Below are 55,957 nucleotides of genomic sequence, written 5' to 3' on the forward strand. Positions count from 1 at the left end.
TGGGGTTGAGACAAAACCCAGCAGCCTACCGAAGTCAAATCTCATCCCCCCGCCGAACGCTTACGAATTAATCGCAAACTCGTTTTTGCAACTTCCTCACCATCCACGTCGATCCATCGAGCAGCAACACACTTTGGCTCAGAAAGTTCATGATCGACAACGACATCAACTGTCAGCGTTTTTCCCCAAAAACGCCGCACTGATGTAATCGTGGCAGATAGGTTTCCCACTCCTTCACAATCCACTTTGCATGACAATCCATTGTCTGCGGCAAGCCGATTGATCAATACTTCTGGACCTGTTAGATATGCACGAGCACTAAACGTGTTGTCAGCGCGTCGTCTTTCTCGCAGCTCAGTTGGTCGAATCTCAACTCGATCCGAACGTCTAAGTAACAACTGAAACTCGTGAATACGCATAGATTCATCAACGACGGTTAACTTTAAAGGAAGCACCGGATCGAGCGAATTGACGAACTTGCTAGCGTCGATCCTAAGTGTGCCTGCCGTTCCAGCAACCAGTCCGGTCGCGACAACTAAGTCACTATTCACATACACTTGCTTCAAACGTGCCATTTCCGGGAAGTTCGAACAGATATCAAGCTCAACATGTTCTTTCCCTTTTTCGACACTCATAACTTCAGGTGACACAGCAAAGACTGGTTTCACATCTGAAGCAAGCTTGATTGCAATGGATTTTCCTCCAGAGAAATAAACGCTTGCCGTTCGACTGGTCTTTCCCAATTTTGTCGGCCGGAACATCAAGAATATATTCCCGTCACCATCAACCGGAATCTCCTTCGTTGAAGGAACTGCCGCTAAACAACCGCAACCGACTTCGACCTTCTCGATCGTCAGCGGAACATTGCCTACATTTTTGATGGTGGTCGAATAGGTTCTCTGATGAAGAAGCGGGACTTCGCCGACCGGAAGGATGACTTCGGTAAATGGAGGATGAAACTCCACCACCCCCAAGAATACCGTGTTTTTGGGAGGCTTGAACTCATCCCCATTCTTTGGTTGCACAACCTGAGCAACTGCTAGCGATTGCATTGTCCCTGTTAGAAAAGCGATCGTCCCCAATGCTACCGCTTGATAACCGATCCGCGACTGCCTCATAACACCCCTTTTTTTTACACGGTTTTAATGCTGCAAACGATTGCACAAGTGAACTGGTAAACGACTTTAATGCCAACTTGGTGGTCGCGTCAAGGAAATCAGCGTCGTGGTTTTAAAAAATGTCGAATTAGCAATGAATTGAATTTTCTCGAATGTTTCGAATCCAAAGGAACGCCAGCCTCATGACGAAGACGCTTCGTGGATATATTTGACCCGTTTTATCGCCTAGCCCCAAGCACAACGATTCAGGCCATCCTCTTGGCCTGCTCGTCAATGCTCGCGATCCGGTTCATTTTTTTGATAATTCTGGTTTGCCGCCGCGAGTTCCTGATACTGCTGTTCGGTTTCACCGCGTTGCAGGCGTTTACGCCTGGACGTTTTTGGGTCACGTTCCCGTCTCGACCGCCGCAATCGCCCGGATTCGGTTTCGGTGCTATCATCTTCGCGTGCATCATCCTTTTCCGGTTGGTTTACTCGCTTCATGGCCTTAATGTATTGCCGTTTTTCAGATTGTTCTTTCTTCCGCCTGCAACGCTGAACCCGGAATTTGGACAGGACAGAATTTCGCATTTTCGTGATTGTCTGCTGTCGCTGTTTCAAGCGATCACGGCCTACTTCATGCCGCTGTTTCATTTTCTCCGCTTTTTCTAGGTAGCGTTTTCGCGCATAGCAATTCATCAACCCAACATGCCGACCATGACTCACCTGAGCTCGGCGTTTTGGTGGGAGACTGTCTCGGCCAGGGTGTCTGTGTAATGGATACGGCGATGGGTAGCCCTGCCCAGCGAGTTGGCATCCAGCCGGGCGACTACATTTTGGCAATCAATGACCACACTGTTTCAAACCCGGAAGATTTGAAACAGAAGATCGCGAGTCTTCGTAGTTCCGACTCGGTCAATGTCAGTATTTGGCGACGTGGCAAGACGTTGACAAAGCAAGTCGCTTTGGCGCCCAAGGCCGCTGAGTTGCCGCAGAGCCATCGTGGTTGGCTGGGAGTCATGCTGACGGACGACACATACGACCACACCGGCGTCGTCATTCAAGACGTTTATCGCGACAGCCCCGCCGAGAGAGCAGGGCTACGTGATGACCATCATATTCACAAGGTCAACGGTGAGGACGTGAAGTCGATTGATATGTTCGTGGATAAGGTGAGCGACTTCGCACCAGGTACTGAGAGAAAATTGACCATCCAGCGTGAGGGCAAGGAACAGGAAATGGTAGTGGTGTTGGGACAAGTTTCCGATGCCCCAATCCAATGGTTCCGCCGATCGTGGCGAGTACCAAGCGACGATCTGAACTTCGAAATGCCTCAGTTGCGACCATTATCGGGTGCTGATGTAATGGATGAGATGATCGACGAGATGCGCGAACAGATTTGGTCGCTTCAGCGAGACGTTGAGCAACTCAAGCGTCCCACACCACCACCCCTCGACAGCAATTTAGAAGGGCTGAAAGATCCTGTGCCAGCGACTCCAGAAATCGACGACGTGTCGCGTCTCGAAAGCGGAGCACTGCTGGTCCAGTATGACAGCAGTCGACCGTTCCCGCCAAACATCAGCAACGATTGGACGAGATCTCGATATCACAATCAATACAACGGCAATCGCACGTACCGTTTTCGCCCGCCATATGGCCCAGCCTATCAGAATCCGTACTACTACCCTTATGGCAACTACCGTTACTACCAGTATCAAGGTCGTCCCTACTACTACGGCCGCAGTTATCCTTACGGGTTTCGCGGTGGCATTCAAATCGGACCCAACTTTGGCGTCTATTGGTAGATAGATCAACCTATCGCTACTTGCGATCAACAATTTCCACAGACTTTGACGGCTGCGAATTAATTTGTGCGGTCAATCACCCGCCACGCTGAGCGATTTCTAAGCGTTGCTTCCATCCAGTCGGGCCGTCTGCTTCAATCGCCAGAAAGTTTTGCCAGTCCAGGTGGTCGAGAGGCCATGATGTAGACAGCGTGCAACATGCCAGGAAAAAAGCCGAGCAGCGTAAGGAGCACGTTGATCCAAAAATACTTGCCAATCCCGAATTGCATGTACACGGCTACGGGTGGCAGTATGAAAGCGAAAATTAGTCGGATGTAGCTCATCTTCTACTTCTCCGTCAATGCTGGAACCTCACGGTACGGATTGGTCGGCGGCGCCCCGCTCTCGGTCGAATGATTCCATGCGAAGTGGGCCAGTTCCACGACGAACTTGGATCCATTGCTAGTTTGTTGCATATGCTCAACTCGGTTCGAGTGCAGGCTGATGGCGCACGCCACTCGTTCAAATCTACGACGCAACTACCCTGCTCTTTGACGCAACTACCGTGCCTAAAATAATCTTCTCACGGGACTATTGTGGGGCACGCAGGTTGCTTGATCGCATACCATCTTCCCGTCCAAAAGAGGATCGCTCGATGAATATCAAGGAACCACCACCATCGCGGGTAGCCATCGCAATGACATTCAACTCAGCGATCGCCGAGGATAAACCGAACAACAAGGTGACTGAGCGACTTCAAGTTCGCACCGTGCCAAAAAACACGGACACCGATGGGAAGACGCGAAAGCAAAAGCAACAACGTCAAACGGTAGCATCGGGCATCTTGAAGGATGATGGCAAAACCACTTGGGTGCTGTCCCCAGACAACAAGGACATGGGTGCCTAGAATTTGCCATGCGATGCCATCTATCGTTCTGGATATCGCTCGCGTTGATCGTCGCCGTCGAAGTCTTCTTCTGGCAGGTGATCCGTCCGTTCATGCTGGCAATATTCATCGCGATTGTGCTTGCCATCCTTGTTTTACCGATGCATCAATGGCTAACATCACGGCTCGGTTGTCGGCAGCGACTCGCCGCTGTGTGTACAACCCTGTTCGTGCTTTTCCTAGCGATGCTGCCGATCAGCTTCACAATGCTGATGGCTGGTACGCAATTGATGAGTGTTGGTCATTGGCGAACAATGTGCAGTGGCCAAAATGAACGAAACTCAACGGCTTTGGTGGAAAGAAACAAAGAATGACTGACTGTGGTTGCGAATTCGAGCCAACCGACGCCGATCAGCGACGTACATTAAGAGTTGTGTTGGCGATCAATGCGATTATGTTTGTCGCTGAAATCACCGTTGGAATCTTAGCCTCGTCAACAGGGTTGGCAGCGGATTCACTCGACATGCTTTCTGACGCTAGCGTATATGCTATCAGCCTATATGCTGTCGGTCGCGGAATCGGTATTCGGCGCACCGCGGCTTCCATCAATGGGTCATTTCAAGTCCTCCTGGGTATCGTTGTTTTGCTCGAAGCAGGCCGTCGGTTCATCGTTGGCGGCGAACCACTTGGGATGGCAATGATCGCCGTGGGATGCATCGCGCTTTTGGCCAACGTGATCTGCTTTTGGCAACTGTGGAAGCATCGGAAGGGCGACGTAAACCTTCGCTCATCGTTGATCTGTTCGGCCAACGATGTGATCGCGAACACGGGCGTGATCGTTTCAGGTGGGCTCGTGCTTTTACTCGAAACTCAACTACCGGATTTGGTGATCGGCGTCCTCATCGCCGCCGTGGTCATTCGTGGGGGAATGAAAATTCTGCGAGAAGTGCGTGAATCGGGGTGACTGACTTCGGCAGATCGTGCGCATTCACGGAAAGCCACGAATCGGGAGAGTTCGATGCACACCGACAATAAGTTCTGATTCTTCCTTTTTGAATAGATCGAGAAAGCGATATTACTTGCGACACCTTACTTAACTCCGGTGTCTTCTCAATCGCCAATAGGCTGCTGGTCGGTTTCATCTGCTCCAGCACGCTAGCGTCGTTCCGCCCGCGCCAGGCCCAAGTTCGACAACAACGTCGGCAGGACAAATGCATTCTCGGTTTGCGATTGCGGCGGTCAAGAGAGGCGAACTCGGAAACAGCATTGCAACTTGGCCTGGGTGTTTTCCCCATGCCTTGATAACGTGAGCAAATCTTTTCAGGTAGTGCGATAGCTCAAGACTGGTGGACGCCCGATTTTGAATTTAGACAGCGAGATTGGTTTCGTACTGAGTTTCAGACTCCGCTGGCGTTAGGTAGCCGAGAGTTTGGTGAATGCGTTTGGTGTTGTAGAACGTTTCGATATATCGGAACACACTCAGTCTCGCTTCGTTGATATCGGCGAAACTGTCGAACTTAGTCCACTCATGTTTGAGTAACCAAAAGAATCTTTCCATAACTGCATTGTCGTAACAGCAACCGACACGACTCATCGAGCAAGTGATCCCAAGCGTACGCAACGTCTGCTGGTAGTCGTCGCTCGTGTGCTGGCAGCCACGATCGCTATGGTGCAGCAGCTGTTTGCCATCGGGACGACGCGTCTGGATCGCTTGGCGAAGCACATCGCTCACCAAGGGTGTCGCCAGACTCTCCGAGATCGACCAGCCCACGATCTTGCGACTGTACAGATCGAGAACTGCAGCCAAGTAAACCCACCCCGCGGCGGTTGGAAGATAGGTGATGTCCGTCACCCACTTTTCATTAGGAGCGGTCGCCGTAAAGTCTTGATTAAGTATGTTCGCTGCGGGCCGTTTCGTCGGATCGGCTTGCGTTGTCGTTGGTGAAAACCTCTTTCCAACGCGACTTTTTAAGCCCATTTCTCGCATCGCCCTATCGACGGTGTTTCGGCAAGCCGATCCCAGATCAAGATTCTTCCGAAGTTGATCGGCGATCTTGTAACTTCCGTAAACCTTTTCTGATTGTTCGTAGACTTGCAGGATTCCCTGTCGGATTCGTTCGCTGCGAAAAGCACGTGGACTTGGTTTGGCACTAAGCCATTTGTAGAAGCCACTTGTGCTGACGCGAAGTACTCAACACATGCACGTGATTGGAAAACAGTCGCGATTCTCATTGATCCAGGCGTACTTCACTGCGACTCTTTCGCAAAATACGCCGTCGTTTTTTTTAAGATCTCTCACTCCATTTCAGCACGCTGAAGCTGTTTGCGAAGTCGTTTATTTTCGTTTTTGAGTTCTTCGAGTGGGGCGTCGTCAGTACAGGGCTCGGGTGTCGAGGCAAGCTTTTCGTGCCAATCACGTAGCGTACGCACTTCAACCCCAACAGCGTCGGCTGCCGCCTTGAGCGAGTAACCTTGCTTGACAATTAGATCGACCGAGTCGCGTTTGAATTCTGGACTGAAGCTGCGTCGCTTCTGCTTTGCTTTTTCTGGCATAGTGATCTCCTAGAAGGATTCTTGACGATTCCTCGGGTGTCCGCCAGTCTTGGGCTATCGCGTAGTGCATCCGATGATCGCAGTCAACTGACGAAAGGCTTCCGCGTATTTGTTCTCGGCGTTGAGCAGATCGAGACGCCGCTGTTGCAATACAACGCTGGCGCGACGGGCGCCAGGCAAGTTCGTCCGGCCTTGATTAAACAGTTCACGCGAAGTCACCGACACGTCTTCAGCAGTTTTCAGCAGTTCTGTTTGCGGGAAGACTCGCTCCATTAAATCGCTGGATCGTTGTTTTGCTGGCCATATACCGATCTGCGGAGCGATCGAGCGACTATCAAGCCCGTGCGTGGGAGTCTTCCCCATGCCGGGGCACGGGGTTTTCTGTAAATCTGGTTTTCATTGCGGATGAGCCTTTCAAACCCATCGGAACTGGAACATGAATTGCAGAAATCCGCTGGCACGATTGGGCGTAAAATCGAGTGTTTCGATTGATTTTCAAGTCGCCCTCCAGTGTGTCTCTGATGAAGGAGTGTTTCCGATGCCATTTCCAAGCTTCCACGCTATTTGTTGCTCGATTGCAGCTTGCATGTTGTTAATATCAACGACCCGTGCAGATGATTCGACGCAACAAAACAAGTCACAGTCGAAAGCGGCTGAGCAGTGGATTGAACAATTATCGTCCAAGGTGGATCTGACCAGCGACCAGAAGGACAAGATTCGCGAGCAGCTCAATGCCAACGGTCAAAAGGTCGCGTCGACCTGGAGCAAGTTTGCCGAAGCGAATGCCAAAGCGATTGCACTCGAAGCGACGATGTACGCCGCAATCGAGGACGGCATGAGTGATCAACAAAAGCAACAGTTCCGTGAGAATCGCAAGAACAAGCAGCAAACCAAGAAGTCACAGAACAAGCAGGACTCTGGGAAAACTGCAAAGCAAAAAAAGAACGGTCAAAGCGACAATTCGGGGCGTCGTTCCGACAACCGACAGGCCAGTGCGTCCAGCGATCCATCTAACAAGGAAAAGAGCGGAAGCTCTGGGCAGAACTCGACGTCTGACAGGCAAGCCAATCAGGACGATTCGGCGTACGTCTATGTTACGGAAATGATCATTGTGCCTGCTCAAGAACTGGCCAGCGACGTGCAAATGGACGCGCAGCAACGTCAGCAATGTGAACAGGCCTGCCAACAATTCCATAGCAGGCTGCATCAAGCATACAGCGACATCCAGCGATATCACGATCAGCTCGTGCAGTTGGAAGCCGAAAAGATGCTGGCGGTTGAAAAGGTGCTCAATGAAGAACAGTTGCAGAAGCTCAAAGAAGAGCGTTCCAGCGGTCAATCGGGCTAGGCAGAAAGATGGCAGTCTTTCGTGACAAACAGTTGTCGATAGTTTATCGACGTAACTAGCCGTTATGCCATGGTTCACGATCGTCGACCGACCGCTCCGGCGTTCGGAGTTGTGGATACCAATCCACGGAGCAGTTCGGCGATGATGCGAGATGTGCTATTCATGTGACTCTTCATTCGGCTTTGGTGGTTTTCAGTCGCCGAAAGACGACTTTATAGAGCAATCGTCTCAATGGATTCCCAAGCGGAGAGTCATGCACATTGAACGATTGCGACAAATATGCAAATTGTCGGCGTGTAGCAGAACAACCATTGGTCTGGAGATCATTACGACTTCTGGCCCCATCTCGTATTCCACAAGCTGATCGGCTTGGATCGGTGGCGTCGGCACATGATTGAACAACTTGGCGACTTGCGTGGGCTACGGTGCTGGATGTCGGTCGTGGCACCGCCAACAACTGGCCGCTACTGATTCCCCAAAACCTGTGTGAACGCGGACATTTATCGGCAATGACTATTCGGAGTGAAGGCTGGAACAATCACAGCGTCGCGCGTACACCGCGGGCTAGTCGACATTCTTCTCGCGGTAGGATTCGCCAAAATCCCCGTAACACAAATGACGATGATGTTGACAAATTCCACATTAAGGACAAATCGTGATCAGCCATACAAAACGACGAATCGCTTGGTGGTTAATGATTTTGGTCGTCGCTTTTCTTCTGGCGACCGCCGTGCTACCGCTGCTACCGGTCGACCAGTGGTGGATTCGATTTGGCGACTTTCCACGATTGCAATTTTTGGTTGCGTACCTAATGGCGTTCCTGTTGTTGTGGTTCTTCCGCCGTCAGGAAGGGGTGGGTGTTGCTGCATCGGCGCTGGCTATCGCGTGCTTGATCCAGTTTTATTGGATTCACTCTTATTTGCCTCTGGCGACTCCGCAAGTGGAAAATGCACAAAGCAAAGCGTCTGACAAACAACTTCGCGCATGGCACCAAATGTATTGGAAACGAACACAAATTCGGAAGCTTTGCTGAAACTCGTTACTGAGCGAAAGCCAGACCTACTTGTGCTTTGCGAAATAAACGAGCGTTGGGCCGAAGACATCGGATCGTTGAAACGCCATTTCGCGTCTTATTTCGTGCATCCATTCGTGCATCCACAGGAGAACAGTTACGGAATTGCACTTTACAGCCAACTCGACATGCCGCGTTGTGAATTGCGGGGGATGGTTCGCGAAGCGGTGCCGTCTATTGACGCGGATATCGTGTTGGGAGACGGACAAACCGTTCGTGTGTTCGCTGTTCATCCAAAACCGCCGCAACCTGGAGCCGACACCACGCGCCGCGACGCGGAATTGGTGATGGTTGGTCGTGAAGTTCGCGACGATCCAAGCGTGATCGTGCTGGGTGATTTGAACGACGTTGGTTGGTCGCGTACGAGCAATTTGTTTCGCGAGGCGAGCCAACTAATGGACCCGCGTATCGGACGTGGCTTTTACCCAACTTTCGATGCGACATCGTGGATCATGTGATACCCGCTCGACTATGTCTTCCACAGCGACGACTTCCGTGTCGCTCAGATCGAAGTCTTACTATCGATCGGTTCGGACCACTTTCCACTCTGGATACAACTCAGTCATGAGCCCGAAGCGACTGATAGCCAAGCTGCTCCAGACCTCGACGCAGGTGATCGTGAAGACGCTGTGGAAGCAGCAACGTAGTGGGGGCCAAGAATCTTGGCGCATCCCTCCACGAGATTGAATCGTATTACCTCGGCACATAGATCCGCGATGCACCGTGCGGCGGATGATAGGGAACATTGAGCATGTTGTGCGGATGGCGCGCTCCCGCTTCAAGTGCCAGATCCATTACCCGTTGCCATTGACGCCAAGTTGCGACTTCGCCGCGCAGAATAGCAGTGCCATTCTTCACCGTGACCTCAATCTGGTCATTTTTGTCAAGCAGTGCGTACTTCAGTTTGCGTAGCAAGGCGAATTTGATCGCATCGTCGCTTTTCTCCCTCCATTTTGGTTCGACTGCCAGCAAATTGTTGACGTGAACAACACCTGTCACTCCGTCAGCAATCCACTCGGCGACTTGCTTCTCTAGCTCGCTATCAACAATTCCGTAAAGGCTAACATGCGCTCGTTGACAGTGGACGCGGATGTCTCGTTGATCCAGATTCGCACTGCGACGAATTGCAGCTTGCGTTTCATGAATGATCTCCATGTCGCTGAATTCTTCGTTCCGATACTCGACCTCGATCTCATTGAGTACACGATGGACACCGACAATGTCACTCGCGAGACGCTCAGCACGATTTTTGGTCCGCAATCGGTTCACCGTTCCCGTGAGTCTCACCGTACCTTCGTTAGCTTCGGTTGCAATTGCATCGACGTGACTGAACACAATCGGATCGTTGCGAAATGAGCGGGAGATCGCCGCTTGTATCTCCTCCTCGCTAACCTTCGCCCATCGCCTGCGCCGCTGTGATTCATCGGCGGAATTCGGGTCGACCTTCACAGCAGTAACATCCACGGCCGAGACGCCCCAAATCTCAGCAATTTGCTCCAAACGATCCTTCGTCTCAGCCGATGGCGCGCTACCGGAAAGTTTGGCCACATGTCCTTCGACTCTGACGTCAACTTGAACATCGTCCAAGTAGACCGAATGCACGATCAAGCCACGAATCTCTTCCGCGATGTCTTTGTCCGTACGATCACTGCTCAGGCTGACAGCAATCTGATTGTCGACCTTCACTACGCCCGTCACGCCGCTGGCGGCGAGTTCGGCGATCCGCTTTTCTGCCAACGATGCAACCTTGCCAGTCAACGCAACTTCACCTCCGCTGACGTCGATCGCTATACGCGGTTCGTCGACACTGTCGTTGATCCGCAATACTTTCTCAACGTCCGCACGAATGTCGTCATCGCTGCGATCCGATGTAATGACGATTAGTTGATTCAGAACCGCAGTGACGCCACGAGTCCTTTTGGCAATCGTGTCAGCCATTCGCTTGTCGAGCAAACTAGTCGCAGTGCCTGAGAGTGTGACAAGTCCCGACGAAGCATCAACATTGATCTCGCCGCCCGCGATCCGAGAAGCGTCAGCGATGTCCGCCTCGATTGCAGAAGCAATTTCATTGTCCGAAAGGTTGGTATTGTTTGCGTTTTCTTGACCGCTTTGACCGCTGGCGTGCTTCGGGCTGAGAAGAGCCGCGACGATAAGCAGAGACAGGGAATGATTGATGAGCGTATTCATTGAATATTCCAAAATGAAAGTAGTGGATGTGAGTTGACTTCAGCGACGGAACCTACAGCGTGGTCGTGTCCGCGATCAGGATGACGCGATCACCAATCTTGACCGGCACGCCGGTGACGCTCACCTTGTCGCCTTCTTTGTATTTCTTGGCTGGATCGCCTGAACCCATATCAACTGTTAGGGTTTTGCCTTCGCCTGTCTTTACCTTGGCAACAGTTCGCTTTTCACCACGAACATTCGCTGTCTTGGTTGACTGAATCGTGCCGCTGTATTTGCGACCCGTCCGCGTGACAGCAACCTGCTTGCCCTTAGTTTCGATGGTGGTGGCGATAAGAACTTGCTTATTACCAGCTTTCGTCATCGGTCCAAATGCGGTGAGTGAATCGCCCTTGAAGAGTTGGAAATTGGAATTCGTCCCCATATCGACCCAGACAGATTTTCCGTCGTTAGCCTGCACTTGCAGCATGAGGGCCAAGCCCCCGAGTCGATTGACAAACTTACTCTCCGTAATCTTGCCCTCGACCTTCACGGACTTTCCGCTCAATCCCTTCTGAGTCGATTGGGCCACATTGCTGCTGTGAACCGCATGCTTGCCAGCGATTTCGCTGAAGTCATACGTGTCGTACATGCCATCGCCATCGTCGTCTTTGTAAGTAACGTAGCTGTCATTCAGATAGTCACCATCGGTGTCGTGGTAACGCGAGTACGACTCGTAATTGCCGTCATTGTCCGCGTCTGTATAGACTCCGTAGCCATCATCCCAATCTTCGCCGTAAAACTCGTCTGCGTCGACCGTCTCGACATCATTGTCGTTGTCGGTACTCGTCTGTTTATCGCGATAGGCGAAGGTCTCATTGTCCCAGCGGCCGATCGCTTCATCGGTTGGGTTGTAGTCGTTTCCATCAAACCATTCACTGACGTCGTACCAAGCATCGTCTTCGTAGCGACTGCCCACGTCTTCTGGTTCATCGGCGGACACATTGGGTGACAGGAGTGCAACGCCTAGAAGCGGTGCGATTGCAATAGAAAGCCGTGTGAGTTTTTTGTTCATGATCGCATTCCGTTAGTGGAAAGAGTTGAAAGTCACGCGGGTGCCGCGTGACAAGTTGACAGCGAATTTCCACGCACATGTCATGCCAGCATCGTCGTAGCGGGATTCGTGAGTAATTCTCGGAATGGGGAATTCTGGCGAATCCCACTTCCCGTTAGCTGCGTAGACTACGATACGCTCCGCTACTCATGCGGCGTGAAGCGATGCGTGCAATGCCGACCAATGCACCGGAGGCCGCACCCCAAGCGACGGCTTCCTTCCATGCCACATCGTGGGCGGCCGGGTTCATCGGTGGATCACGATCCAGAGTGGTGCGTCAGGCGGCTTCGAGCAATTGACGAGCAACAAAGGTCGCTCCCAGCGCCGCAGCGAACGCAATGGCCGATTCGGCGACAGTGATGCCCGCATTGCGCCCATCGGGCTCACTCCAACCAGCTCGTTCGCTGATTTGGTCGCGCGCGTTTTCGTATTGGTCTTTAAGTGTTTCTAGCATCAGATTGCTTACTTAATAGGACACGTAGTTCTAATACCGAAAAATCGCTGCGATGACTGCGTCGTCACCGGGCATAGATTCTTGATCGCCTTGCAAGACATTTCCGCCGCCACGCAGTGTCTCAACTACAGCCTGATTGGTTTTGTCGCAATGATCGGCGTGATTACAAGCCATCAGCGAGTCGATGCGCCCGTTCTTTGCGGCCTGCAATACCTCGTCCAAATCGTCCGATCCTTGCGACTCCGCGACCGTCGTGCCAAATCGCTCAATGAATTCGCTGTGATTAGCTTGCAACAGCGGTTCGATGGCGGTGTGAGCATGTTTTTGCATCTCGTCGGAACTCCATTCCGAAGGGCTTCCATCCACCCTGGCATCGACCTGAACCTTGGTTGTCGCCTCGAAATGACCCGTGACTTCGTGCGTGGCAACGACGACCAGTGGCAAGCCGGTGTTGTAGATCGCTGCGGTAACTTCGTCGCCGATCAATGACAAGTACTGGTCGCGGTCGGCGGCAATCATGTCCTCGCCTTCACCTTGACCATGGAACATCGCAGTCGACGTGCCAACCGTGTTGCCAACGCTGCGATGACTCGTATTTTGCAAACTCTCTTCGGGGTCACGCGGTAAAACTAGTTCATGGAACTTGGCTGGCAGTGCGGTGGTTTCGACCAAGTTGAACGTTGTGCTGTCAGCGCGATATAACTTTGCTTCTTCCCAAGAAAGCGACAGCACAAAATACTTGCCAGTGGAATTAGATTCGCGAACCAGCGGCTGAAGTAAAAACATTTCGCCGATGTAGACCTGTTCATCGACGCTGTGATTGAGGCGGAACATGCGGTAGTCGTCGGGTGTTAGGTAGATCGCCAGTCCTTCGCCTTGATGTTGCCAAAAGTCGTGTTGGTTTGTCTTGCTCGCGAGTTCGTCCAAGATGCCGTCGTCGTGACCAGCCGCTTTCAGCTTCTCACTTGCCTCTTTGAGCAAGTTTTTCAACCGAATTGGGCCCTGTTGAGTCTCGCGGCCGCTACGGTGTGTTCGCATCAAGATCGATACGCATGGATAAGCCGATACCGAGGCGAGTTCCTTCAGGTTTTGATCGTCCAGTGGTTGAAGCATCGGGGTGTCCGTTTTGGTAGTCATTAGTGAGTCCCTCGGTGAATGTGGTGTGGCTTTGTAAGTCACAATGCGCAGAAGAGCGAGTGCTTGCTCTTCAACAGTCGGCACTCTTGCATTGTGCAAACCCGATGCCACCCCTCACAAGCTCTTCGCATACCGCCTTACCAAATCGGTGGGCTGATGGAGCAGCGGCCAGGTGCGGCTTGTGACCTGACCGAAAACGATCTCTTCGGAAGATTACACGAAGCCAATGCGTTAATTCCGACTTGCTGAAAACCTCCAGAGAAAATTGAGGAATATCCCCATGCGAGATGCAGCCACAGTGGCGCGCTAATCGCTGCAAACTCTCGTATCGCAAGATGGCTTGGCAGTGACGGACACTGGACTAGCAAGGGTCGCCCGACCGCTCCGCCGGACGGAGTTCTGGCTGCGAACCAACGGAGCGGCACCGTGGCAATCAAAGAGATTTAGTTCCGCAGTCCTCACGTCGCCACTTGTAGGAAGCAGCTCAATGGTTGGGCAGCTACTAGGCATACCTTGATAGGAAAGGAAAAAAGATGAGATATTTAAGAATTTTTAGTCGCGTGTCGCTCGTGACCGCGATGCTTGCCCTGGCATTCAGTCCAGCCCTGCTTCGCGCTGATGAATGGGAAGAGAATACGCCCTATTATGAAGACGATGCATGGTACGACGTCAGTGAATGGTTTGATGGGAACGACTACAATCCGACTGACGAAGCAATTGGACGTTGGGACGATGAAACGTATGACGCCTCCGATGCCGTCACCAGTTCCGACCAGGACAACGATATTGACTGGTCGACGAACAGTTATGGGTACTACGACAACAACGCCAACGATTGGTACTACGACTACTACGACTATGGATACACCGATTACGGTGACTACAATTCTGATAACGCCTTCGATTACACGGCATCGTACTATGACTACGACAACGATGGCCTGTACGATGCGTACGCCAGCTACTGGGATTCGGACGGCGATGGTGTCTACGACGACATAAGCTATTACTCCTTCTCGGATGCTTCGGGTGGCAACGCGGAGCAAGCTAAGAAGAGCATCGCGGATGCGAAGTCGAAGCAGAAGTCTCAACAAGCGAAGATGACTTCGTTCACTGGCACGATCAAATCGGCGAAGAAGGTGAAAACTCCAGCATCGACTAATATCGTGGTGCAGTTGGCTGATTCGAGTTCAGGCAAGACAATGATCGTGGATCTTGGCCCGGCGAACGATTTCGACACGATGCCACGTTTAGGTCAGTCGGTGACGGCTAACGGTGTCACTTACAAAGCGGGCGATAAAACGGTCCTATTGGCTCAAAAGCTTGAGCGAAACGGAACGCTAGAGCAGGTGAATCGCAGCGGTCGCAGCTACACCGGCACAATCGAAAAGACCATGAAGTCCAAGATTCGTAGCCAGGACCATCAAATGGTCAAGATCAAGACGGACAAAGGGAAGAACTTGTTAGTCGATTTGGGTCCGGCTAAGAACCTGGACGCCAAGATTTCCGAAGGCACCAAGATCACGGTGAAGGGCCCAGCCGTAAAAATCAAGGACCGCGCGCTGTTGGTGGCTACCGAAGTCAAAGTGAATGGCAAAACGACGGACATCAAACGAGTCGCAGTCAAGTGATTGCATAGAACTCGCCGTCAGATCGATTCGACGCTTGGAAGTTAGCACGGTTCGCGAGACGCCTTATGCGGTCGTGAGAAAGCCGTGCTAACTTCTATTGATCTATAGTCGCTCGACCGCTCCGCCGGTCGGAATTGTTCTGCAATTAGGGGTTTTGTTTAGCGATGGAAAAAACTCGACCTTCTGTAATCGTTACAGGAAGCTCCGGTCTGCTCGGCAGTGAGGTCTGTACGGCACTTGCTGATAATGGCTATGAAGTTTACGGACTCGACCGAGTCGGTTTGCCGGAACCGCCTAAGAGCGATCCGTATGTCCACGACATTGAATGCGATTTTACCGATTACAGCAATGTACATTTTGCGATTGATGACATTCGCAAACGTGCCGATGCGAAAGTCGCCAGTATCGTTCACTTGGCTGCGTATTACGATTTTTCGGGCGAAGAAAGCCCATTATACAAAAAAGTCACCATTGAGGGCACCGATCGATTGCTCAATGCTTTGGATGATTTCGAGTTCGACCAATTCATCTTCACCAGTACGATGCTGATCCACGAACCGTGCGAACACATTCGTGAAGACGATCCGCTGCTGGCGAAGTGGCCCTAACCGCAAAGCAAAATCGAAACCGAGCGGGTGATTCGCGAAGGACATCCGGGTGTGCCATCGGCCTTCCTGCGGATTGCGGGTGTTTATACCGATTTTGGTAAGCAGCCAACATTGGTCCAGAAGATCAAACGAATCTACGAAAAGGATTTTCAAAGTCACTTCTTTCCGGGTAACACTGACACCGGACAGTCCGCTGTGCATCTGGACGATACGATCGACGCGATTGTCCGATGCATCCAGCGACGCAATGCGATCGAACCAAAGACCGCCATCTTGATCGGTGAACCCGATCCGTCGTCCTACGCAACGTTGCAAAACGCAATCGGTAAGCTGATCCACGGCGATGAGTGGACGACACTGTACGTACCGCCAATGGTTGCCAAAGTCGGTGCCGCTGTCACCGATACACTGTCCGGCGGTGACGCGTTCATCAAACCCTTCATGGTCCACATGGCCGACGATCATTACGCACTTGATGTTTCGCGTGCCAAAGAACTGCTCGGTTGGGAACCGCGGCATCGGCTTCTTGATGAGTTGCCCAAGATCGTCAAGTCATTGCTGGATGATCCTGACGATTGGTATCGTAAAAATGGCTTGGAGCGATAGAACGCAATGGCTCAAGCGACAACCCCGGTCGATGACTTGAATCGTCATGTTCCGCCGTATAAACACAATCCATCTGCCTGGATACAGCGAATTCCGATCTGCATTCTAGCGATGGTCGCAGCGGTGATTTCCTCGCATCTCGCCCTTTACCAATGGGGGTTGATTGACAGCGTATGGGACCCCGTTTTCGGCGATGATAGTAACAAAGTAATCACCTCCGATACAGCGAAACGGATGTACGGAATCATTGGAATCCATGACGCCGCGCTCGGAGTATTGGCCTACCTCGGTGACGCAATTTTGGGATTTGCCGGTTCAACTCGCCGCTGGTAGTACCGACCATGGTTGGTGATCTTGTTTGGAATCGATGTGATTCCATTGGGAATCGTCAGCGTGGTGCTGGTTGGATTGCAGGCGTCAATTGTTGGCTACTGGTGTTTTCTGTGTGTGGTCACTGCGGGAATTTCATTGATTCTGGTCTATTGAGCTTGGGACGAAGTGCGAGTTTCATCGACCTATTTGTGGATTGTTTGGAAACAGCATCACGACCGGCAACTGCTGTGGAACACCTTCTGGGGCTACCGAAGTCCATCAGGCGATGCGGCTGCAGAGACCCTGCTTTCGCGGGAGGTGAAATGATGTGGGGTCGAGTCATCGAAATCATGACTGCGGTCTGGCTATCGCTAAGTCCATTTATCTTTCGTTCTCAAGCCCAGCCCGGTGTGATCTGGTTCGATTCGATCACGGCACTCGTGATTGCAGTCTTGGCAGGACTGTCTTACTGGCGACCGACACAACATGCCCACGTTCTAATCCTGGTCATCGCGATGGGACTGTCTCTTTACGGGCGGTTTGTTGATCCGCCACCGTCTCCGTGGCAGCAAAATCATATCGCCGTCGGCCTGTTTCTGTTGATGATTGCCTTGATTCCCAATGATGCGTCCCAGCCCCCATCTGCTTGGCTCGAACAAACGCGTTCATCCGCCGACTAAGCACTCGTTCTAAAATGGCGCATTGTTTGCGGCGATCAATGAACGCAGAATCAGACATTCCCACGTTTAAGCGGAGACCGACGATGAATTCACAAATAAAGTTTCTCGCATTGGCAACATTCGTCTTAGTTGGCTGTAATCGACCGAATGATCTCACTGCGACCACTTCCAATGCTCCGTCATCCAATTCCGTGTCGGACACTAAAAAGACGATTTCAGAATCAATAAAAGCGATCTGCGAGTTGATACCGATCGGAGATAGCAAGGTTAAAGGTGCCATCAGCTTCACGCAAGATGGTGATATGCTCAAAATTCACGGCGAAGTGACCGGATTGAAACCTGGTAAGCATGGTTTTCATGTCCACGAGAATGGGGACTTGTCGGACAAAGAGACCGGAAAGTCGGCGGGTGGACATTTCAACCCAACGAATCAGCCGCATGGAAAGATGACGGATGAAAAGCGTCACGTGGGCGACTTTGGCAACATCGAAGCTAACCAGGAGGGGATCGCGATGATCGACAAAGAAGATTCTGTGATTGCGCTGAGCGGGGTACATTCGATTCTCGGTCGCGCGATCGTGATCCATGCGGACGAAGATCAGTTTACTCAACCAACCGGCGACGCAGGTGATCGTGTTGCGTTCGGAAAGATCGAGAAACAGTGAGAATCTATGCTCTGGATCGCCTGCTCGATCTGGAATCGGCCGATGCCAACAAAAAATCTCTACTCGACGCCATGCGGGGCCACGTCAATAAAGAGGAGTTGGGAGAAAACAGTGTCAACGGTCGTCCTCGCAAAACGAAGGCGTCGATGAGTGCAAGAACGGCGATCTGCATCATCACGCCGCCCAGGAGATTGGTACCGGCAAGCTCGGCGGAACCGGAATACGAAGCGGTCAGTGTCGTTGCTAATTCGGGTAGACTCGTCGCGCCGCCCAGTAACAATGCTCCGGCAAATGCCTTGCCCAAGCCTGTCCGATCGGCGAACAGGTCGACGTAGTTACTCAGTTTTGTGCCCGCTATCCAGACCAAGACAGCACCAAACGCAAAGATTAGCAGGTTGGTCGGCAGGGAAAGTTCGTTGAATTGCGGCATATGCCGATGCTCAGCAGATGGCGCGCCATCTGCTGAGTCTAGACATTACACTATGTTCGAATCGATTAACCAAGCTGATCCGATCGTCCAAGCCCTCGTGGCTGGTGGATTCACTTGGGGGCTGACGGCGCTCGGTGCGGCGTTGGTGTTTGGATTCGTCCAGGTTAACCGCAAGCTGTTCGACGCCATGCTAGGGTTCGCTGGCGGCGTGATGTTGGCGGCCAGTTTCTGGAGTCTGCTCGCGCCGTCGATCGAAGTGGCTGCCGAACAGGGTTGGCCAAGTTGGTTTCCAGCCGCCGTTGGTTTTTTGTTCGGTGGAGCGTTCCTCTACGGCCTTGACCGTAGCCTGCCGCACCTGCATCGTGGAAAGCCAGATGATTCTGCTGAAGGAATCAAAACCGTGTGGCAGCGGAGCGTGCTGCTGATATCGGCAATTACGCTGCACAACATTCCTGAGGGTTTAGCTGTCGGGGTCGCCTTCGGAAGTGCTGCGAGTGGTCTTGAAACGGCTACTTTGGGCGGTGCGACCGCACTTGCGATCGGCATTGGTCTGCAAAACATCCCGGAAGGGATTGCTGTGGCGGTGCCACTACGTGCGGAGGGCATGAGTCGCACGAAAGCATGGCTGGTGGGACAAGCGTCTGCGATCGTCGAACCGGTGGCTGCGGTGGTCGGCGCAGCGATTGTTGTCTACGCTGCTCCACTGCTGCCGTTCGCCCTTAGTTTCGCGGCCGGAGCGATGGTGTATGTCGTCGTGGAAGAACTGATTCCCGAAACCCAGCAGGAAGGCAACGAAGATCTGGCAACGCTTCTACTGATGCTGGGATTCGTGGTCATGATGGTACTTGATGTTTCACTAGGATAGGTCGCTAGATCAGTGTTTCATGTGCGAACCGGCGGAGCGTTTCAGCGACGATCCTAAACCACGCGCTGGAACGGTGTTTGCACCCAGCGTTGGTCATGGACCATTGGATAATAAACGTTCTTGAGCAGCTTGGTGCGATCGGTGTCGGAGTGCTGATGTTGATGGAAAATGTCTTTCCACCAATTCCCTCTGAGTTGGTGATGCCATGGGCAGGATACTCTGTCAGTCAGGGTGAAATGTCCTTTGTTGCGGCCGTCACCGCCGGCAGCATCGGTTCCTTCGCTGGTGCTTTGCTGTGGTATTTCGTCGCCCGCTGGATCGGTAAAGCACGGCTGGCTCATTGGATTGATGGGTACGGAGCTTGGTTAACGATCACGCCGGCTGATCTCGACCGTTTGGATGACTGGTTTGAAAGTTGGGGAGCGATCGCAGTTTTGATTTGCCGCTTGGTTCCCGGCATCCGTACGTTGATCAGTATTCCGGCCGACTTCTCCGAGATGCCAATGAAGCGGTTTTCATTGTATACGGCCATCGGAACCGTTATATGGACGGCGGTACTGGTCTTGATCGGATGGTGGTTGGGCGACAATTACGAACAATTGGCTGGTCCGCTCGGCTGGGTTAGCACGGCGGTTATCGTCGGTATGTTCGGCTGGTGGGTGTGGCGGTTGCATGCTCAGCAATCCATGCGGAAGAAAAGTAAGAGTATGCGTCATAGCAAATAGAAAGGCTCAATTGATGAAACTCTACCTTGCAACCGACAGCGCCTTAGCGATCCTTTCAAGTCGTGAGAATGACTATCAGTGTGAGTTGCGTATGGAAGAACACCAACCGCAGTGTGTCGTCGTCGATCCGTTGCGTCTGGAGCTGGTTTATTGCGGCACGATGGACCAAGGCCTGTGGCGGAGCGATGACGCTGGGCGGAGCTGGCGAAAAGCGGGAAACGGCATAGTGCATCAGAGAGTGCTGTCCGTGGCGGTCAGTCCGTTGCAACGTGTTAACGGGCGAGGCGTGGTTTACGTCGGGACGGAGCCAAGCGCCGTCTTTCGATCCGAAGATGGCGGTGAAACTTGGCGGAATTGTGTGGGTCTGTCCAAATTGCCTTCGTCGAATGAGTGGAGTTTTCCACCTCGGCCCGACACGCATCACGCACGGTGGATTCATCCAGATGCGCACGTCGAAGGACGGTTGTACGTCGCCATCGAAGCAGGAGCACTCATCCGCAGCACTGACGGAGGAGGCACTTGGACCGATCGCGTGCCGACAGGGCCGATCGACACGCACCAATTGGTGACCCATCTTTCAACACCAGGGCGGTTGTACTCGGCTGCTGGCGACGGATACTTCGAGAGCCTCGACTTCGGTGATTCGTGGCAACAGCTCGAAGAAGAATTAGAACATCGATACGCATGGAGCGTCGCCGTCGATTCCGCGGACCCAGAGTGTCGGATTATTTCGTCGGCCGCTTCGCCGCAACGATCGCACTTCAAGGCCGACGCGGAATCGTTTATCTATCGCCGCACTGCAAATTCACAATGGCAGCAGGTTAATGTTGGCCTACCCAATCCCAGCGGACGCCGCACGGCGGTCCTGGCCGCGCATCCAAGCGAACCGCACAATTTCTTTACCGTTTGGGAAAGCGATCTGTTTCGTTCAATCGACGGCGGCGAAAGCTGGCAGCAATTGGATGTGAATTGGCCGGACGATTTTAAGGTCAATGAGCCACGTGGGCTAGCAGTAGCTCCGTCGTAGTGATACCGAATGACAAGGATGGTTCGCTGCCTGGAATGCAACAAGAGTGTGGACCTCGTCCATCACGATAAAACGCGAATGCAATCAGTCCCAGGCCGCATTGGGGCGTGGTACAGACAGGACTGGCATGTCGTTTGCGGCGAATTATTCTTCGTTGACAAATCTGTGTGTCTACACCAACCAAGGATCGACCGAACACCTCCACCAGTGAGCCGCATCAATGAATACGGGAATTTCTGCTGAAGCTGCTTTTGGCGCGCCAGGAATCGAGCCTCGGTGGACGCGGAGCGACAAAGACGCCATCGTATCCGCTTACAGCATGTCCAGTCCCATCTGGGCGACGCTGTCGGCAGGCATCGTGAACGAAGTCTACTTTCCAACGATCGACACGCCACAGATCCGCGACCTGCAATTTCTGTTGACTGATGGCGAGTCGTTTTTTCACGACGAGCGCCGGGATACGCAGTCGACCATCGAGCAACTCTGTGGTGACTCGCTGTGCTATCGCGTCATCAATCGCGATCGCGAGGATCGGTACAGGATTGAAAAGCAAGTAATCACAGCGCCACATGCGGCGTGTTTGTTGCTGCGAACCAAGATCACAATCGAGCCAAAGTGGAAAGATCGTGTCCGCGTGTTCGCCTTGCTGGCGCCGCACTTGGACATTGGCGGGTGTGGCAACACCGGTGAACTGATGCGTCATAACAAACGGCTGCTGCTGACAGCTCATCGCAACGGTAGTTTTTTGGCGATGGATTGCAGTTGCGGGTTCATTCGCGGTTCTTGTGGTTTTGTTGGCGAGTCGGATGGTTGGACTGATCTGCATGGCAATATGAAACTCGATTGGCAATTTGAGCGTGCGGAGGACGGCAATATTGCTCTGATTGGCGAAATCGACATCGGCTCTGGCAACGAATTTACTTTGGCTGTCGGATTCGGATACGAGCAACAGAGTGCGGTGGTTGCCGTTCGCGAGTCGTTGGCGTTGCCGTTTGAGAATCTTGTGGAGGACTTTAAGAAACAGTGGGAAGAATCGAGCGACGATCTGGATTTGTCACTCGCTGAGCAGTCGCTCGATGGTGGGCGGATGTTGCGGATCAGTCATAGCTTGTTGCTCGCTCACGAAGACAAGACTTACAAAGGCGCAACCATTGCGTCGTTGAGTATTCCCTGGGGCGAGGCGAGGAGTGACAAAGATCTCGGCGGCTATCATCTGGTCTGGCCGCGAGACTGCGTCAACTCGGTGACGGGCATGATGGCGATGGGTGAAACGGCGACGCCGTTTCGCGCCCTGCTGTATCTCGCATCGACTCAAAATGACGATGGGGGATTTTCACAGAATTGTTGGATCGATGGACGTCCCTACTGGAGTGGCATCCAGCTCGATGAAGTTGCCTATCCGATCCTGTTGGCCTGGAAGCTCAAGCAGGCGGATGCGTTGGCGAACTACGATCCCTATCCCATGGTACGATCCGCCGCTGCGTATCTCGTACGTGAAGGCCCCGCGACACCCCAAGAACGCTGGGAGGAGAGCAGCGGGTTTTCGCCCTCAACCCTGGCCGTTCACATCGCGGCGCTCGTTTGCGCTGCCGAATTCGCGTCGCAGCGTAACGAGCAAACGCTGGCGGACTACTTTTTACGATACGCTGATTTTCTTGAGCAGCATATTGAACGTTGGACGGTTACTGATGACGGATCGTTGCTCAGCGGAATCTCGCGGCACTACTTCCGCATCTTACCAGCCGACCCATCATCCGACATTCGCGCGGACAATCCGGACACGGCGGAATTGCAGTTAACCGGACAGCCGCCAAACAGCCGGACAACGTTTCCAGCTCGTGAAATCGTCGACGCCGGCTTCTTGGAACTCGTCCGCTACGGTATTCGCCCCCCTGGCGATCCGCTTGTTGAAGATTCGTTACAGATCGTCGATCATGTGTTGAAAGTTGTGACCCCGTTTGGTCCAAGTTGGCATCGCTACAATCATGATGGATACGGGCAGAAGTCGGATGGTGGTCCCTTCGACGGTAGTGGACAAGGCAGGGCTTGGCCCTTATTGACCGGCGAACGGGCGCACTACGAATTGGCTGCCGGACACGGCTGCGAGGAATATGTGAAGGCAATTGAATCGTTCGCCGGTCCGATGGGGTTGCTGCCCGAGCAAATATGGGATGAAGAAAACAAGCCGGAAGCCCACTTGCAATTTGGCAAGGCGACCGGATCGGCAATGCCACTGATGTGGGCACATTCCGAGTACGTCAAACTACTGCGAAGTCGACGCGATGGACGTGTGTTTGATCTGATCGACATAGTTAAACAGCGCTATTGCGATTCGGATGACGCGAATCCTCCGATTGAAATTTGGAAGTTCAACAGCCAACCCCGTTTGATGCGACGCGACGAGATGCTGCGAATTCAAGCACGCGACTCGTTTCGGTTGCGATGGAGCGACGACAATTGGAACGCTACGTACGACGTTGAATCCAATTCACCGGGCATGGATTTTCACTACGTCGATTTGCACCCCGACCAACGTCACGGCGATCACATCACGTTCACATTCTACTGGCCCGATGCCGACCGTTGGGAAGGACAGAATTATACGATTCAAGTAACGTGAAATTTTAGCGGTAGGTCGCAAGCTCTCCGGTGTCGCTGCACCGGGCGGGTCTCGCCGTTCCGCTGATGCGTCAACTCACTTACTCACGGATCCATAGGGAAGGGACCAACCAAATGAACAAACACTGTCACGGTTTGATGGGCTCACGCGGTGTCACTCGTCCGATGGCGGAAATGGACATGCAGCATGACGGTGAAAAGGGTGAGCTTGAAGGTCATCACAAGATGACGGATGATGATCGACTATCCATGCTGAAGATGCATCATAAGCAAAACCTCTGGGTTTACTGGACGTTGCCCCTGTTGGGTGTTTGGTTACTCGTCGCGCCCTTTAACTTTGGCTACTTGAGTCCTGCGTTGTGGGTCGATCCGAGTGGCGGTCGGGGACCGTGGTTCGCCGATTCTTCGACGCTCGAATTGCAACAGTGGCGAGCTTGGATGATGACCGCCAGCGATATCGTGTCGGGGCTGTTGCTCATCGTGTTGGGTTGGCGCTCGCTGACTCCGAACCGGCCCAAAAGTTTGTGGGCGTGCTGCTTTGTTGGTGTCTGGTTGACCTTTGCTGCGGTTGTTTTTTGGGCACCGACCGCTGCGTCCTACATGAACGATTCTCTGGTGGGCATCTTAGTGATGGCGTTGACGATTTTGATTCCTGGTATGCCCAACATGATCATGTACATGCAGCACGGCAAAGCGACGCCGCCTGGCTGGAGCTACAATCCATCCAGTTGGCCACAACGCTGGATAATGATAGCAACCGGATTTGCAGGGTTCATTATCTCGCGGTACTTGGCGATGTTCCAGCTCGGATACATTGACTACGTGTGGGATCCATTTTTCGGTTTTCAAGGTGGAACCGAAAAGGTATTGAACTCTGATTTATCGCACATGTGGCCAATTTCCGACGGTGGTTTGGGAACCATCTCCTACACGTTTGAGTTCATAATGGGATACATGGGCAGCCCGTCTCGCTGGCGCACGATGCCGTGGATGGTCGCGTTCTTTGGTGTGTTGGTCATTCCTTTGGGACTGACGCATATTATCCTGATGATCTCGCAACCCGTGATCGTGCATCACTGGTGTTCGATGTGTCTGCTCGCGGCACTGATCATGTTGCCGATGTTACCACTGGAAGTCGATGAAGTTGTCGCCATGTGCCAGCATGTGAAGCAAGCGAAACAGCGAGGCGATCGGGGCGGATCGTTGTGGGCGATTTTCTGGAAGGGCGGTGACTCTGAAGGTTGCACTGATGACGATCCCGCCCCGGCAATTATGGAACTTCCCGCTAAACCGTGGCAAATGTTCAAAGCGTCGATCTGGGGCATCAGCTTTCCGTGGACCTTAATTGCCGCGACCGTCCTGGGCATCGTCGTGATGTTCTTGCCGACTTGGTTTGGAGTTGATATCCACACCACCGCTGCTGACATTGGGCATTTGGGCGGAGCGTTGATCGTGACCGTGTCGGTGATTTGCATGGGCGAAGTCGTCCGCATCGGTCGCTATCTAAATTTGCTGTTGGCGATTGCACTCGGCATTGGTCCATGGATCGTGCAAGCATCATCCGGCTATGCAATGGTTTGCAGTATTCTCGCAGCGGCAGTATTCGCGTTAACATTTCCGCGCGGCCCCAAGACCCAGTCCTACGGTGCCTGGGATCAATATGTCCATTGACAACAATCACGAGTCGCCTGCTACGATAACCTCCGCAATAGGCTCCAAAGGCAAACTTGGGCAACTGGCTTCTACCGCGATCTGCGGGAACGATATCACGTCCTCGTGCTTGTACGTGTCAGCTCTGGCGATCGGATATGCGGGACGCTGGGCTCCTGTTTGCCTCTTGCTAGTTGCCGCGACTCTTTATCTGTTCCGCTCGATTTATGCGGAAGTCGTCGGTGCGCTGCCCCTGAATGGCGGCGCCTATAACGCGTTGCTAAACACGACCAGCAAGTACCGAGCATCCATTGCCGCGTGTTTGACAATCTTGTCGTACATGGCGACCGCTGTCATCTCATCTAACGAGGCGATGCACTATCTGCACTCAATGTGGAATGGACTGCCGGTGATCGCTGCGACGATAGGACTGCTCGCGTTCTTCATGGTGTTGACGATTGTCGGCATCACGGAATCGTCTAAAGTAGCTGTCGGAATTTTCGTGTTTCATCTCATGTCGATGGCATTGCTGTTTGTGGTCGGCGTATACGCGCTCACATCCATTGGCACCGAAATCTTATGGCTGAATCTGAGCACACCTGAACCTGCTGGGTTTGGTTCTGCCCTTTTCTTTGGGTTCGCTGCGGCGATGCTAGGTATCTCGGGATTTGAATCGTCAGCCAACTTCGTCGAAGAGCAGGCCGAAGGCGTGTTTCCAAAAACACTCCGGAACATGTGGATTGCAGTGACGCTTCTGAATCCGGGCATGGCGATGCTCGCCTTGTCGCTCGTTCCCGTCGTCGCCGTTCGCGAGCAATTCCAAAACGACTTGCTTTCGCACATGGGATTCGTGGCCGGCGGCAATTGGTTGTCATGGTTGGTCGGCATTGATGCCGTTCTTGTACTCAGCGGTGCAACGTTGACCAGTTACGTCGGCGTTACCGGTTTGGTCAAACGTATGGCGCTCGATCGCTGTTTACCGAGTTTTATGCTCAAGGAAAACCATCGCGGAAGCCCACACAGAATCATCGTTTTGTTCTTTTTATTGAGCGTTTCCGTCCTGTTGATCACTCAAGGGGAACTGAAATCCTTGGCAGCGGTTTATACACTTTCATTCTTGTCTGTAATGGCATTGTTTGCGATCGGGAACCTGTTGCTGAAAATCAAGCGGACCCAATTGCCGCGTCCGTCGCGAGCCTCATATTTAACGGTTTTGATTGCGATGATTGCGGTCGGGATCGCCATCATGGGCAACGCCAGGTTGAATCAACGATACCTGATCGTATTTTTAGAATACCTCGTGCCGACGATGTTGGTGGTCACGGTGATGCTCACTCGCGTCCAGATTCTGGAATTGGTCGTGTTCTTCCTGGATGAAGCGCGGAGGAAAGTAAAACGGGAAAAGCTGGAGGCGATCGAAGGGAACGATCGTCGTAGCGCGGCATGGTGGGGAATCGCGACACGTCGCATCAACCAATTCGACAAGCGGGTTCACGATTTGCTAGACCAGATTCGCAGTCAACGGATTGTGTTTTTCACGCGAGGAGATCATTTGCCGAACTTGAACAAGGTGATTCAGTACATAAAAGACAACGAGCACACCGAGCGAGTCAAGTTCGTAACACTGTATCGTAACGAATCGGATATTCCCGTGAAGTTGGCCGAACACATCCGTTTCCTAGACGAAGCGTATCCCGAGATCGACATCGAACACGTAACCGTGGAAGGTGATTTTTCACCTGCGCGGGTAGCCGCATTGGCAAAGGAGTGGAACATTCCTGCAAATTTGATGTTCATCGGGTCTCCGACCGGCGAAAGTCTCAAACACCGGTTGGAGGAATTTGGAGGCGTACGGCTAATTATTTGAGAGATGCGTGAACTTTTCGTCGAGGCTATTTCGTGAACACAACAACAACTTCATGCTGCATCGTAGGCGGCGGGCCAGCCGGAATTTTTCTCGGCTATTTGCTGGCGCGGGCCGGTGTGAGCGTCATCGTGCTGGAGAAGCACGCTGATTTCCTGCGTGATTTTCGCGGCGACACGGTTCATCCGTCAACCTTCACATTGTTGGATGAACTGGGATTGCTCGATGAAATGTTGGTCATCACCGACTTTCGCGTTAACCAACCGAAGATGAATATCAATGGCCGGAACTTTCTAGGCCCGACAGTGAAACACCTTAAAACCAAATGTCCGTTCATCGGTTTCGTTCCGCAGTGGGATTTTCTGAACCTGATGACCCAGCACGCAAAACAGTTTCCCCCATTCGATCTGCGGATGAGTACGAAAGGAGTCGAATTGATCCGCGAAAACGATCGTGTGGTGGGCGTCCGATGCGGGAACGACGCAGAGAGTTACGAAATCCAAGCCGACCTCGTTGTTGCTGCCGATGGCCGCGCATCGACTATTCGGAGCGTTTCAAGTCATTCGCCACACGAAAGGGGTATCCCGATCGACGTGCTGTGGTTTCGACTTGATCGGCCCGACGCAGACGACGATCACACGCTGGCGTGGCTCCGTGATGGACACATGCTGGTCACGATTCCACGCCGTGATCACTATCAGGTCGCCATGGTGATTCGCAAAGGCGGGTTTGCACAAATCAAAGCTGAAGGACTCGATGCGCTGCGAGAAACAATCGGTAGGGTTTGTCCACCGTTGCAGGAAGTCGCAATGCGGCTCAATTGCTGGGAGGACATCAAATTGTTGACCGTCAAACTCAATTCAATCGACCGCTGGTACGAACCAGGATTGCTGTTCATTGGCGATGCCGCTCATGCGATGTCGCCGGTCGGCGGTGTCGGCATCAACCTGGCGATCCAGGACGCGGTTGCAACAGCGAACCTGCTGACCGAGCCGCTCAAAACAGGAACGCTTACGGAGTCCGATCTTGAAAAAGTACAGCGACGACGCGAACCCGCCGCCCGCAAGACTCAGCGAATGCAAGCGTTCATTCATGCCAATCTATTTGGCCGAGGTACCGAACCTGGCAAACCATTCTCGCCACCTTGGTATGTACGTTGGTTGCTAGTACCTCTTGCTCCGATCGCGCGGCGATTAGCTGGATGCTGGATCGGAATCGGATTTCAGCCTGAACACATTGAGAACTAGAAGTCATCGAACCACTCTGTCGGTTTGACTGTTCAATTCCATCCAGCAGAACGATTGGGCGACTATTTTTGACCGCTATTTGTCAATGTTAATCAAAGCCAAGCCACTCACGGGATCCATTTTCTTCGCGAGATACGAAGGTGACTCGGTAACAATCACTTCCAACGTGGGGCGAATGGTCGCGCCCAGCAAATGTCCGCCATAGGCCGTACCATCACGCCGAGCCACAACAACATGGGCATGGACTTTCGCTTCGCCACCCTTTTCGGCCACATCGCCGATCAGCGAAACAACTTCGACCTGTTCGTCGATCTTGTTTTCCAAATAGGATTTTTGCTCCCAGTCAAAATATCCCAACGTTACCTGTTGGAATGCGCCGATCCCGGTAATTTGAGCGGCAGACAAACGATGTTCGCGTGCAAACTGTTCCATTAGCGTGACACATTCGTCGCCAGTCTCGAAGACCAATGCATACGTCTTCTGCTGAGCATTATGGATTAGCTTAGATTTCATCGGTTTGCCTTTCAATTATTTTAAGTTTCAAAACAGTCATAGCGACCTCAGATACTCGATCACTGCGTTCGCATCCTCTTTTGTCATTTTGAATCGTGGCATCGGGGAATTTGGACGAGACCCGTCTGGACGCACCCCGCGAACCAGTAGATGACGAACGAAAGTTTCATCGTAGTTTCCAAGTCCCGCAATCGACGCCGATTGCGCTGCCCAGGGCTTGGCAAAATGGGGACCAACCACTGGAATTGCTGCGCCCGTAAGCAATCGAGATTCGATCAGTTCTCCGCGAGCGTCACGCGGCGTGTGGCATTCCGTGCATTTGGCGACGTCATGCACCAAGTATCTACCGCGCTCGATACGAGAAATCGCGGAGTTTGAATCAGCCGATTGGTCCTCAGCGCCGATCTGAATTGCTGATCCACCGAATGTCCACAAAGCAAAAATTGCCAAAGCAATTAAAGTCTCAAAAATCGACATCACGCGATTTCTCATGATGCATTGCTCTCCTTTGTAGATTGCAATTTCTCGCCGTGGTACAGTCGCACGATCAAAGTCGCGAGCGCCAACACCGTCAGCAAGCCCATCGCCCGAATGGTCCACTGTACAGTAGCACCAAACTTGCCTGTCGTGGGATCATACAGATAGCACCGTACAAACGACGTGGGCGATTGCGTGAATACTTCGTTGTTACCTGCCCGGTGAACTGCTGAAATCAATGCTCGCGGCGAAAATTGTACGCCGTCCAGGTACTCCGTGATGACTCCCTCGGGCGAAACGACGATCAATCCCGAAGCATGAGCAAATTGCTTTGAAGCATCGTCCCACACATAGTGGAAGCCGACGGCACTGGTCACACGATCAATTTCAACCTGCGACCCGGTCAAAAAATGCCAACCCGCATCCGCGCCGCTTCTTGCATAGTTCTTAAGCGCAAGTTGACGTGCAGCATCGGCTCGCTCGGGCGTGTCATGGGGGTCAAAACTGATTAGGAGCACATCAAAATCCTGGCCAACCGTTTCGGGCAAACTAGCGACCGTCCGCACAAGCCCATCTGCTGCCAACTTGCACAGCATCGGGCAGTCAAAATAGACGAGACACAAAACAATCGGGCGTTTTCCCAGCAATTCGCTCAATACGACGGTGTGTCCCGAGTGGTCGCGAAACTCGCCTGTTAGAGGCAGCGAGGCTCCCATCTGCGGCTCGATCCGCGCCGTGTCAAGAATCTGGCGAGGCTGCTGGCCGCTCGAATCGCGCACCGCACCCATTGAGATCGTTAGCAAAACAAGCACCGAAACTTTCCACCGAATCATGGCCAAATATCCTCTCGACTGGATCGACCTTGCGTGTGCGGCTGAATGTGCTTGCCTGAATACTCCACCCGGTCATAGCTTGTGTAGTGATCGGCGTTCTCTAGGCGACGCTCTTGCGTCTCGGCCCATCCGCGAGTGAGGTAATCACCCATCACAAACAGAATTAGGAACGACAACCACAACATGGAGGCCGCCGACGCCAGTCTCACGGTGCTGTTTGGCGCGAGCAGGTTCATGAAAACGGCAGCGACGATCAGCGTTTTCACCAACGCGATACCAATTCCTACGGACGTATGCGCGGCACCCAGATCGACGAAACTCAACCCGATCGTTGCCATCAATAGGAGTATCAGTGCGCTGAATGCGGCGTATAGCGATTTGAGGCGATCGGGGGCATTCATCGACTTAGGCCACTAAGTAAAACAACGGGTACAAAAATATCCACACAATGTCGACGAAGTGCCAATACAATCCGACGACGTTCAGAGTATTAGCCCAACCGCAAGGGGGACCAGACCAACGAACCACTACCGCCATCCAAGTCACGAGCGACACGCCGACGATCATGTGCAGCGCGTGCAGACCGGTCATACAGAAGTACAACACAAAAAACATTTGAGCCAACCTTCCAGCAATCGAAGCAGAGGCAAACGCCGCAACATCAAAATTCGCGCCAGGAAACAAATTCTCTGTGACGACTTCGTAGTACTCGTAGAACTCACAACTCAGAAAGGCGAGTCCCAGTAGCGCCGTAAACATGAGACGTTGAAAAACGGCACGTCGGACATGCGAAGGATCGTCATCCTGTTGAATCAAATGATCCGCGATTGCCACCAGTAAACTGCCAAGTAGTAGCACCGCCGTCATCGCGCCTCCGAGCCAGACGTTCAAATGCTCGCTCGCTAGGCTGAACGCTTCCGGATACTCGTAGCGATAAACGATGTAGGCAACCAGCATACCACCAAAAAACAAGACTTCCGTCGCCAGGAAAATCCAGATTCCCAGCAGGGTGGCTGAACGCTGTTGCTCGACGTCATCGAATTGGACTGCATGATTCATTTCAAGGCACTCCTGATCGGCTCTGGTTCTCCCTCGCCGATCGTCAACTCCGGGTGATCGGTCGTGTAGGCGTACGGTGGTCCGATAACGATCGGTGTCGTCTCGAAGTTGTGCGTTGGTGGCGGCGAATTCGTCTGCCATTCCAATCCGGTCGCGTGAAACGGATTCTTTCCCGCTCGCTTGCCGAACTTTAGCGACCACAGCAAGTACACCATCGGAAGCAAGTAGCCGACTCCTAAAATCGAAGCTCCCAGCGTACTCATCACATGGAACACTTGAAACTCATCGGGGTAAACGTGATAGCGTCTGGGGTTTCCCAAATAACCAAGAATGAATTGAGGAAAGAACGTCAAATTGAAGCCAATGAACACGATCACCGCACTACCACGTCCCCACCACTCCGAGTACATTCGGCCCGTCATTTTCGGCCACCAAAAATGGATGCCGCCAAGATACGCCATCACCATCCCACCTACCATGATGTAGTGAAAATGTGCGACGATGAAATAGGTATCATGCACATGCACATCAAATGCCAATGTCGCAACACAGATTCCTGTCAAGCCGCCGATCGTGAACAGACCGATGAATCCGAGTGCGTAAAGCATCGGTGTGGACAAAAAGATGGCTCCCTTGTAGAGCGTCGCTGTCCAGTTAAACACCTTTACTGCCGATGGCACGGCAACCAACATACTGAACAGCGAAAACAGAACGCCCGCGTACACCGACTGGCCGCTGACAAACATGTGGTGCCCCCATACCAAGAAGCCGAGGACCGCGATGGCCACACTGGCGGCGGCAACGAAACCGTAGCCAAACAACGGTTTTCTGGAAAAACACGGCACAATCTCGCTAATGATTCCCATACCGGGCAGGATCATGATGTAGACCGCTGGATGCGAGTAGAACCAGAACAAATGCTGGAACAGGACAGGATCGCCACCGATCGCTGGATCGAAAATGCCAACCCCGAATAGTCGTTCGACGGCGATCAAGCCGAGCGTGACGGCTAGTACAGGCGTGGCCAGCACCATGATGACGCTGGTCGAATACATCGACCAAATGAAGATGGGCAGACGTGTCCAAGTCAAACCGGGTGCGCGCATCGTATGGATGCTGACGATGAAGTTCAGTCCCGTTGCAATCGACGAAAAACCGGTGATGAACACTCCGGTCGCGGCCAGGATTACATGTGTGTTCGCATAGGTGCTGCTGTAGGGAGTATAAAACGTCCAACCCGTGTCAACGCCACCAACGACGATGACGGTCAACGTGAATAGTCCGCCTGCCATGAACAGATACCAACTGAGCAAATTCAATCGAGGGAAGGCGAGATCCCGAGCGCCGATCATCATTGGAACCAAAAAGTTCCCCAGCACAGTTGGCGCTGCTGGCAGCAGAAAGAACCAGACCATGATGATGCCGTGCAGCGAAAACATTTTGTTGTAGCTGTCTGCGGAAATCAAATCGCCTTCGGGCGTGAGCAACTCCAGGCGAAATGCCACCGCCGCCGCACCACCCACGAAAAAAAAGAACGTCAGCGAAAGCATATACAGGATGGCGATTCGTTTATGGTCGTTGGTCAGCAGCCATGAACGAATTGTTAGCCCGTCCGTGAGGTATGTGGCCGAACGCTCTGCGGTCGGGGCATCATTCGTCATTCTCACTCTCCCTCAGATCTTCCGCCCCGTTGCGCTCATTCTCCTGGCTGCGGAGCGTTGGGCCATTTTCCATGCCCGGACCAGCCAATGGTCCTATTGCATCCGCGATCGACTTCAAGTAGGCCGTAATTTCCATGATCTGCTCCGGCTGTAATTTGCCGTCATAACTGGGCATCAGTGGTTTGAAACCAGCATGCACATCCGCTTGCGGATCAAGCAGCGAGCGCCGAATGTAGGCTTCGTCCGCGATGACCGATTCGCCATCACTCAACATCACCGTGCGACCATACAGCCCCGTCAGGGGCGGGCCAGCGACGGCCGGCGATTCGTTACCGATGAAGCCGCCGTGGCATTGCAAACATCCCATCGCTTCAAACTGTCTTCTTCCACGCTGGGCGAGCGATTCACTCTCTTCCGCCGCCAACCACCCGGCATACTCTTGCGGAGTCTGCACGATCACTTCGCCGATCATCTTGGAATGCTCGGTGCCACAATACTCAGCACAGAACAAGTGATACACGCCTGGCTTTGTCGGCTCAAACCACAGCGTCGTGTACCGCCCCGGCAGCACATCACGTTTGGTACGAAATGCGGGAACGAAAAAGCTGTGAATCACGTCCTCGGAAATCATCGTGAGACGCACCGGTTGTCCCGTCGGAACATGCAGCGAATTGATCTCTCGGCGTCCGTTCTGGTGGGAAATCTTCCACATCCACTGTTTCCCAACCACGTAGATTTCAATCGCGTCCGATGGCGGTCGATGTTCCTTGATGTAAAGCGCGGCCCCCCAGGCAAAAACTGCCAACAGAATAATCAGTGGACCAATCGACCATGTAAGCTCGACAATCCAATGCATGCGATTCGTCGAAGTTGATTCGCGATTGACATCGCGATTGTGCCAGTACCTCGCCACCAGGAAGATGATCGCCAGCGCGATTGCGACCGAAAAGAATGTCGTGATGCCGAGCAGCGTCAAGGAAATAATATCAACTTCAGTGGCAGATCGTGAAGCCGCATCGGGAAGCAATCGCAGCGATTGGTTCATGGCGAGTCCTCCAACGGTGGCCCAGCGTTCTGCGGTCGGTTATCAACCGTCGCATGTCGACTACGCAGCGCTGGATCACTTTGTATCTCAATCGCGCGCTCGATTGGAATTCTCGCGATTGTGTGCGCGTCATCCTGCCAGGCGTACTGTTTCAAGAATGCTCGTTCCTCGGCAACGATTCGCTCGCGTTCGTATGCTTGATTAGACTGGACGCCAGGGACACGATTCTGCAATTTCCACACTTGGTCCGTACCTGTCGGTGGTGAACTGGGAATCAACCACTTCAGCGTGAGACCCGTTATCACCATCGCAAACACAACGAGTCCAAACAAACCGAGTCCGATCCCTATAATGGTTCGCGTCCACACGGCATCCGGCTCGTGTCCAGGTTCATGCGACATGAGAAATGACTCCATTTTCGCGGCGCTCGGCGAGCCAACTTAGACCCGCTACGTAGGTGGTCACCACCGCGATGGTTGTCGGCAAGATTGCCCAAGGCAAACTGGTTGCCGTGGTCTGGCCATCGGCTGGCAGCACCATCCACCACAACTCAATCGTTCGCATCAAGAGCAATCCGAGAGCGAGTGTGCCGATCATCTTCGGGCTTCGTTTGAAACGGTAAGATAGCAGACACAAAAACGGGACAACAAATCCGCCGACCGCCAGCATTGGTGAAATCAAGCTCCAAACACCTACGGTTCTCACTGCATAGAACCGCGATTCAATTGGTAAATCGCCCATCCACATGATCAGAAAATGGGCAAACGAAAAGTAAGCCCACAGCATCAAGAAGGCGAGCAACAATCCCGCCAGATCGCTGATCGTTTTATCATCGGCAGAACAATCGGAAAGAGGTGACCAGAAGCAGACCGCCGCCACGGCAGCACTCATTGCGGCTAAGATCGCTCCCATCCCCAGCAGCGCGCCAAACAAGGTCGATCCGAAAAAGGGATCGAACGACATGACCCAGTCGATCCCTGCCCAGGTGATGGTCAACAGCAAAGCGATTGCTCCGAGTCCGGCGAGCGGTTGCGACGTAGGGGACGAGGTTACGTGTCCTGTCGCGCGGGACTCGTAACCTCGTCCAAGACCAACAGTGCTGATCCACGCCAGAATCGACCAGACTACAAAGTAGAACATGCTACGTCCAACAAAGAACGGTACCTGATAGAACCACTGTCGATTTTCCGTATGATCGAATTGTTGCAGGAGGTCTGAGTTCGCCCATGGGTAGACTTGGCTCGATCCCAAAAGAACTGGTATGAATAGAACTGCAACCAGCGGCATCAATCTCGCGTTCATCGCCAGCCACGGCCAGGCGGCTTGCCCCCATCTCCCGCCTGTTAACGAATAGATTAGCAATAGTCCAATGGAGCCGACCGACACACTCCAGGGCAACAGAACCGCAGCCAAGTACGCCAGCAAAAATTGCTTCGCGGCAAGCCACCACGCCAAGCCGCATCCTGGGAAGGCAATCATTGCGACGGCAATGAGGCGAGTGAAGGTGCTCATGGTGCCTCCTTGTGGCGTAAGCTTCCAGCTTGCGGTTCCTCATTCGCAAGCTGGAAGCTTACGCCACTGTTCTGCGGTTCAGGAATTTGAAGCTGGAAGCTAACGCCCCCCTTCTGCAATGCCTCCAAATCCGTTTCATCCAATTCACTTTTCGGCGCGTATTGACTGAACTGCAACGTCCGCACATACATTGCGATTGCCCAGCGATCATCTGTCGAGATGCTGTCGCCGTAGCTCGGCATTTCTCCGTGACCGTTGGTGGCAACATTGAAGACGTAACCGAGCGGTAGTTGGCGAAGTCGATCGGTATGGTAGCTGGGCGGGTACTTGAAACCGCGACGCGCCACCATGCCGTTGCCGCTACCGACGCGATCGTGGCACGGCGAGCATGAGATATTGAATCGCTGTTGCCCTCGTTTGATTAACTGACGCATGTCAAGTTGCTCAAGAACTCGCTTGGGAACGGAGTCGACAAGTTCGCCATCGACCTTGCCATCCCAATAACTATCGTCGTTATCCACCTGCGCGGGTCGTATCGACGAAACACCCATTGCGGTTTGTCCCGCCGAAACGGAAGCCGTTGCGGACTCGCTTGCTGTGATCGTGTGCAGTGGTAGTGGACGAGACGCCATGCCATCGGCAAAAGCCTCCGTTTGTTCTTGAGACTCCAAGCGACGTTGATTCGACATTTCCTGTGTACAGCCGGTGCAGATCAGGAGACAAAGAACTGTTACGCATACAGCGGAAATTGGCTGGTGAAAATGGATTCGACGCAAATGTTCATTCTTCAATTTGCAATCTTGTGTCGAGGTGAGCGAAGCCACACTTGCATTTCGGTCTCTACACATTCGGCACCTCCCACGTCTGGCTGGCACCCGCTTCCGTCAACAGCTCCCGCAATTCTCTCGCGTCGTACCGCGCGTCATCTGTTCGCACTGCCACAAAAAAAACATCGGTGCTCGCGCGTTTAAACGCTTCGATCTCAAACAGCGGATGGTGTAATCGCGGTAGTCCACATACCAGAATCACACCCACGAATGCGAACAACGACGCCAGCAACACAATGCACTCGAACGTCGGCGGAATGAACGCAGGCCACGAATGCAACGGTCGCCCTCCGATGTTGATCGGGTAAGCACTCACATTGACCCAGTACTGGAGCAAGTAGATCGACGCGCCACCGATCAAACCGCCAACCAGTATCACCAACGGCATCGGCGATCGCCGTACCGGAAGCAGCTCGTTCAACTCGTCGATCGGAAACGGCGTGAAAGTTTCGATCGCTATGAAGTCGGCCTCTCGCAAACGACGCACCGCATCCATCAAGTCGCTGGGCTTCGTGAACTGTGCCAAAAATCCCCAGTTGCTCATGATTCGTCCTCCCGCGACTGGTGTAACAACTCACGAACTTCCGACATCGAGATGGCTGGCAGTGTTCTGAGAAACAACATCAGCAAGGTGACGAACAGGCCGAACGTCCCCAGATACAACAGCCAATCCCAAATCGTGGGATAGTACATCGCCCAGCTTGACGGCATGTGGTCCCGAGTCAGGCTGATTGAGATGATGACAAACCGTTCGAGCCACATGCCGACATTGATAACCAAGGCAATGCCGAACAACCCCAGGGTTTGAGTACGAAAGTATGGGAACCACAGCAGTTGAGGAATGACGCAATTACAGACAATCAGGCCCCAGTAGATCGACGCGTACGGACCCCAGAATCGGTTTGTGTAAATGTAACTATCAAACGGTTCGTTTCGATACCAAGCCATCCACGCATCCATCAAGTATCCGTACGCGACGCCCAGCCCGGCGGCGAGCATGACCTTGGCCATGTTGTCGAGATGCTTCGCCGTGATCAAATCTTTTAAGCCATAAAGCCGTCGCATCGGTATCGTAATCAGCAATACCATCGCAAAGCCGCAGAAGATCGCACCGGCCACGAAGTAAGGCGGGAACACCGTTGAATGCCAAGCCGGGACAATACCGACCGAAAAGTCCCAACTGACCGTCGTGTGCACCGATACGACCAGCGGCGTCGCCAAACCCGCCAAAATCAAATACGTCTTGTTGTAGTGAAGCCAGTGTTGCGCCGAGCCTCGCCAACCGAGCGCCAGCACGCCGTAGGTCTTTGCCGCCCGACGACTCGTGGCTCGATCACGCATCGTGGCCAAGTCGGGGATCATCCCCAAGTACCAGAACAACAACGACACGGTGCCGTAGGTCAAAACAGCAAAAAAATCCCAAATCAATGGGCTGCGGAAGTTAGGCCAAAGATCGGTCGTTGCCGGATAGGGGGCAAGCCAATAGAAGAACTGGGGTCGCCCCAAGTGCAGCAGCGGGTAGAGACCAGCACAGGCAACCGCGAACAGTGTCATCGCTTCCGCGACGCGGTTGATACTCGTCCGCCAATTCTGATGCAACAACAACAGGATCGCCGAAATCAGCGTGCCTGCATGTCCGATCCCAATCCACCACACGAAGTTTACAATCGCAATGCCCCAACCGACGGGGATATTGATTCCCCAGACGCCAACACCAAAGGCGAACAACCAACCGATTGCGGTGAGCAGCACATTGAGCAGAAGAAAACCGACCAGAATCCCGAACAGCAAGCCCTTGCGCGGTCCACGATCGAGAACAATCTTTGCCACATCCGCGGTGACTGATTCGTAACTCGTCTCAGTCGTCACCCTAAGCACGTCTTGAAGTTCGGTACGCGTCATGACGCTGCCTCATCGTCATCCGACAGCTCCGTCGGTTGTTCTGCAATCGAATCAGAGGAGCGATTCGGCGACGCTAGCTCCGCCTCCCGGCTAAAAACTTCCGCCAGATAGGTCGTGCGCGGCTTCGTGCCCAGTTCCTCCAGCATCGCGTAGTTCAGCGGATGATCGTGTGCGCGGCGCACGTCACTGCCCAAGTCATTTAGGTCTCCAAAGCGAATCGCTTGAGCCGGACAAACGGCTTGACAAGCGGTTTTAATCTCTCCATCACGGATTGCGCGATCTTCCAACTGCGCTGCGATTCTCGCGTGCTCGATTCGCTGCACGCAATACGTACACTTCTCCATCACGCCGCGACTGCGCATCGTGACTTCGGGATTAGAAAGTAGATGCAAACTTGGATCGGAAATGAACTCGCCTGAGTAATCAAGAAAGTTGAAACGTCGCACTTTGTAGGGACAGTTGTTACTGCAATACCGAGTGCCGACGCAGCGGTTATAGATCATCTGGTTTAATCCATCGTCGCTATGGTTGGTTGCGGCGACTGGACAGACCACTTCACAAGGTGCGTGTTCGCACTGCATGCACGGCACCGGTTGGTTAAGCGTATGGGTTGGTTGGTCTGGTGGGCCTTCATAGTAAGTGTCAATACGAATCCAATGCATGTGACGATTCTTGTCGCACTGCTCCTTGCCAACTACTGGGATGTTGTTCTCGGCTTGGCAAGCGATCACGCAAGCGGAACAACCGACGCAGGCGGTCAGGTCAATCGTCATGCCCCACTTGTTGGATTGCTTGTACGGCCAGTCGTCGTAGAAGGAGTCGTCCGGTACGGGTGAGGGCGGATGAGCGAACAGTGGGTTGCTGGGTTGTTGGAGGTATTCCATTAAAGATCCGGCGCGAGCCAAGTCACGACCTTCCATCAGTTGGTGATGCTGGGTGGTGACCACGGATTGCTTTCGACCAACGACAACGACCTTAGCTATCCGTTTTCTTTCGGCAGTCTGAGAACCGTGGCTAGCGCCAAAACGGCTAACAACTTTCACGCCCGTCCCCGCTCCCACCCTGCCGACCACACTGCGTCCGTAGCCTGCAAACAATGTGATGCATGCAGGTGCATGGCCAGGGACAATCCAGATAGGAATTTCAATCGTGCGCTCACCAATTTCCACGCGAATAACGTCACCGTTCTTCAAATGGAATCGAGTCGCGTCGCTTGGTGCAATCCAAGCCGTGTTATCCCACACTACGTGCGAAAGTGGTTTCGGCAGTTCTTGCAGCCAACCGTTGTTCGCGAACCGTCCGTCCCAAATCGTCGGATCAGGTTTGATGATTATCTCGAATGAGTTTTGATCGTTTAACGGCGTGGGCGTCGCCCCGTTTGTTTCTTGCGATGACGAACGCGGACCGTTGGGCACGCGGTTAAACGATAAAGTGGTTATCTTGGTTTTCGTGTCTTCAATCACCCCATTGGCGAGTGCCTTCTGCCAGCGGGCATCGTCCTCATTCTCGCCCAACGACTCACTCCAAGTCTTGCGAACCGCCGCATAGCCCGAATCCGCATCCTCAATCAGTAGCGCCAACAACTCAACTTCCGAAAGACTCTCGTACAATGGTGAGATCAACGGTTGCACAGTACTCGCGACCCCATTGTAGGCTCGCGCATCGCTCCAACTTTCGAGAAAATGCGAGTGAGGCACCAGCCAATCGCACGCCTGTGAAGTTTCGTTCGCAGATGCAGCCAGCGCGAGCTTGAAATCGACGGCTCGTAGCGCTTTCGTAAAGTCCAATTCTGCGGGAGCATCGAAGACCGGATCCCCGCCCAGGACGAACAATTCGCTCACGTCGCCAGCGAGCATCTCGTCAGTGAGCTGTCGCAGCATGGCTACATCCGACGGCGAGTCGACGGGGCGAACTTGTGACGATGCAATGAACTGCACAGTCTCGCCAACCGCGCCGTGACGCTGGTTGAGCGCGTGTGCCAAAGCGTGGACTGCCGGCGGTTGATCTCGTCCAACAACAATCAGTGACCGCTTTCCCGCAGCCTTCAAGTCATTGACAAGTCGGTCAATCCAAGTCGTGTAATCCGATGGAGCACTGGCGAGCTGTCCATCGAGCTGCGATGCAACCGCGTTCATCACGTTGCCGATTTGCGATGGCGGGAGGGCAAGTCGATAGTCCGCTTTGGATGAAGTGAGTGTTGGAGTCGAACCAAGATGAAAAAGTCGAATTATCGAATTGTCTGCCGCTTCGCGACCACCAACGATCCGTCTCCGATCTGCGAACTGGCGTACATAACAAGGTGGACAATCCCGGTTGCTTAAAAAGTCATAGTCAATTGACAGAACGACATCGGCGCGACTGAAATCATAAATAGGGCAATGCTGGGCCGCTTGTTGGCCATACGCAATCGACATTCCAGCTCGCACGTTGTCATCATTGACAGACTCGTACACAAACCACCTCGACTTGGGCCACCGCTTGGAGAGACCATCGAGCAGTCTCGCCAACGTTGGACTTGTGCGCGTCCCGATCAGCATGCGCAAACCCCGTCCTTCGTCTTGATCGAACTTCTGTCGCAGCGCCGCAAAGACTTCGCGCAGTCGCTCTACCGATGTTGGCTTTCCCAAATGCGACGGCGTGTGGGAACGATCAGGATCGTACAAGTCGAGCGTGGCGGCCTGCGCGAACACGTTGGTCGCACCAAGGCTCGCAGGTTGATTCGCGTTGCCTTCGATTTTGATTGGGCGACCATCGCGGGATTGAACTGTTAGCCCAACGGCTGAACCAGCGAAATCCATCGCGGTTGTGAAATACAGCGGCAACCCAGGCGGAGCATGATCGGCGGAGCCTACCGTAGGCACGATCATTTCGGACGGCTGCTTAATATCGCAGCCGCTGACGCCCGCAAGAAACAGCGATGCGCCTATCAGTCGCAGGAAGTCGCGTCGCGATCCAGACAACCACTCCGACGCATTTTCAGGAAACTCACGATGCAGGTAGTCGTGGAACTCTTGCGTTTCGGTAAGTTCTTCGAGCGACCGCCACCAGAAACGTTTGCGCACTGTCCCGCCCGCCGGCGGTTCATCACGCACCGCCGCAGCGGTTCGGCAACTATGGCAAGTCGGCACGATTAACGGTAATGATTGGGTGCGTGGCATTGGACTTCTATGTGGCGTAAGCTTCCAGCTTGCGTTTCGTCGCGCAAAGGCAAGCTGGAAGCTTACCAAACTCTGCGGTTTCGTCGCCTCAAGGACGAAGGCGACTGCTACCGATGGCAGGTATAGCAATCGGTTCGGCTCGTCAGTTCGTATTCTTCGGCGAGTTCTTTTCGTAATACATTGGGATTGGCGACCAATTTCTCCAACGGTTGTGGTTCAAATACAAGCTCTCTAGGACGTACATGTTGCTGTGGATCACGATGGCAATCCAAACACCATTGCATCGTCAACGGCTGGGCCTGCATTATCAGCGGCATTTCACCGACATTGCCGTGGCATTCGTAACAGGCGATTCCTTTATGCACATGAATGCTGTGATTGAAATAGACGTAATCCGGCAAATCATGAACACGGTTCCAGTGCAGCGGCTTGCCTTCACGAAGGCTCGCTCGTACGGGAGCCAGCAGGTCGGTTTGATTAAACAACTTTCGATGACAATTTATGCAAACCTGCGTCGTGGGCAAGCCTGCTCGCGGTGAGGTCTCGACGTTTTGGTGACAGTAACGACAATCAATTCCGATGTCGGCGACATGATGTTGATGGCTGAACGGTACTTCCTGCGTAACTGCAATGTGCTGGCCGGTCACGTAGGACGACCGAGCGATCACTAACATTGCACCGCCCACTGCTCCAATGCTCAGCACACTGGCGACAATCGCCGACCGAAATATCGTGTCCGCAGATTTGGAGAATATCTGAGGCACGAATTCTTCCTCGCTTGAGAACGCGAAACGAACAACTTGTTGACCGATAATGCAAATCCTGTGCCCGCGATCAATTCACTCTCAACAAGTTAGCTTCCTTTTCGTTGGCATAGTGTTTGCGGAACGAAATGATGCTGCTGGTCTCCCGAAATGGTTAATGATGGTTAATGAAGGCCAAAGCCTTTCACGTCTCGGAAACTGGTATGGGGAAAGGCCCCATAAGACGTTTTACTTAGACCTAACGGTGGAGAAAAATTTATGTCGAACGGATCAAGCGGAGTCGTGGTCATTACGGGTGCTTCGGCGGGAATTGGCCGCGCTACAGTCCGGCGATTTGCCGCTGACGGATACGATGTCGGACTCATTGCTCGGGGCAAAGACGGCTTAAATGCCGCTGCATCCGAAGTGATGCAAGAAGGCCGCCGAGCATTCGTTGTGCCTTGCGACGTGGCGGATGCCGAAGCGGTGGAGAACGCTGCCGAGCGTATCGAGAATGAACTCGGGCAGATCGACGTTTGGGTCAACAACGCCATGGTGTCGGTGTTTTCTCCCATCGCTGAGATGACGGCGGACGAGTTCAAACGGGTTACCGAAGTGACTTACCTCGGTTATGTCTATGGAACGCTATCGGCGCTCCGGCGGATGCGGTCGCGCAACCGAGGCACGATCGTACAAGTCGGGTCGGCTTTGGCCTATCGCAGCATTCCTCTGCAATCGGCCTACTGTGCTGCCAAACATGCGATCATTGGTTTTACCGATTCACTTCGCTGCGAATTGATCCATGACCAAAGTGATGTACATGTCACGGTGGTTGAAATGCCCGCAGTCAATACTCCACAGTTTTCGTGGGTGAAATCTCGTCTGCCGAACAAAGCACAACCGGTGCCGCCAATCTTCCAACCCGAGGTGGCTGCGGACGCGATCTACTTTGCGGCGCATCATTGTCGTCGTGAAGTCTGGGTCGGATATTCCGCAGTCAAGGCGATCATCGGACAAAAGATCGCGCCGGGTTTTGCGGATCACTATCTCGCGAAAAACGGTTTCGTATCCCAGCAGACTTCCGAGCCACAAGACGCCGACGCGCCCCACAATTTATGGTCACCAGTCGATGGCCCGGGAGGCGGCGACTACGGGGCGCACGGCAGTTTTGATGAACGGGCGCGATCGTACAGCCCGCTGTTGTCCCTTGTTGAAACGATTCCGGGCCGACAGTTGACGATGATCGGTGTGGGACTTGGATTTGCTGCGTTGGTCGGAACGAGCTTGCTGGCGTCAAACAGTAAACGAACGAGATGCTAAGTGGTTACCATGGATTCGTGTAATGGAAATCTTTCTCGAAGCTCGTCGCATTTAGCGCGAGGTGGAACTTGCTGGCGTTCTTGTACTCAGGCTCAGGACCTTCGATACATCTCGGCATCCTTGGATTTGAACTCAAGACCAAGTCCAAATCGCTCCATTGACGGCTTCATTTTTCCGTTCTTTGCTGGCACGAATCCATCAAACAACTTCTGTTCAATTCGAACGTGATCGTGGAAATACTCGAGGTGGCGAATTCCGGCAATAGCGCAGCCGAGGTGCATGTGCAATGATGGTGCGCAGTGCGAGGACAGCGGAATTAGAAAAGCGTCGCTGATCGCAGCAGCGGCTAGGAAACCTGTGATTCCGCCGCAACGAGTCGCGTCGGCCTGTAAGACATCGACTGCACCCAACTCCAGCATGCGGCGGAAATAGCTGGGTTGAAACCCATATTCGCCAGCCGTAACTTCAACATTGGGAACGTTTGCATCGCGAATGAGCCTGAGTCCCTCCAGGTCGTCGGAAGAGACTGGTTCTTCAAACCATGTCACTCCCAGGTCTGCAAATTTGTGCATCAATGCAACCGCTTGCTTGCGGCTGTACCCGCCGTTGGCATCGACAAATAATCCGGCGTCGCCGATCGCATCGCGAACGATTTTTACACGGTGTGGATCGCGACACGTATCGCGTCCCACTTTCATTTTGACCTGCCGAATTCCTTCCTTGACCCAACCGCTGGTTTGCTCACGCAGCTCATCGTCACTATAAGATGTAAAGCCACCACTGCCGTACACGGGGACAGCATCGCGAACCTGCCCAAGCAACTTTGCCAGTGAAACCTTGAGTAGCTTGCACTTCAAATCCCACAGCGCAACATCGACTGCGGAAATCGCCATCGACACGATACCGGGGCGTCCGAGGTTGCGAGTGTGATGGACCATCGCATGGTAGCTCGCCGCAATGTTCATCGGGTTAGCACCAACAACCAGCGAGCGTAGCTTCTCGTCAATGAGTGTTGCCGTGGCAGGGCAGCTGTAGGTGTAACCGATACCGGTCGCGCCAGCCGCCGCCAACTCGACCAGCACCAGGGTTGTTGAGTCCCATTGCAACGTCCCGTCGGATTCCGGTTGATCCGTTGGAATCGTGAAGGCGGAAATTTGACATTCTTCGATTTGCGGAGCCATAAATTGAGCGCTAACGGTCGCCCGACCGCTCCGCCGGTCGATGTCTCAAATAAAACCGGCGGAGCGGTTCGGCGATCATTCGTCTCCGTGAGGAATAAAACTCTCCACCGTTTCATTGAATGCCCGTTTGATCATCGCCAGCCGATTGGGATCGCCGTGTGCAATCGACGACATAAAATTGACGGCTTGGTCGAGCGTGATGTGCGGCGGTAAACAGGCGATCTCGGGATCGGTCACCGCTTCGACCACGACTGGTCGATCGGCTGCCAACGCACGATCCCACGTCTCCCCAACTTTTTCAGGATCGTCGACGCGATAGCCCGCCAGCCCGAGACTCTCGGCATAACTGGCGAAGGGGAAATCTGGAACGTACTGCGAGGCTTCAAACTTTTTGCAGCCGCTCATCACACGCATTTCCCAAGTGACCTGGTTCAGGTCGTGGTTGTTGAGCACCAAGATGATCAATCGCGGGTCGGACCAATCTTTCCAATAACGCGAAATTGTGACCAACCCATTGATGCCGAGCATCTCCATTGCACCATCGCCGACCAGCGCGATCGCCGGTCGATCAGGCCAGCAGAACTTGGCGGCAATCGCGTAGGGTACCCCTGGACACATGGTGGCCAGATTGCCGGACAGCGTTCCCATCATTCCTTCGCGTATCTTGATGTCGCGAGCATACCAATTCGCCGCGGACCCCGAATCGGAAGTGATGATGCAGTTGTCCGGCAGCCGGGGAGACAGTTCCGTGAAAACCCGTTGCGGATTGATCGGTTTGCCCTCGTTCTTTGATCGCCCATCGAGTACTTCCCACCAATCTTTGACGTTCGTTTCGATGGTTTCACGCCAGCTTCGATCCTCTTTTCGCTGCAACAGCGGAATCAATTCTCGCAGTGTCTCACGGGCATCGCCCACCAAGGGTACATCCATTGGATAGCGGATCGAAAGCATCTTTGGATCGATATCAATCTGCACTGCTTTCACACTGCCCGGTTTGGGAAGAAACTCGGAGTACGGAAATCCCGACCCGACCATCAATAGCGTGTCGCAATCTTGCATCAAATCCCAACTTGGCTTCGTTCCCAGTAGACCAATCGATCCGGTCACGCCCGGAATTTCGTCGGGGAGTACTGCCTTACCCAGGAGTGCTTTCGCAACACCTGCACCGAGCAATTCAGCGACCTGGGCGACTTCGGCGGATGCCCGCAGCGCGCCAGCACCGACCAGCATGGCCACTTTCTGTCCAGCGTTGAGAATCTTCGCGGCTTCTTCCAAATGTCCTGCAAAGGGAACGACTCGGGGTGCTAGGTAACCGACACCCGAGGCCGTGCATCCATGCACACGAGGCGGTTCTGCAAAGTCCAACTCTTGAACATCATTGGGGATGATTACACAGGTGACGCAGCGTTGGGACAATGCAACGCGAACTGCGCGATCGATCAGGTGTTTAATCTGCGCCGGTTCACTACACATGTGGACGTAATCGCCCGCAACATCTTTGAATAGTGAGATCAGGTCCACTTCTTGCTGGAACGTTCCCCCCAGCGCCATACGTGCTTGTTGACCGACGATGGCGACGACGGATTGATGATCCATTTTGGCATCGTAAAGACCGTTGAGCAGATGGATGGCTCCCGGTCCCGAAGTTGCCATGCAAACGCCGACATCACCGGTGAACTTCGAGTGAGCACACGCCATGAACGCGGCCATTTCCTCGTGAGAAACCCGTACCAAGTCGAATTTGTCCATCGCTCGGTCCATCGCAGTGAACAACCCGTTGGCACCATCGCCGGGGAATCCGTAGATGCGATCCACTTTCCACTCATGCAGTCGCTCGAAAACAAAATCAGAAACTGTTTTACTCATCAAGATTACCTTTGAAATAGCGACGAATCGAGGGAAAACGGAAGTCGCCCGATCGCTCCGTCGATCGGACTCCGTTTAGCAATCCGACAGAGCGGTTCGACGACTGTCGTTTATCGTTCTAGCGAACCTGCGGATCGGTTCTGTCACCGATAAGCACGGCGACCACCTACCAACCTCGGCCAAAACCGCCGAAGCCAATTGACACGCCACTACGACCAAAACCGTAGCCGGGATACCCACCGTAGCCGTAACCCCCTAGTCCATAACCGCCAAACCCAGAGCGATAGTAGGGCGACCCGCCAATGCCGACTGAGATGGAGGGACGGTAGTACGAGGATCGCCCATAGCCGTATCCACTGTAGCGGTACGACGGCGCACGGTAATAGCTTCGGACAGGTACTGAATACGTATACCCGCCATAGCCACACGCGTTGCCACGATGGTGGCGACCGTGGAAAGCGCTAGCATCACTAGCGGTGAACGCGACCATGACCGCGCAGGCGAAGCCTATGAGAACTTTTTTGAACATCTGACAAATCTCCTATGTGTACAGTTGCTGAACAGAGCATGACCGACTTGCTGAGCTTTGCGCAGCACATTGGCATTGCCGATGTGTGCAGCAAAATTGGGACCGAAGTTGACAAATAGTAGGTGGGGAAAACTCCCAAAACATATTGAGGAACTCTTTGAATCTAAAAGCGAACGAACGGCCGTCACCGAGCCGAGCCGTTGGATGGTTATAAGTCAGATGACCGACGGTACGACTTTTGGGTGGAAAGGCAAGTGTCGTGCCTGCTTCAGCAATCTGCGGCACGTCGATTGCGGAGACTTCCTGCTCGAGAGTTCAAGGAAATTTGTGCGGAGATACTTGTGAAGAACCATCGCACCGAGCAATTGCTGGCCGAACCCGATTACGTTGGCGAGTTGGCGGCGGAACTTAAACGAACCACCTCCGCTGAAGTCCGCTTCGATCACGGCAGTCGGGCGGCGTACTCGACCGACGCATCCAACTATCGACAAATTCCGATTGGCGTGGTCGTTCCGCGTTCAGTAGATGACGTTATGCAAATTTTTGCAGCCTGTCGGAGATTTGGTGCACCCGTCACCTCTCGCGGCGGCGGCACCAGTCTTGCCGGACAGTGTTGCAATGTCGCCGTCGTCATCGACTACAGCAAATACATGCATCATGTGTTGGAAATCGACGCGGAAAACAAGCTTGCGCGAGTGGAGCCTGGATGCAAGCTCGATACGCTTCGTGATGCCGCACAAGAGTGTGGATTGACGTTTGGACCTGATCCGGCGACCCACAGTCACAATTCGCTTGGAGGGATGATCGGTAATAACTCTTGCGGCGTCCACAGTGTCATGGCGGAGTTTTACGGCCCCGGTCCGTTGACGGCACACAATGTCGCGACGCTAGATGTTTTAACCTACGAAGGAGTGCGGATGACCGTCGGGCCGACCAGCGACGAGGGACTACAACGGATCATCGACAGCGGCAGCGGGCAGGGCGAGATCTATCGAGCACTGAAAGAATTGTGTGATCAATATGCGGAATTGATCCGGCAAAGATATCTGCAAATCCCTCGACGAGTATCGGGATACAACCTCAATGAATTGCTGCCTGAAAACGGATTCAATGTCGCCCGTGCTTTGGTAGGCACCGAGGGTACCTGTGTCGCTGTCTTGGAGGCAAAGCTGCATTTGATTCCGCAGCGACGTGAGCGGACGCTGGTGGTTTTAGGCTATCAGTCGGTCTACGAAGCTGGCGACCATGTCTCACAAATCATGCAGCACAAACCGGTCGGTCTCGAAGGCATGGACGATAACCTAGTCCAATACATGAAACTAAAGGGACTGCATCCCGAAGACGTCCAGTTATTGCCCGATGGCGCAGGTTGGCTGCTGGTCGAGTTCGGCGACGATGCGAAAGAGAAAGCTGATGCCGCTGCCAACAAGCTGATTGAAGAACTAATGCGATGCGACAATCCGCCGAGCATCAAGGTGTTCGAGGATCAGTGGGAAGAGCAAAAGTTATGGGAAGTACGAGAATCAGGACTTGGAGCAACTGCACACGTTCCAAACATGGACGAAGCCCATCCCGGCTGGGAAGACGCTGCCGTTGCTCCCGAGAACGTCGGAAAGTATCTGGGAGAGTTTCGCGACCTACTCAAGGAGTTTGATTACAAGTGCGCACTTTATGGTCATTTTGGCCAGGGATGTATCCATTGCCGGATTACCTTCGACCTAGCAACCGAACCGGGAGTCCAGCATTGGTTACGATTTCTCGATCGAGCTGCGGACTTGGTTGTTAAATATGGTGGCTCGCTCTCGGGCGAGCACGGTGACGGTCAGGCTCGTGCGTCGATGCTACCCAAAATGTATGGTCAGGAGTTGGTGGACGCATTCGGCAAATTCAAAGCCATTTTTGATCCGCAAGGACGAATGAATCCCGGCAAAGTGGTTGATTCCTACACGCCCGACCAGAACCTGCGTCATGGGGCGAAACACTATCATCCGAATACGTCGACGGAGACCTACTTTCAATTCCCCAATGATGGTGGATCGTTTGCCAAAGCTGTTAACCGTTGCGTCGGAGTCGGCAAGTGTCGGCGAGACGACGGCGGAGTGATGTGTCCCAGTTACATGGCCACGCGTGAAGAAGAGGACTCGACGCGCGGTCGTTCACGCATGCTGTTCGAAATGCTACAAGGAGATGTGATCGTCGATGGCTGGCGAGACAAACACATTCACGAGGCGCTCGACCTCTGTTTGGCATGCAAAGGATGCAAGCACGAATGCCCTGTCAATGTTGACATGGCAACCTACAAAGCCGAATTTTTGAGTCACTATTACGCGTGGCGGATTCGTCCCCGTCAGGCGTACGCGATGGGCTGGATTTACTGGTGGGCACGTTTGGCGTCAAAAATGCCTCGCCTCGCCAACTTCTTTTCCCAGACGAAACCTTTTAGCTCGATCGCGAAATGGACCGCTGACGTGTCCCAGTCGAGAACGATGCCAACGTTTGCCTCACCAACGTTTCGAGACTGGTTTGCTGAAACGGAATCCCAACGTAGCGAAACTCGCGCCCAGTCTCGGCTGTCCGTCGGAGATGCCGGAGATTTCGACGGCGCTGGCCGCGAGAAAAGCACGCTGCGGCACGAACATGTTCCACGCTTCCAGACTGATTCGTATCCTCACGATTCCGAGAGACATCGGCTGAATCCGCCCAAGTCACGTCAAACCTACGTCACCGACCGGGTCTTGGTTTGGCCCGACACGTTCAATAACTATCTCAGCACCGATGCCTCCATCTCGATGACTCGGGTACTGCACCAGTTAGGCTATCGCGTTGAAATCCCGCCTCGTCCATTGTGTTGTGGCCGTCCGCTGTACGACTGGGGCATGCTCAAAACTGCCAGGCGGTTGCTTGAGCAAACGCTCGATTCGCTCCACCCTTGGATCGTTGCGGGCGTGCCGCTCATTGGGATTGAACCAAGCTGCGTAGCCGTGTTCCGCGACGAGTTAATCGAGATCTTACCGCATCGCCAAGACGCTAAGATTCTGTCGAAGCAAACCTTCCTCTTCAGCGAGTTTATGGAGATGCAGAATCACGAGTTTTCGCAGCTTCATCGCAAAGCACTCGTGCATGGACACTGTCATCACAAGTCAGTGATCCACATGGACGCCGAAATCAGTATGCTGAAAAAGCTCGGCTTGGACTATGAACTCGTCGACGACGGTTGTTGCGGCATGGCCGGTGCATTCGGTTTCGCGTCGGATCACTACGACGTTAGCATCAAGATCGGCGAACAGTTACTATGTCCAGCGGTGCGTGGTGCCGACCGCGAAACGCTCATCATCGCCAATGGATTTAGCTGCCAGCAACAGATCAAACAACTCACGGGAAGGAAAGCCATCCATCTCGCTCAAGTCGTTGAAATGGCGATGATGGAAGATTCGCAGACCTTCGCAAGCGCAAGCTGTCCGGCGACAATCCAGCCAATCAATCGTAAAAAACCGGGCGGCTCGCGCCGCTCCCTTAAAAATTGAGTAGTTTTCGTTTTGCCCCTCTCGCAAATGAGGTGATTTTGATATGTCCGTTAACATTACAGAAACCAATGATGGCCAACTCATCGAAGTCGAATTGACCGGAAAACTGACCGGCACAGACTATGACCGCTTTGTGCCACTCACCGAGCAACGCATTGAGCAGCATGGAAAAATACGACTGATTGTGGTGCTGACTGACTTCCATGGCTGGGAGGTGGCAGCATTGTGGGACGATATCAAGTGGGACGTCAAACACTTCAATGACATCCAGCGACTTGCCATCGTCGGCGACAGTAAATGGGAAAAGGGCATGTCGGTATTCTGTCGACCCTTCACTACCGCAGAAATCAAGTACTTTGATTTAGTCAATCTCGACGATGCCCGAAAATGGGCCGCGGCTTAGCTTGGCGAACGATGAACGAGCGATCCTCGCCTCCGCAGCGCGGGCGGAATTCAACCGATTCATACGACCGTAACGCCGATCACGCTGGCCATTCACATGGGATCAGCCACGGGGGCGAGATTGGCGGTGTGAGTGATTCCCGACTGCTATGCGCTGTCCTGCTGAACCAACTTCTGACGCTCGGCCAAGTGATCGCGGGGACTGTTTCTGGAAGCGTGGCATTGTTGTCGGATGCCGCCCATAACTTTAACGATGCAAACTCACTTTTGATTGCGTACGTAGCGCGACGTATCTCCAAGAAAGACGCGAACGAACGTTACACGTTTGGATATCGACGAGCCGAAATGATTGGCGCAACCATCAATCTTACGCTATTGGCAATGATTGGATTGTTCCTGGTCTACGAAGGCATCAAACGACTGTTTCTGCCGCAAGAGATCGTTGGCTGGCTGATGGCGGTGACTGCAATCGTGGCGTTTGTCGTCGATGTCGGCACAGCTCAGTTGTTGTGGGCAATGAGTCGCGGCTCACTGAACGTGAGGGCCGCATTCATTCACAACATCGTTGATGCCGCCGGATCGGTTGTCGTGTTGCTCGGTGCCATAGCGATCCTCTGGCTCGATTGGATGCGGGTCGATCCAGTCATCACCTTGCTGATTGCCAGCTATGTGCTTTGGCAAGTCTGCAAGATGCTTCCGCCGGCAACTCGGATCTTAATGGAAGGTGCTCCCCCCACTTTGAACCTGCAAGCTTTGATTGAGTCGGTTCAACAAGTTAGCGGAGTAGTTGGGCTGCACCACCTACATGTATGGGAGCTTGACGAGCGACACCGAGCAATGGAAGCGCATGTCGTCATTGCCGACGAAAGGGCGGCGGAATTGGAGTCAATCAAGGATAGAATTAAAGTATGTCTGGCAGATCGGTACGATATTGGTCACTCGACTTTGGAGTTCGACTTAATTAATTCGAGCCAGGCGACGTGCGATACTTGCGTTGAATGAGTGCGAAATTCCACCTACATGAGGACGATTCCTCTATCATCGTAGCGGCGGTACCCGCAACCGTGGTGTGCTCGCCTGTTTGATCGTCAGCATCGCGTTGCTGATTGGTAATCCCTCGAAAGAAATCGAATGTCTGTGTTCGCGAACGTAGCAGCGATTGCGACTAAAGGCATTTATCACCTAGTCCAATTACCTTCGCGAACTGGTCGAGACACTAGACCTTAAACAAGCGAAGTTTGTTTAAGGTTTTGCGTTCTGCGGCGGATATTTTTCGGCGCGCGGCTACCCTGGCCAGCGATGCTGGCGGGGGAAATTGGGGGGGATTTGCTCATCGTGTCGGGGGCTTTCTTGGATTCGGCGGTGCGGCGGTATCAGTGCGTCCAGACACTGACTTCGTTCAATTTTTGCCGTCAACAGCGAAGTGGGCGTCGGATATTCGATTCGATCAACAGTAACACGTCCACTGACGGGCGGTAGCTCAGCAGGCGATACAACAACGAGCGACTGCGACGGATGATCTGTGCTGGAATCATCAGGATCCGATCCCGAAACGTCGTGAAGTCCATCGCGATCACTTTCGACTTCATCTTCGCTTGCTCGAGGCGTTGCTCGGACGTTCCGCTCGGCTTGATCATCAACCCTGCCCACACTTTCAAATTCCAAGCAAGCGATGCAATCACCATGTAAGCCCAATTGCTCCTCAGATCATTCAGCGGTGCGCACAACGCACACTGCTTCAGTTGCGAAATGTTGTTCTCTTGGTTGCATCTGGCATTCGCGTCGATCACGACTTGGCGAGCAGGCTTCGCCTTCTTCGCTGCGTTGGTGATGTAGAAGAAATAGACAGGCTCTTCCTTGTCAAACAGACGCATCTGCCCCCGTGTCAAATGCACCTCTTTGTGAAGCATAACAACTCGATAGGTTCGATTGCATTTGCCAGGTTGGTAGTCAAACTCTGCGATTCGTTCTCCAGCGAGTCGTTTGTTGAGGTAACCGTTCTCGACGACAATCTGTTCTTTCAAGCGAAGGCGTTTAGCTCTTGGTTTCTCCGGTGGCTTCTTCTCGCTACGCCGACGCCGGAGCGTTTTCCAAGCCGATTCATCGAGATTATCCGCGATTTTGACTAAGTTGGGCATCGCGTCGAGGCCGAAGACGAACTCGACTTCGTCGTCAGTCCAGCGATCCAAGTTTTCCGTCAACGAAAAGTCGGTGTCACCACGCAGCACGACTTTGCGAAAGCCTGCATCACGGCAACGCTTGATGGCCAAATCGAAATAGAACGCGGAGTGTTCGTGACTGGGACGGTTGCCACTGCGATTTGCGATGAACAACGGTTCGCGAGTATTGGCCAGTGTCACGACCAGCGGATGATAGCCCCATTGGCCTTTGTAGTTGATCCCGATGCCCTGCTTCTTTTCGGCAGACGTTTCGACTTGCGTTCCATCGGCTTCGATGATCGCAAGATCGAAGAATTCTTCGGGTTGCTGTTTCCAAACCCGCTGTCGAGCTCGATTGAAGGCGTTCATGAGGTGGAGGATATCGGTGTCACTAAACCTGCGGCAGAAGTCACCCGCAGTGGTCGGGTCGGGAATCCGCTCGGCGCCTACGGCATTGAGGTAAGCTTCGTCACTGCGCCGATCTTCCAGATGCTCAAGGCAATTGCCACCGGCAAGCAGATTCATTGCAATATTCATCACATGATCGGCTTCGTCGTAGGGCAGATGAAGTTTGAACAGCGGTATCGCTTGGTTGATTTCGTTGCGAAGATCGAGTTGCTTTGACAGTTGGAGAATGGTTCCGATGCCGCCGGCAGCGATGGCTTGCTGCTTGTCAGCGAGTTCGTATTGAATGTTCGGCGGAGTGATCATGGGTGACGAACCGGACCAATTCTCCTTGGCGATTCTCCGCAACATTTTTCGCTTGCGTGCTCTGGCTTTTCGACGTAGCTTGATGTTCACTCGAAACCCTCGTTTGCGTGCGTGACTTGAAGTTGTAGTAATCTCCAATTTACGCGATAAACGCCGAGGGTTTTGAGCTTTCTAATCTATTTTCCAATCAAGCTTCGCTTGATTAAGGACTAGAGCGACGGCTTCGTGTAGTGGAAGTCTGGGCATCGCGCCCAAAAGGTTTCGCGATTTACGTCATACCCGAGATTTCTTCAGAGTTCCGACAGATGTTGCTTCGGCAACCTCGCTTACTCGCCTCACGCCTCGGCACATTTCAACTCACCCAACAGTGCCAGAACAAAATAGGCTCTACTGAATCACCACAGGAAGCTGTATTCGTGATTGCGGTGGAGAATGTGTGGGCACAACATTCAGATCTTTACGGAGAACCGCGATTTACTTCTGTGCTTTCCGCATCAAGCGTCTGAGCGTTGGTGAAATGGCAGAACTGATGCCCATAGTGTCAGTCAACTCTTTGTTGTCGTCGATCTTGGTAGGCATGTTTGAAGACAGGATTCCCCGCACGAGTGTTTGGGTGGTGAGCTTGTCGAGCGGTTTGATCATTGCCGTAGTCCCACCAAAATGTCCGACTACATCGCCGATTTCTTTGTCGAGCAGACTGGTGACGACAACCACCGGCAATTGATTAATCAGCGGATCATCGCTCCCGCGGATTGCATTTATCAATTCCAGGCCAGACATGCGGGGCATTTCAATGTCGGTGATTATTAAGTCGGGTGGAGTCTCATTGATCGACTCGATTGCGCACCGACCATCCATGACGAGAGTGACTTCCATCTTAAGTTCGCTGAGCCAACTGCGTAAGACTTCGCGAGCGGAACGAATGTCATCGGCGACGAGGACACGATAGTTAGATTTTGAGTCTTGCATCTTGCTTCCTAAGTTATCGCGTCAATCGTCCGCAATTGTTATCCCGTTGTATCGCGACGGCCGTTCGACATTGCATACACGCAATTTGGCGTGCTCGCGGTGGCTGATGCGATCGTTATCTAGAAATACTAGGTGGCTACACTCCGGCCGCTTCGTTGCCTACAGAGCTACAACGGTGTCGACAGCACGAGATCGCAGCATCATCGCTTGACCGCCTCGGCGATCCGGCGTTTGACGTACATTGAACGATCCAGCGTCTGATTTGTTGGGACAGCTCTTTGAGGAGTTCCGTGCGTTTTTCGGTAGCAGTGGCCATGTCCTTCCCAATGCGTGTGCGATTATCGTGCATCGCGACTGCATTTGGGCAGCAGTCTCCGAGTTTATCGCGATACATGAATCTGATTTTGCCTCGGTCGTTCCGGCATTAAGAACTATCCTCTTGCGATATTGACCTTAAAGCTTTAACCACGAACGTTAAGCAAATCATGTGCCAGACTCTATGGCGGGAAGGTTGCGAACAGGAATGTCACCAGCAGCCAAGGAAATCTTTGTAAGTGAAATCTGAGACGACTTCGTCACTGAAACGGGTAGTCAGCAATCTTCATAGCAAAGATGGAATTCCCGTTAGTCGAGGACACCACTAACCTGAATTCAACTTTCAAAGTGAATTCCGCAAAGCGTGGTTTGGAAACGGTTTACGACAACGACTTCCGATACGCTTTCTCTGCGTAGTACCACGAAACCGGATTTCGAGTTCGTTTGGAGTCAATTTCCGAGTCAAACGCGCAAAACTCAATCTCTCGTTTTCCCGTGGTTTCGCACAAAAATACCCGGCTCAGTTTTGGGCTGGACCGGGTATCGAGTTGGTAAAGGCTAAGCTGAGAGTAGGTTGTTACGCAGCATCGGCGTCAGTTTGGCCGTTTCCATTGGCCCTGTTCCCTGCGCTGGCGTTGCCACGTCGCGCACGCCCATCGGCCATCGCTGTACCATTCTCCCTGGCATCCTTATCCAAGGCAAGCTTCAAACCTC

Annotated in this window: 52 protein-coding genes and 2 pseudogenes; 24 read left to right on the plus strand and 30 right to left on the minus strand. The window is 53.2% G+C overall.

The annotated features are described in order from the left end of the window. Positions 1 to 41 precede the first annotated feature (41 nt). Both ABD971_RS28980 and ABD971_RS28985 read right to left on the minus strand, forming a co-directional pair. Positions 42 to 1,052 (minus strand): Ig-like domain-containing protein, encoded by a 1,011-nt coding sequence (locus ABD971_RS28980; protein ID WP_345327210.1) that lies wholly within the window; start codon positions 1,050 to 1,052, stop codon positions 42 to 44. Positions 1,053 to 1,388: 336 nt separating this feature from the next. Beyond that, positions 1,389 to 1,601 carry a hypothetical protein gene (locus tag ABD971_RS28985; protein WP_345327211.1) on the minus strand — a complete coding sequence of 71 codons (213 nt, stop codon included), beginning with the start codon at positions 1,599 to 1,601 and terminating at the stop codon, positions 1,389 to 1,391. Positions 1,602 to 1,840: 239 nt separating this feature from the next. On the opposite strand from ABD971_RS28985, the gene ABD971_RS28990 reads away from it, so the two are divergent. Further along, positions 1,841 to 2,902, plus strand: coding sequence for a PDZ domain-containing protein (locus tag ABD971_RS28990; protein ID WP_345327212.1), 1,062 nt, complete (start codon positions 1,841 to 1,843; stop codon positions 2,900 to 2,902). 134 nt (positions 2,903 to 3,036) lie between these two features. Here ABD971_RS28990 and ABD971_RS28995 read toward each other — a convergent pair whose 3' ends face one another. Continuing rightward, positions 3,037 to 3,225 carry a YqaE/Pmp3 family membrane protein gene (locus ABD971_RS28995; RefSeq protein WP_345327213.1) on the minus strand — a complete coding sequence of 63 codons (189 nt, stop codon included), beginning with the start codon at positions 3,223 to 3,225 and terminating at the stop codon, positions 3,037 to 3,039. Positions 3,226 to 3,536: 311 nt separating this feature from the next. Here ABD971_RS28995 and ABD971_RS29000 point away from each other — a divergent pair, with 311 nt between their 5' ends. From ABD971_RS29000 to ABD971_RS29010, 3 genes are read left to right on the plus strand one after another with little or no spacing between them, the layout of a single operon-like run. Further along, on the plus strand, positions 3,537 to 3,788 hold the full coding sequence (locus tag ABD971_RS29000) for a hypothetical protein (protein ID WP_345327214.1): 252 nt from the start codon (positions 3,537 to 3,539) through the stop codon (positions 3,786 to 3,788). 44 nt (positions 3,789 to 3,832) lie between these two features. Continuing rightward, positions 3,833 to 4,141: an AI-2E family transporter gene (locus ABD971_RS29005; protein ID WP_345327215.1), complete on the plus strand. Its 309-nt coding sequence runs from the start codon at positions 3,833 to 3,835 to the stop codon at positions 4,139 to 4,141. Next, complete coding sequence (locus tag ABD971_RS29010) at positions 4,138 to 4,731, plus strand: cation efflux transmembrane domain-containing protein (protein ID WP_345327216.1); 594 nt, start codon at positions 4,138 to 4,140, stop codon at positions 4,729 to 4,731. Before ABD971_RS29005 ends, ABD971_RS29010 begins: the two co-directional genes overlap by 4 nt. A gap of 402 nt (positions 4,732 to 5,133) precedes the next feature. On the opposite strand, the pseudogene ABD971_RS29015 reads toward ABD971_RS29010, so the two are convergent. From ABD971_RS29015 to ABD971_RS29025, 3 genes and pseudogenes are all read right to left on the minus strand, one after another. Beyond that, positions 5,134 to 5,946: pseudogene (locus tag ABD971_RS29015) on the minus strand (IS3 family transposase); the annotation flags it as partial. A 116-nt stretch (positions 5,947 to 6,062) separates the two neighbouring features. Then, on the minus strand, positions 6,063 to 6,320 hold the full coding sequence (locus ABD971_RS29020) for a transposase (RefSeq protein WP_345327217.1): 258 nt from the start codon (positions 6,318 to 6,320) through the stop codon (positions 6,063 to 6,065). A gap of 54 nt (positions 6,321 to 6,374) precedes the next feature. Next, positions 6,375 to 6,683: a hypothetical protein gene (locus tag ABD971_RS29025; protein WP_345327218.1), complete on the minus strand. Its 309-nt coding sequence runs from the start codon at positions 6,681 to 6,683 to the stop codon at positions 6,375 to 6,377. A 223-nt stretch (positions 6,684 to 6,906) separates the two neighbouring features. On the opposite strand from ABD971_RS29025, the gene ABD971_RS29030 reads away from it, so the two are divergent. The 3 genes from ABD971_RS29030 (at position 6,907) to ABD971_RS29040 (ending at position 9,198) form a co-directional block, all read left to right on the plus strand. Next, a complete protein-coding gene (locus tag ABD971_RS29030; protein ID WP_345327219.1) occupies positions 6,907 to 7,668 on the plus strand; it encodes a hypothetical protein in 762 nt (253 codons plus the stop codon). A 655-nt stretch (positions 7,669 to 8,323) separates the two neighbouring features. Next, entirely contained in the window at positions 8,324 to 8,701 is a 378-nt protein-coding gene (locus ABD971_RS29035; RefSeq protein ID WP_345327220.1) for a hypothetical protein, read from the plus strand. Continuing rightward, positions 8,653 to 9,198 carry an endonuclease/exonuclease/phosphatase family protein gene (locus ABD971_RS29040; protein WP_486348655.1) on the plus strand — a complete coding sequence of 182 codons (546 nt, stop codon included), beginning with the start codon at positions 8,653 to 8,655 and terminating at the stop codon, positions 9,196 to 9,198. Before ABD971_RS29035 ends, ABD971_RS29040 begins: the two co-directional genes overlap by 49 nt. Before the next feature lie 235 nt (positions 9,199 to 9,433). On the opposite strand, the gene ABD971_RS29045 is transcribed toward ABD971_RS29040, so the two are convergent. The 5 genes from ABD971_RS29045 to ABD971_RS29065 form a co-directional block, all read right to left on the minus strand. After that, positions 9,434 to 10,927, minus strand: coding sequence for a BON domain-containing protein (locus ABD971_RS29045; RefSeq protein WP_345327222.1), 1,494 nt, complete (start codon positions 10,925 to 10,927; stop codon positions 9,434 to 9,436). A gap of 52 nt (positions 10,928 to 10,979) precedes the next feature. Continuing rightward, entirely contained in the window at positions 10,980 to 11,978 is a 999-nt protein-coding gene (locus ABD971_RS29050) for a hypothetical protein (RefSeq protein WP_345327223.1), read from the minus strand. 154 nt (positions 11,979 to 12,132) lie between these two features. Next, entirely contained in the window at positions 12,133 to 12,285 is a 153-nt protein-coding gene (locus tag ABD971_RS29055; RefSeq protein WP_345327261.1) for a DUF4235 domain-containing protein, read from the minus strand. 9 nt (positions 12,286 to 12,294) lie between these two features. After that, positions 12,295 to 12,471, minus strand: coding sequence for a hypothetical protein (locus tag ABD971_RS29060; protein WP_345327224.1), 177 nt, complete (start codon positions 12,469 to 12,471; stop codon positions 12,295 to 12,297). A gap of 30 nt (positions 12,472 to 12,501) precedes the next feature. Next, entirely contained in the window at positions 12,502 to 13,608 is a 1,107-nt protein-coding gene (locus tag ABD971_RS29065; protein WP_345327225.1) for a baeRF3 domain-containing protein, read from the minus strand. A gap of 533 nt (positions 13,609 to 14,141) precedes the next feature. On the opposite strand from ABD971_RS29065, the gene ABD971_RS29070 reads away from it, so the two are divergent. The 6 genes and pseudogenes from ABD971_RS29070 to ABD971_RS29095 all read left to right on the plus strand — a co-directional run bounded on the left by ABD971_RS29070 (position 14,142) and on the right by ABD971_RS29095 (position 18,110). Next, a complete protein-coding gene (locus tag ABD971_RS29070; protein WP_345327226.1) occupies positions 14,142 to 15,239 on the plus strand; it encodes a MamS/MamX family magnetosome protein in 1,098 nt (365 codons plus the stop codon). Positions 15,240 to 15,403: 164 nt separating this feature from the next. Continuing rightward, on the plus strand, positions 15,404 to 15,847 hold the full coding sequence (locus ABD971_RS29075) for an NAD-dependent epimerase/dehydratase family protein (RefSeq protein WP_345327227.1): 444 nt from the start codon (positions 15,404 to 15,406) through the stop codon (positions 15,845 to 15,847). A gap of 27 nt (positions 15,848 to 15,874) precedes the next feature. Then, positions 15,875 to 16,453, plus strand: coding sequence for an NAD-dependent epimerase/dehydratase family protein (locus tag ABD971_RS29080; protein WP_345327228.1), 579 nt, complete (start codon positions 15,875 to 15,877; stop codon positions 16,451 to 16,453). A gap of 6 nt (positions 16,454 to 16,459) precedes the next feature. Then, a pseudogene (locus ABD971_RS29085) lies at positions 16,460 to 17,092 on the plus strand (vitamin K epoxide reductase family protein). Then, positions 17,092 to 17,445, plus strand: coding sequence for an SPW repeat domain-containing protein (locus tag ABD971_RS29090; RefSeq protein WP_345327229.1), 354 nt, complete (start codon positions 17,092 to 17,094; stop codon positions 17,443 to 17,445). The pseudogene ABD971_RS29085 and the gene ABD971_RS29090 overlap by 1 nt, the downstream one beginning before the upstream one ends. 83 nt (positions 17,446 to 17,528) lie before the next feature. After that, positions 17,529 to 18,110, plus strand: a complete 582-nt coding sequence (locus tag ABD971_RS29095; protein WP_345327230.1) for a superoxide dismutase family protein — start codon at positions 17,529 to 17,531, stop codon at positions 18,108 to 18,110. Between the two features lie 4 nt (positions 18,111 to 18,114). On the opposite strand, the gene ABD971_RS29100 is transcribed toward ABD971_RS29095, so the two are convergent. Beyond that, positions 18,115 to 18,540 (minus strand): hypothetical protein, encoded by a 426-nt coding sequence (locus tag ABD971_RS29100; protein WP_345327231.1) that lies wholly within the window; start codon positions 18,538 to 18,540, stop codon positions 18,115 to 18,117. Between the two features lie 52 nt (positions 18,541 to 18,592). Here ABD971_RS29100 and ABD971_RS29105 point away from each other — a divergent pair, with 52 nt between their 5' ends. From ABD971_RS29105 to ABD971_RS29135, 7 genes are all read left to right on the plus strand, one after another. After that, positions 18,593 to 19,405 (plus strand): ZIP family metal transporter, encoded by an 813-nt coding sequence (locus tag ABD971_RS29105; protein WP_345327232.1) that lies wholly within the window; start codon positions 18,593 to 18,595, stop codon positions 19,403 to 19,405. A gap of 95 nt (positions 19,406 to 19,500) precedes the next feature. Next, a complete protein-coding gene (locus tag ABD971_RS29110; RefSeq protein WP_345327233.1) occupies positions 19,501 to 20,130 on the plus strand; it encodes a DedA family protein in 630 nt (209 codons plus the stop codon). 13 nt (positions 20,131 to 20,143) lie between these two features. Further along, positions 20,144 to 21,157 (plus strand): WD40/YVTN/BNR-like repeat-containing protein, encoded by a 1,014-nt coding sequence (locus tag ABD971_RS29115; RefSeq protein ID WP_345327234.1) that lies wholly within the window; start codon positions 20,144 to 20,146, stop codon positions 21,155 to 21,157. 220 nt (positions 21,158 to 21,377) lie between these two features. Next, positions 21,378 to 23,777: a glycoside hydrolase family 15 protein gene (locus ABD971_RS29120; RefSeq protein WP_345327235.1), complete on the plus strand. Its 2,400-nt coding sequence runs from the start codon at positions 21,378 to 21,380 to the stop codon at positions 23,775 to 23,777. Between the two features lie 113 nt (positions 23,778 to 23,890). Then, complete coding sequence (locus tag ABD971_RS29125; protein ID WP_345327236.1) at positions 23,891 to 25,447, plus strand: vitamin K epoxide reductase family protein; 1,557 nt, start codon at positions 23,891 to 23,893, stop codon at positions 25,445 to 25,447. Then, positions 25,437 to 27,293, plus strand: a complete 1,857-nt coding sequence (locus tag ABD971_RS29130; protein ID WP_345327237.1) for an APC family permease — start codon at positions 25,437 to 25,439, stop codon at positions 27,291 to 27,293. The genes ABD971_RS29125 and ABD971_RS29130 overlap by 11 nt, the downstream gene beginning before the upstream one ends. Positions 27,294 to 27,325: 32 nt before the next feature. Next, positions 27,326 to 28,537 carry an FAD-dependent oxidoreductase gene (locus ABD971_RS29135; RefSeq protein WP_345327238.1) on the plus strand — a complete coding sequence of 404 codons (1,212 nt, stop codon included), beginning with the start codon at positions 27,326 to 27,328 and terminating at the stop codon, positions 28,535 to 28,537. A gap of 75 nt (positions 28,538 to 28,612) precedes the next feature. On the opposite strand, the gene ABD971_RS29140 is transcribed toward ABD971_RS29135, so the two are convergent. The 14 genes from ABD971_RS29140 to ABD971_RS29200 form a co-directional block, all read right to left on the minus strand. Further along, a complete protein-coding gene (locus tag ABD971_RS29140) occupies positions 28,613 to 29,050 on the minus strand; it encodes a PPC domain-containing DNA-binding protein (RefSeq protein ID WP_345327239.1) in 438 nt (145 codons plus the stop codon). Between the two features lie 36 nt (positions 29,051 to 29,086). Next, entirely contained in the window at positions 29,087 to 29,542 is a 456-nt protein-coding gene (locus ABD971_RS36130) for a c-type cytochrome (protein WP_425571390.1), read from the minus strand. Next, a complete protein-coding gene (locus tag ABD971_RS29145; protein WP_345327240.1) occupies positions 29,539 to 30,360 on the minus strand; it encodes an SCO family protein in 822 nt (273 codons plus the stop codon). Before ABD971_RS29145 ends, ABD971_RS36130 begins: the two co-directional genes overlap by 4 nt. Continuing rightward, the gene (locus ABD971_RS29150; RefSeq protein WP_345327241.1) at positions 30,357 to 30,761 is read right to left on the minus strand and encodes a cytochrome C oxidase subunit IV family protein; all 405 of its coding nucleotides are present in this window, start codon (positions 30,759 to 30,761) and stop codon (positions 30,357 to 30,359) included. Before ABD971_RS29150 ends, ABD971_RS29145 begins: the two co-directional genes overlap by 4 nt. Before the next feature lie 4 nt (positions 30,762 to 30,765). Next, a complete protein-coding gene (locus ABD971_RS29155) occupies positions 30,766 to 31,419 on the minus strand; it encodes a cytochrome c oxidase subunit 3 (protein ID WP_345327242.1) in 654 nt (217 codons plus the stop codon). Next, complete coding sequence (gene ctaD / locus ABD971_RS29160) at positions 31,416 to 33,080, minus strand: cytochrome c oxidase subunit I (RefSeq protein WP_345327243.1); 1,665 nt, start codon at positions 33,078 to 33,080, stop codon at positions 31,416 to 31,418. Before ctaD ends, ABD971_RS29155 begins: the two co-directional genes overlap by 4 nt. Then, positions 33,070 to 34,125 carry a cytochrome c oxidase subunit II gene (coxB, locus tag ABD971_RS29165; RefSeq protein ID WP_345327244.1) on the minus strand — a complete coding sequence of 352 codons (1,056 nt, stop codon included), beginning with the start codon at positions 34,123 to 34,125 and terminating at the stop codon, positions 33,070 to 33,072. The genes ctaD and coxB overlap by 11 nt, the downstream gene beginning before the upstream one ends. Next, on the minus strand, positions 34,122 to 34,526 hold the full coding sequence (locus tag ABD971_RS29170; RefSeq protein ID WP_345327245.1) for a hypothetical protein: 405 nt from the start codon (positions 34,524 to 34,526) through the stop codon (positions 34,122 to 34,124). The genes coxB and ABD971_RS29170 overlap by 4 nt, the downstream gene beginning before the upstream one ends. Further along, positions 34,516 to 35,637 carry a hypothetical protein gene (locus tag ABD971_RS29175; RefSeq protein WP_345327246.1) on the minus strand — a complete coding sequence of 374 codons (1,122 nt, stop codon included), beginning with the start codon at positions 35,635 to 35,637 and terminating at the stop codon, positions 34,516 to 34,518. The genes ABD971_RS29170 and ABD971_RS29175 overlap by 11 nt, the downstream gene beginning before the upstream one ends. Next, entirely contained in the window at positions 35,634 to 36,326 is a 693-nt protein-coding gene (locus tag ABD971_RS29180; RefSeq protein ID WP_345327247.1) for a c-type cytochrome, read from the minus strand. The genes ABD971_RS29175 and ABD971_RS29180 overlap by 4 nt, the downstream gene beginning before the upstream one ends. A gap of 151 nt (positions 36,327 to 36,477) precedes the next feature. Beyond that, entirely contained in the window at positions 36,478 to 37,008 is a 531-nt protein-coding gene (locus ABD971_RS29185) for a DUF3341 domain-containing protein (RefSeq protein WP_345327248.1), read from the minus strand. Continuing rightward, positions 37,005 to 38,366, minus strand: coding sequence for an NrfD/PsrC family molybdoenzyme membrane anchor subunit (gene nrfD / locus ABD971_RS29190; protein WP_345327249.1), 1,362 nt, complete (start codon positions 38,364 to 38,366; stop codon positions 37,005 to 37,007). Before nrfD ends, ABD971_RS29185 begins: the two co-directional genes overlap by 4 nt. Beyond that, on the minus strand, positions 38,363 to 41,524 hold the full coding sequence (locus tag ABD971_RS29195) for a TAT-variant-translocated molybdopterin oxidoreductase (protein WP_345327250.1): 3,162 nt from the start codon (positions 41,522 to 41,524) through the stop codon (positions 38,363 to 38,365). Before ABD971_RS29195 ends, nrfD begins: the two co-directional genes overlap by 4 nt. Positions 41,525 to 41,631: 107 nt before the next feature. Next, on the minus strand, positions 41,632 to 42,288 hold the full coding sequence (locus ABD971_RS29200; RefSeq protein WP_345327251.1) for a cytochrome c3 family protein: 657 nt from the start codon (positions 42,286 to 42,288) through the stop codon (positions 41,632 to 41,634). A 258-nt stretch (positions 42,289 to 42,546) separates the two neighbouring features. On the opposite strand from ABD971_RS29200, the gene ABD971_RS29205 reads away from it, so the two are divergent. Next, positions 42,547 to 43,587, plus strand: a complete 1,041-nt coding sequence (locus tag ABD971_RS29205) for an SDR family oxidoreductase (RefSeq protein ID WP_345327252.1) — start codon at positions 42,547 to 42,549, stop codon at positions 43,585 to 43,587. 92 nt (positions 43,588 to 43,679) lie between these two features. On the opposite strand, the gene ABD971_RS29210 is transcribed toward ABD971_RS29205, so the two are convergent. Both ABD971_RS29210 and ABD971_RS29215 read right to left on the minus strand, forming a co-directional pair. After that, positions 43,680 to 44,768: an enolase C-terminal domain-like protein gene (locus ABD971_RS29210; RefSeq protein ID WP_345327253.1), complete on the minus strand. Its 1,089-nt coding sequence runs from the start codon at positions 44,766 to 44,768 to the stop codon at positions 43,680 to 43,682. Between the two features lie 75 nt (positions 44,769 to 44,843). Then, a complete protein-coding gene (locus tag ABD971_RS29215) occupies positions 44,844 to 46,634 on the minus strand; it encodes a thiamine pyrophosphate-requiring protein (RefSeq protein ID WP_345327254.1) in 1,791 nt (596 codons plus the stop codon). Positions 46,635 to 47,504: 870 nt separating this feature from the next. Here ABD971_RS29215 and ABD971_RS29220 point away from each other — a divergent pair. From ABD971_RS29220 to ABD971_RS29230, 3 genes are read left to right on the plus strand one after another with little or no spacing between them, the layout of a single operon-like run. Beyond that, on the plus strand, positions 47,505 to 50,687 hold the full coding sequence (locus ABD971_RS29220; RefSeq protein ID WP_345327256.1) for an FAD-binding and (Fe-S)-binding domain-containing protein: 3,183 nt from the start codon (positions 47,505 to 47,507) through the stop codon (positions 50,685 to 50,687). Between the two features lie 43 nt (positions 50,688 to 50,730). Further along, positions 50,731 to 51,090 (plus strand): SpoIIAA family protein, encoded by a 360-nt coding sequence (locus tag ABD971_RS29225; protein WP_345327257.1) that lies wholly within the window; start codon positions 50,731 to 50,733, stop codon positions 51,088 to 51,090. A gap of 11 nt (positions 51,091 to 51,101) precedes the next feature. Then, positions 51,102 to 52,091, plus strand: a complete 990-nt coding sequence (locus ABD971_RS29230; RefSeq protein WP_345327258.1) for a cation diffusion facilitator family transporter — start codon at positions 51,102 to 51,104, stop codon at positions 52,089 to 52,091. Between the two features lie 410 nt (positions 52,092 to 52,501). Here ABD971_RS29230 and ABD971_RS29235 read toward each other — a convergent pair whose 3' ends face one another. Together ABD971_RS29235 and ABD971_RS29240 are read right to left on the minus strand one after the other, a co-directional pair. Continuing rightward, positions 52,502 to 54,004, minus strand: a complete 1,503-nt coding sequence (locus ABD971_RS29235; RefSeq protein WP_345327259.1) for an IS1380 family transposase — start codon at positions 54,002 to 54,004, stop codon at positions 52,502 to 52,504. Between the two features lie 429 nt (positions 54,005 to 54,433). After that, a complete protein-coding gene (locus tag ABD971_RS29240) occupies positions 54,434 to 54,928 on the minus strand; it encodes a response regulator (RefSeq protein WP_345327260.1) in 495 nt (164 codons plus the stop codon). Between the last annotated feature and the right edge of the window lie 1,029 nt (positions 54,929 to 55,957).

Source organism: Novipirellula rosea, assembly GCF_039541335.1.
Lineage (GTDB): Bacteria > Planctomycetota > Planctomycetia > Pirellulales > Pirellulaceae > Novipirellula > Novipirellula rosea.

What these genes read in the sequence shown, in the direction of transcription:
- ABD971_RS29145 (WP_345327240.1), bottom strand. Translation starts at nt 30,360, where the DNA reads ATGATTCGGTGGAAAGTTTCGGTGCTTGTTTTGCTAACGATCTCAATG.
- ABD971_RS29210 (WP_345327253.1), bottom strand. Translation starts at nt 44,768, where the DNA reads ATGGCTCCGCAAATCGAAGAATGTCAAATTTCCGCCTTCACGATTCCA.
- ABD971_RS29150 (WP_345327241.1), bottom strand. Translation starts at nt 30,761, where the DNA reads ATGAATGCCCCCGATCGCCTCAAATCGCTATACGCCGCATTCAGCGCA.
- ABD971_RS29155 (WP_345327242.1), bottom strand. Translation starts at nt 31,419, where the DNA reads ATGAATCATGCAGTCCAATTCGATGACGTCGAGCAACAGCGTTCAGCC.
- ABD971_RS29215 (WP_345327254.1), bottom strand. Translation starts at nt 46,634, where the DNA reads ATGAGTAAAACAGTTTCTGATTTTGTTTTCGAGCGACTGCATGAGTGG.
- ABD971_RS29185 (WP_345327248.1), bottom strand. Translation starts at nt 37,008, where the DNA reads ATGAGCAACTGGGGATTTTTGGCACAGTTCACGAAGCCCAGCGACTTG.
- ABD971_RS29090 (WP_345327229.1), top strand. Translation starts at nt 17,092, where the DNA reads ATGTGGGGTCGAGTCATCGAAATCATGACTGCGGTCTGGCTATCGCTA.
- ABD971_RS29100 (WP_345327231.1), bottom strand. Translation starts at nt 18,540, where the DNA reads ATGCCGCAATTCAACGAACTTTCCCTGCCGACCAACCTGCTAATCTTT.
- ABD971_RS29180 (WP_345327247.1), bottom strand. Translation starts at nt 36,326, where the DNA reads ATGTCGAATCAACGTCGCTTGGAGTCTCAAGAACAAACGGAGGCTTTT.
- ABD971_RS29075 (WP_345327227.1), top strand. Translation starts at nt 15,404, where the DNA reads ATGGAAAAAACTCGACCTTCTGTAATCGTTACAGGAAGCTCCGGTCTG.
- ABD971_RS29225 (WP_345327257.1), top strand. Translation starts at nt 50,731, where the DNA reads ATGTCCGTTAACATTACAGAAACCAATGATGGCCAACTCATCGAAGTC.
- ABD971_RS29240 (WP_345327260.1), bottom strand. Translation starts at nt 54,928, where the DNA reads ATGCAAGACTCAAAATCTAACTATCGTGTCCTCGTCGCCGATGACATT.
- ABD971_RS28995 (WP_345327213.1), bottom strand. Translation starts at nt 3,225, where the DNA reads ATGAGCTACATCCGACTAATTTTCGCTTTCATACTGCCACCCGTAGCC.
- ABD971_RS28980 (WP_345327210.1), bottom strand. Translation starts at nt 1,052, where the DNA reads ATGCAATCGCTAGCAGTTGCTCAGGTTGTGCAACCAAAGAATGGGGAT.
- ABD971_RS29105 (WP_345327232.1), top strand. Translation starts at nt 18,593, where the DNA reads ATGTTCGAATCGATTAACCAAGCTGATCCGATCGTCCAAGCCCTCGTG.
- ABD971_RS29060 (WP_345327224.1), bottom strand. Translation starts at nt 12,471, where the DNA reads ATGCTAGAAACACTTAAAGACCAATACGAAAACGCGCGCGACCAAATC.
- ABD971_RS36130 (WP_425571390.1), bottom strand. Translation starts at nt 29,542, where the DNA reads ATGAGAAATCGCGTGATGTCGATTTTTGAGACTTTAATTGCTTTGGCA.
- ABD971_RS29120 (WP_345327235.1), top strand. Translation starts at nt 21,378, where the DNA reads ATGAATACGGGAATTTCTGCTGAAGCTGCTTTTGGCGCGCCAGGAATC.
- ABD971_RS29030 (WP_345327219.1), top strand. Translation starts at nt 6,907, where the DNA reads ATGTTGTTAATATCAACGACCCGTGCAGATGATTCGACGCAACAAAAC.
- ABD971_RS29000 (WP_345327214.1), top strand. Translation starts at nt 3,537, where the DNA reads ATGAATATCAAGGAACCACCACCATCGCGGGTAGCCATCGCAATGACA.
- coxB (WP_345327244.1), bottom strand. Translation starts at nt 34,125, where the DNA reads ATGAACCAATCGCTGCGATTGCTTCCCGATGCGGCTTCACGATCTGCC.
- ABD971_RS29115 (WP_345327234.1), top strand. Translation starts at nt 20,144, where the DNA reads ATGAAACTCTACCTTGCAACCGACAGCGCCTTAGCGATCCTTTCAAGT.
- ctaD (WP_345327243.1), bottom strand. Translation starts at nt 33,080, where the DNA reads ATGACGAATGATGCCCCGACCGCAGAGCGTTCGGCCACATACCTCACG.
- ABD971_RS29205 (WP_345327252.1), top strand. Translation starts at nt 42,547, where the DNA reads ATGTCGAACGGATCAAGCGGAGTCGTGGTCATTACGGGTGCTTCGGCG.
- ABD971_RS29065 (WP_345327225.1), bottom strand. Translation starts at nt 13,608, where the DNA reads ATGACTACCAAAACGGACACCCCGATGCTTCAACCACTGGACGATCAA.
- ABD971_RS29195 (WP_345327250.1), bottom strand. Translation starts at nt 41,524, where the DNA reads ATGCCACGCACCCAATCATTACCGTTAATCGTGCCGACTTGCCATAGT.
- ABD971_RS29095 (WP_345327230.1), top strand. Translation starts at nt 17,529, where the DNA reads ATGAATTCACAAATAAAGTTTCTCGCATTGGCAACATTCGTCTTAGTT.
- ABD971_RS29050 (WP_345327223.1), bottom strand. Translation starts at nt 11,978, where the DNA reads ATGAACAAAAAACTCACACGGCTTTCTATTGCAATCGCACCGCTTCTA.
- ABD971_RS29230 (WP_345327258.1), top strand. Translation starts at nt 51,102, where the DNA reads ATGAACGAGCGATCCTCGCCTCCGCAGCGCGGGCGGAATTCAACCGAT.
- nrfD (WP_345327249.1), bottom strand. Translation starts at nt 38,366, where the DNA reads ATGACGCGTACCGAACTTCAAGACGTGCTTAGGGTGACGACTGAGACG.
- ABD971_RS29170 (WP_345327245.1), bottom strand. Translation starts at nt 34,526, where the DNA reads ATGTCGCATGAACCTGGACACGAGCCGGATGCCGTGTGGACGCGAACC.
- ABD971_RS28985 (WP_345327211.1), bottom strand. Translation starts at nt 1,601, where the DNA reads ATGAAGCGAGTAAACCAACCGGAAAAGGATGATGCACGCGAAGATGAT.
- ABD971_RS29070 (WP_345327226.1), top strand. Translation starts at nt 14,142, where the DNA reads ATGAGATATTTAAGAATTTTTAGTCGCGTGTCGCTCGTGACCGCGATG.
- ABD971_RS29110 (WP_345327233.1), top strand. Translation starts at nt 19,501, where the DNA reads ATGGACCATTGGATAATAAACGTTCTTGAGCAGCTTGGTGCGATCGGT.
- ABD971_RS29175 (WP_345327246.1), bottom strand. Translation starts at nt 35,637, where the DNA reads ATGAGCACCTTCACTCGCCTCATTGCCGTCGCAATGATTGCCTTCCCA.
- ABD971_RS29040 (WP_486348655.1), top strand. Translation starts at nt 8,653, where the DNA reads ATGGCACCAAATGTATTGGAAACGAACACAAATTCGGAAGCTTTGCTG.
- ABD971_RS29025 (WP_345327218.1), bottom strand. Translation starts at nt 6,683, where the DNA reads ATGGGGAAGACTCCCACGCACGGGCTTGATAGTCGCTCGATCGCTCCG.
- ABD971_RS29045 (WP_345327222.1), bottom strand. Translation starts at nt 10,927, where the DNA reads ATGAATACGCTCATCAATCATTCCCTGTCTCTGCTTATCGTCGCGGCT.
- ABD971_RS29020 (WP_345327217.1), bottom strand. Translation starts at nt 6,320, where the DNA reads ATGCCAGAAAAAGCAAAGCAGAAGCGACGCAGCTTCAGTCCAGAATTC.
- ABD971_RS29125 (WP_345327236.1), top strand. Translation starts at nt 23,891, where the DNA reads ATGAACAAACACTGTCACGGTTTGATGGGCTCACGCGGTGTCACTCGT.
- ABD971_RS29140 (WP_345327239.1), bottom strand. Translation starts at nt 29,050, where the DNA reads ATGAAATCTAAGCTAATCCATAATGCTCAGCAGAAGACGTATGCATTG.
- ABD971_RS29010 (WP_345327216.1), top strand. Translation starts at nt 4,138, where the DNA reads ATGACTGACTGTGGTTGCGAATTCGAGCCAACCGACGCCGATCAGCGA.
- ABD971_RS29130 (WP_345327237.1), top strand. Translation starts at nt 25,437, where the DNA reads ATGTCCATTGACAACAATCACGAGTCGCCTGCTACGATAACCTCCGCA.
- ABD971_RS29235 (WP_345327259.1), bottom strand. Translation starts at nt 54,004, where the DNA reads ATGTTGCGGAGAATCGCCAAGGAGAATTGGTCCGGTTCGTCACCCATG.